This is a genomic window from Cellvibrio sp. OA-2007 (assembly GCF_000953825.1).
Taxonomy (GTDB): domain Bacteria; phylum Pseudomonadota; class Gammaproteobacteria; order Pseudomonadales; family Cellvibrionaceae; genus Cellvibrio.
Map to the genome: position 1 here is coordinate 1 of NZ_BBUL01000074.1, position 41,236 is coordinate 41,236.

43 protein-coding genes are annotated in these 41,236 nt (G+C 44.7%); 17 read left to right on the top strand and 26 right to left on the bottom strand.

Annotated elements, in window-relative coordinates; all coding sequences use genetic code 11:
• Positions 1-135: 135 nt before the first annotated feature.
• The 5 genes from AWU77_RS04035 to AWU77_RS04055 form a co-directional block, all read right to left on the bottom strand.
• A complete protein-coding gene (locus AWU77_RS04035) occupies positions 136-774 on the bottom strand; it encodes a DNA-binding protein (protein ID WP_062059555.1) in 639 nt (212 codons plus the stop codon).
• A gap of 144 nt (positions 775-918) precedes the next feature.
• Positions 919-1,416, bottom strand: coding sequence for a TrbM/KikA/MpfK family conjugal transfer protein (locus AWU77_RS04040; RefSeq protein ID WP_062059557.1), 498 nt, complete (start codon positions 1,414-1,416; stop codon positions 919-921).
• Between the two features lie 7 nt (positions 1,417-1,423).
• Complete coding sequence (locus AWU77_RS04045) at positions 1,424-2,008, bottom strand: hypothetical protein (RefSeq protein ID WP_152625253.1); 585 nt, start codon at positions 2,006-2,008, stop codon at positions 1,424-1,426.
• Between the two features lie 10 nt (positions 2,009-2,018).
• Positions 2,019-2,720: a StbB family protein gene (gene stbB, locus AWU77_RS04050; protein WP_152625254.1), complete on the bottom strand. Its 702-nt coding sequence runs from the start codon at positions 2,718-2,720 to the stop codon at positions 2,019-2,021.
• A gap of 10 nt (positions 2,721-2,730) precedes the next feature.
• A complete protein-coding gene (locus tag AWU77_RS04055; protein ID WP_062059561.1) occupies positions 2,731-3,129 on the bottom strand; it encodes a hypothetical protein in 399 nt (132 codons plus the stop codon).
• Positions 3,130-3,428: 299 nt separating this feature from the next.
• Between AWU77_RS04055 and AWU77_RS04060 the strand changes: the two genes are divergently transcribed.
• The 8 genes from AWU77_RS04060 (at position 3,429) to AWU77_RS04095 (ending at position 11,011) form a co-directional block, all read left to right on the top strand.
• The gene (locus AWU77_RS04060) at positions 3,429-3,800 is read left to right on the top strand and encodes a hypothetical protein (protein ID WP_062059562.1); all 372 of its coding nucleotides are present in this window, start codon (positions 3,429-3,431) and stop codon (positions 3,798-3,800) included.
• Position 3,801: 1 nt separating this feature from the next.
• Positions 3,802-7,869: an LPD7 domain-containing protein gene (locus AWU77_RS04065; protein WP_062059564.1), complete on the top strand. Its 4,068-nt coding sequence runs from the start codon at positions 3,802-3,804 to the stop codon at positions 7,867-7,869.
• Between the two features lie 45 nt (positions 7,870-7,914).
• Positions 7,915-8,247 carry a hypothetical protein gene (locus AWU77_RS04070; RefSeq protein ID WP_062059567.1) on the top strand — a complete coding sequence of 111 codons (333 nt, stop codon included), beginning with the start codon at positions 7,915-7,917 and terminating at the stop codon, positions 8,245-8,247.
• Positions 8,248-8,302: 55 nt separating this feature from the next.
• A complete protein-coding gene (locus AWU77_RS04075) occupies positions 8,303-8,617 on the top strand; it encodes a hypothetical protein (protein ID WP_152625255.1) in 315 nt (104 codons plus the stop codon).
• Positions 8,618-8,834: 217 nt separating this feature from the next.
• Positions 8,835-9,437, top strand: coding sequence for a hypothetical protein (locus AWU77_RS04080; protein WP_152625256.1), 603 nt, complete (start codon positions 8,835-8,837; stop codon positions 9,435-9,437).
• A complete protein-coding gene (locus tag AWU77_RS04085; RefSeq protein WP_062059573.1) occupies positions 9,437-10,414 on the top strand; it encodes a DUF3365 domain-containing protein in 978 nt (325 codons plus the stop codon). The genes AWU77_RS04080 and AWU77_RS04085 overlap by 1 nt, the downstream gene beginning before the upstream one ends.
• Complete coding sequence (locus AWU77_RS04090; RefSeq protein ID WP_062059576.1) at positions 10,404-10,607, top strand: hypothetical protein; 204 nt, start codon at positions 10,404-10,406, stop codon at positions 10,605-10,607. Before AWU77_RS04085 ends, AWU77_RS04090 begins: the two co-directional genes overlap by 11 nt.
• 131 nt (positions 10,608-10,738) lie before the next feature.
• Entirely contained in the window at positions 10,739-11,011 is a 273-nt protein-coding gene (locus AWU77_RS04095; RefSeq protein ID WP_062059578.1) for a hypothetical protein, read from the top strand.
• Between the two features lie 747 nt (positions 11,012-11,758).
• Here the strand turns inward: AWU77_RS04095 and AWU77_RS20445 are convergent.
• The 18 genes from AWU77_RS20445 to AWU77_RS04190 all read right to left on the bottom strand — a co-directional run bounded on the left by AWU77_RS20445 (position 11,759) and on the right by AWU77_RS04190 (position 26,391).
• The gene (locus AWU77_RS20445) at positions 11,759-11,914 is read right to left on the bottom strand and encodes a hypothetical protein (RefSeq protein ID WP_193747491.1); all 156 of its coding nucleotides are present in this window, start codon (positions 11,912-11,914) and stop codon (positions 11,759-11,761) included.
• Entirely contained in the window at positions 11,907-12,287 is a 381-nt protein-coding gene (locus tag AWU77_RS04105; protein ID WP_062059582.1) for a hypothetical protein, read from the bottom strand. The genes AWU77_RS20445 and AWU77_RS04105 overlap by 8 nt, the downstream gene beginning before the upstream one ends.
• Before the next feature lie 76 nt (positions 12,288-12,363).
• Positions 12,364-12,762, bottom strand: a complete 399-nt coding sequence (locus AWU77_RS04110; protein WP_152625257.1) for a hypothetical protein — start codon at positions 12,760-12,762, stop codon at positions 12,364-12,366.
• A gap of 34 nt (positions 12,763-12,796) precedes the next feature.
• Positions 12,797-13,381: a recombinase family protein gene (locus AWU77_RS04115; RefSeq protein WP_062059586.1), complete on the bottom strand. Its 585-nt coding sequence runs from the start codon at positions 13,379-13,381 to the stop codon at positions 12,797-12,799.
• A 237-nt stretch (positions 13,382-13,618) separates the two neighbouring features.
• Positions 13,619-13,954 carry a hypothetical protein gene (locus AWU77_RS04120; RefSeq protein ID WP_062059588.1) on the bottom strand — a complete coding sequence of 112 codons (336 nt, stop codon included), beginning with the start codon at positions 13,952-13,954 and terminating at the stop codon, positions 13,619-13,621.
• A gap of 49 nt (positions 13,955-14,003) precedes the next feature.
• The gene (locus AWU77_RS04125) at positions 14,004-14,333 is read right to left on the bottom strand and encodes a hypothetical protein (RefSeq protein WP_152625258.1); all 330 of its coding nucleotides are present in this window, start codon (positions 14,331-14,333) and stop codon (positions 14,004-14,006) included.
• 55 nt (positions 14,334-14,388) lie between these two features.
• The gene (locus AWU77_RS04130; RefSeq protein ID WP_062059593.1) at positions 14,389-16,119 is read right to left on the bottom strand and encodes a type IV secretory system conjugative DNA transfer family protein; all 1,731 of its coding nucleotides are present in this window, start codon (positions 16,117-16,119) and stop codon (positions 14,389-14,391) included.
• Positions 16,116-17,156, bottom strand: coding sequence for a P-type DNA transfer ATPase VirB11 (virB11, locus tag AWU77_RS04135; protein ID WP_062059596.1), 1,041 nt, complete (start codon positions 17,154-17,156; stop codon positions 16,116-16,118). The genes AWU77_RS04130 and virB11 overlap by 4 nt, the downstream gene beginning before the upstream one ends.
• Entirely contained in the window at positions 17,156-18,493 is a 1,338-nt protein-coding gene (locus AWU77_RS04140) for a TrbI/VirB10 family protein (RefSeq protein ID WP_193747492.1), read from the bottom strand. Before AWU77_RS04140 ends, virB11 begins: the two co-directional genes overlap by 1 nt.
• On the bottom strand, positions 18,441-19,274 hold the full coding sequence (locus AWU77_RS04145; protein WP_062059601.1) for a TrbG/VirB9 family P-type conjugative transfer protein: 834 nt from the start codon (positions 19,272-19,274) through the stop codon (positions 18,441-18,443). The genes AWU77_RS04140 and AWU77_RS04145 overlap by 53 nt, the downstream gene beginning before the upstream one ends.
• Positions 19,274-20,071 (bottom strand): virB8 family protein, encoded by a 798-nt coding sequence (locus AWU77_RS04150; RefSeq protein ID WP_062059603.1) that lies wholly within the window; start codon positions 20,069-20,071, stop codon positions 19,274-19,276. Before AWU77_RS04150 ends, AWU77_RS04145 begins: the two co-directional genes overlap by 1 nt.
• 189 nt (positions 20,072-20,260) lie before the next feature.
• On the bottom strand, positions 20,261-21,232 hold the full coding sequence (locus AWU77_RS04155) for a type IV secretion system protein (protein WP_062059605.1): 972 nt from the start codon (positions 21,230-21,232) through the stop codon (positions 20,261-20,263).
• An 11-nt stretch (positions 21,233-21,243) separates the two neighbouring features.
• Positions 21,244-21,921 carry a type IV secretion system protein gene (locus tag AWU77_RS04160; protein WP_084618034.1) on the bottom strand — a complete coding sequence of 226 codons (678 nt, stop codon included), beginning with the start codon at positions 21,919-21,921 and terminating at the stop codon, positions 21,244-21,246.
• Positions 21,922-21,971: 50 nt separating this feature from the next.
• Complete coding sequence (locus AWU77_RS04165) at positions 21,972-24,359, bottom strand: VirB4 family type IV secretion system protein (RefSeq protein WP_062059609.1); 2,388 nt, start codon at positions 24,357-24,359, stop codon at positions 21,972-21,974.
• A complete protein-coding gene (locus tag AWU77_RS04170; RefSeq protein WP_062059611.1) occupies positions 24,313-24,687 on the bottom strand; it encodes a hypothetical protein in 375 nt (124 codons plus the stop codon). Before AWU77_RS04170 ends, AWU77_RS04165 begins: the two co-directional genes overlap by 47 nt.
• Positions 24,687-25,025, bottom strand: coding sequence for a hypothetical protein (locus AWU77_RS04175; RefSeq protein ID WP_202966620.1), 339 nt, complete (start codon positions 25,023-25,025; stop codon positions 24,687-24,689). Before AWU77_RS04175 ends, AWU77_RS04170 begins: the two co-directional genes overlap by 1 nt.
• A gap of 14 nt (positions 25,026-25,039) precedes the next feature.
• Positions 25,040-25,708: a lytic transglycosylase domain-containing protein gene (locus AWU77_RS04180; RefSeq protein ID WP_084618036.1), complete on the bottom strand. Its 669-nt coding sequence runs from the start codon at positions 25,706-25,708 to the stop codon at positions 25,040-25,042.
• A gap of 365 nt (positions 25,709-26,073) precedes the next feature.
• Positions 26,074-26,391 carry a hypothetical protein gene (locus AWU77_RS04190; protein WP_062059618.1) on the bottom strand — a complete coding sequence of 106 codons (318 nt, stop codon included), beginning with the start codon at positions 26,389-26,391 and terminating at the stop codon, positions 26,074-26,076.
• A 504-nt stretch (positions 26,392-26,895) separates the two neighbouring features.
• Here AWU77_RS04190 and AWU77_RS04195 point away from each other — a divergent pair.
• From AWU77_RS04195 to AWU77_RS04205, 3 genes are read left to right on the top strand one after another with little or no spacing between them, the layout of a single operon-like run.
• Positions 26,896-27,546 (top strand): response regulator transcription factor, encoded by a 651-nt coding sequence (locus tag AWU77_RS04195; RefSeq protein WP_062059620.1) that lies wholly within the window; start codon positions 26,896-26,898, stop codon positions 27,544-27,546.
• 30 nt (positions 27,547-27,576) lie between these two features.
• On the top strand, positions 27,577-29,535 hold the full coding sequence (locus AWU77_RS04200; protein WP_062059622.1) for a sensor histidine kinase: 1,959 nt from the start codon (positions 27,577-27,579) through the stop codon (positions 29,533-29,535).
• Positions 29,536-29,560: 25 nt separating this feature from the next.
• Positions 29,561-30,004 carry a thioesterase family protein gene (locus AWU77_RS04205; protein WP_062059624.1) on the top strand — a complete coding sequence of 148 codons (444 nt, stop codon included), beginning with the start codon at positions 29,561-29,563 and terminating at the stop codon, positions 30,002-30,004.
• A gap of 98 nt (positions 30,005-30,102) precedes the next feature.
• On the opposite strand, the gene AWU77_RS04210 is transcribed toward AWU77_RS04205, so the two are convergent.
• Positions 30,103-32,514, bottom strand: coding sequence for a TonB-dependent receptor (locus tag AWU77_RS04210; RefSeq protein WP_062059626.1), 2,412 nt, complete (start codon positions 32,512-32,514; stop codon positions 30,103-30,105).
• Positions 32,515-32,599: 85 nt separating this feature from the next.
• Positions 32,600-34,633, bottom strand: coding sequence for a type I DNA topoisomerase (gene topA, locus AWU77_RS04215; RefSeq protein ID WP_062059629.1), 2,034 nt, complete (start codon positions 34,631-34,633; stop codon positions 32,600-32,602).
• A 256-nt stretch (positions 34,634-34,889) separates the two neighbouring features.
• Here topA and ssb point away from each other — a divergent pair, with 256 nt between their 5' ends.
• The 6 genes from ssb (at position 34,890) to AWU77_RS04245 (ending at position 39,204) form a co-directional block, all read left to right on the top strand.
• Positions 34,890-35,345, top strand: coding sequence for a single-stranded DNA-binding protein (ssb, locus tag AWU77_RS04220; RefSeq protein ID WP_062059631.1), 456 nt, complete (start codon positions 34,890-34,892; stop codon positions 35,343-35,345).
• A 133-nt stretch (positions 35,346-35,478) separates the two neighbouring features.
• Positions 35,479-36,258 (top strand): ParA family protein, encoded by a 780-nt coding sequence (locus AWU77_RS04225; RefSeq protein WP_062059633.1) that lies wholly within the window; start codon positions 35,479-35,481, stop codon positions 36,256-36,258.
• A complete protein-coding gene (locus tag AWU77_RS04230) occupies positions 36,255-37,460 on the top strand; it encodes a ParB/RepB/Spo0J family partition protein (RefSeq protein WP_062059635.1) in 1,206 nt (401 codons plus the stop codon). Before AWU77_RS04225 ends, AWU77_RS04230 begins: the two co-directional genes overlap by 4 nt.
• A gap of 54 nt (positions 37,461-37,514) precedes the next feature.
• The gene (locus AWU77_RS04235) at positions 37,515-37,844 is read left to right on the top strand and encodes a TrfB-related DNA-binding protein (RefSeq protein ID WP_062059637.1); all 330 of its coding nucleotides are present in this window, start codon (positions 37,515-37,517) and stop codon (positions 37,842-37,844) included.
• A 39-nt stretch (positions 37,845-37,883) separates the two neighbouring features.
• A complete protein-coding gene (locus AWU77_RS04240; protein ID WP_062059639.1) occupies positions 37,884-38,408 on the top strand; it encodes a ParB/RepB/Spo0J family partition protein in 525 nt (174 codons plus the stop codon).
• 292 nt (positions 38,409-38,700) lie between these two features.
• Positions 38,701-39,204, top strand: coding sequence for a hypothetical protein (locus AWU77_RS04245; protein ID WP_062059641.1), 504 nt, complete (start codon positions 38,701-38,703; stop codon positions 39,202-39,204).
• A 483-nt stretch (positions 39,205-39,687) separates the two neighbouring features.
• Here AWU77_RS04245 and AWU77_RS04250 read toward each other — a convergent pair whose 3' ends face one another.
• Positions 39,688-40,380, bottom strand: coding sequence for a replication initiation protein (locus AWU77_RS04250; protein ID WP_062059643.1), 693 nt, complete (start codon positions 40,378-40,380; stop codon positions 39,688-39,690).
• Positions 40,381-41,236: the final 856 nt, after the last annotated feature.

Genomic DNA, 41,236 nt, shown 5'->3' on the forward strand with positions numbered 1-41,236 from the left:
ACTGATTAACTATGCAGGCGTGGGGCGCAGCCCCACATAACAAAGGTCTGGGGCGGTAGCCCCTGTCGCAGCCCGAGCAACGAAAGCGCGAAGCGATTGAGTGCGGGGCGAGTATGTTGCGGCTCTGCCGCATTCCTACTTGGTTTTTGATTTCGCCGCTTGCTCCATGCCCGCTAACTTGCCGCGCAATTCGGCAGCTTCTTCCCCTGTGCGCTTGGCGTCTGCTCTAGCATCCCTTAATTCTTCCAGCAGTGACGGTAGCGACTCAATCCGTAATTCGGCTTTACCAAGTGCAACCTGTGCTGCCTCGCGGGCTTTCGCTTCAGAGGCGATCTGTTCGCGTGCGCGAACAGCCTCCACTTCTAGCTGCTCTATTTGGCCAGATTGGCTTTGTGCTTGGGCGCGTAGTGCATTCAATTCAGCCTCTTGCGCCTCGATTTGAGCCGCCTGACGCTCGTTCTCTCCGATAACACTTGCAAGATCACTTTGAAGCTCTGCGAGCTTTGAATTTGCTTCTGCCGTAGCGTCCAGAATCCGGCGCGCAAGCATATTACTGATAGAGCGGGAAACCTCAGCATCTATTGCATCATCAATGGCCGCGCTTGCACGGGATTGGCCAGCTCTCCAGTTTTGCAAAAATTTAACCACTGTTGCCATGCTGCCAGAACCAAGAGTATCTAAAACGGCGCGGTTGGTAGGTTTTTGCCCTGCCGCGACTAGGGCGTCAGCTGCCGCGTTTACTTGCTCTTGTGTAATCGTTGCTTCGCGTCCCATAAATATCACCTCTGTTACGTTATGTTATCTTAGTTATGTTATGATACGTTATGGTATTAACTAAAGCAAGGTCTTGCTAATATTCAGGCAAAAAAAAGGAGGCATAAATGCCTCCAAAGACCAACTAATTTTGTTGTCGCAAAATTACAGGTTGCTGTTAATTTCATCTCTGCATTTCGCGGCTTCTAGCGGATCTAATTTTTTGCAATTATTTCTAGCGTACTCCGCCGTCATTGTTACTATGCATTTTTGAAGGCTTTTTGCATCTATAGCAATCTTTTTTACTGATTTACAGTAGGCGGTTGCCCCTACTCTTGATGAGGTTATAATCGCTAACTCAGTTGGTATATCCGTTGATGAATCCTTGGCCAACTGTTCATTGTCAACAGCATTATCTGTTGGGCAAAGTTTAAGGAAGTTTTTTCTGGCTTCAAGCGTTTTCTTCGGATTGATTCCAAAAGTACTTTTAATCACAATCTTATAATATTTTTTCAAAGCATCATCACATTCATGTGGCGGAGATCCTGTAGATAAACACATGATCGCTTCACAAGCGGCCTTTTTTTGTCCTGTAAAGTCAGCTTGTGTATTGGCCGCAAAAAATGCAGTCAACACAAGTACACCTAAAAGTTTGTTTTTCATAAATCACCTATTTTGGTTTGTGAGGGGGGTTAACTTTTTGATCTTCAACGTGCTTTAAAAATGCCTGCATATACACAGCTTCTTTGTACGAAGCCAGCTGCCAGCACACAGCGCCGCTGCACACAACAGATGCGACAATCACCAATGTAATTGCCACCGTTGCCCATGTTGGAATTGACGCTCTCCTGGAGCTGGATAAAACAGCCGTCATTCCACTTGATACCTCTTCGTACTGGCTTTTAAGGCCTTCGATAGCGAGAGCGTTTTGTTTTGTGAATTTTGCCTGTAAGCCGTCAATCTCCTTGGTGTTCGACTCTAAAGCCTTTGCAAAGGCTTGCTCGATATAGGAGTGCAGCTGTCCTTTCACAAAATCAATACGCTCGCCGCCTGCATCAAGTATTCCTTTATTAACAGTGTCCAGTGTCTCAATCATTCCCGATTTAAGAAGGTCGAATAATTGCGGCAATGATTCTTTTAACTGGTTGATGATTGGGCCAAGCTCGGCAACATCATCTTTTATGTGAAGTACATCCGACGCAATTTCAGCGATAATCGCGTTTTTTAATGCTTCAGTAGCGCTTTCGTTCTCCATGTTGCCGCCCTCATTTAAAAGTCGCTTTGAAAGCTGCATCAAGTGTTTCTTGTAATTCTGCGGCCAGCCATTTAAGTGCACGTTGCTGTGAGTATTTGACTTTTTCTTCTGGTGTACTCGCGGCCTTTATAAGTGCGTTGAAGTCCGTTGTATCGTCTAACACGCTTTCAACAGTTATATCTTTTCCGGTTGCGCGACTAAAAAAGTCATGTTGATACACCACAGCCTTTTTGTTTAAGGTGAATGTTTTTTCTGCTTTGTGGTAGGCGAACAACGACCAGAAATCGCGCTCTAATTGCACTTCGCTGTTTTCAACCATGTTAAAAACCAAGCGAATTTTTTCTGGAGGAACACCAATTGCAGCAAGTGCTTCGATTGTGGAAATGGTGTCTTTTATTTGTTTGTCGCGATGGATAACCGGAACCACAAAATAATCGAATATTTCGTGCGAGCCTTTGTACTGCTGCATGAGTGAAATTGTGTCGGCGACGTTAGACGACCCAACATCAACAATCGCATTATCGAAAAGAGCCAGCCCTTCGATTAGCTGCCCGTATTGTTTCCCTTTTAGATTGTCGTCAGAGTCGCCATCGTGAGCGTTGATTGTTTCTATCGGGATGGCTTTGGCGTTTTCCATCCGGGGCGAAAGCATGTACCGGGTTAAAGTGGATTTACCGACATTTCCTGAAAAGTTTGTGACCATTACATACATACAAGTATTCCTATGTTTTCTTTAGTTGGTGGAGTAGCGGATTATTTGAACTTGTATAGAACTCCGCTTTTTGTTGCCGCTTTTCAGTGGCGGTAAGGGTTTGTTCCTGATCGTCACTCTCAGAAGTGCGCAACCTGGATAACTCTGTTTTTGCCACTGGAAGAACCGCGTCACTTGGCCTATCTGTGTTTTTTCCGGTCAAACCAAGCTCAAATAACACTTGCCGAAAATAGCGAACCGATACAGTTGAGCCGCCATCCCGTAAGGCCTCGCAAATCGCCTCATGGGGAACACGGTGCATTCTGGCTTCGAGGATTTCGCTTTTTAACAGCGAAACTTGCGAAGTAATAGGCAGTTTTTTGAAGCCCGGTATCGCCTTCGCCCGTTCGGTAATTTTGATTAAAACCATCTCAACACCTCATAAAGGTAACACGAAAATTTTTCGTGTCCAGCAGTGACGGTGATTACATGACAAACACCTGACAAATACAAGACAAAACGCCGGTATTTGGTCGCAAAAGTGTTTAAACCTGACAGACCCATGACAACACCCTGACAACTCGCGAAGAACACACAAAAGCCGGGTATGTGTCGGTTACGACACAGGCACGCTATGGATGTATACACGTCGCTACGCGCCGTCTATAATCCCGTGCCAAAGGGGTACCCTTTGAAACCCAAAATCAGCCTCTACGAGTCTCCAAAAATATGAGCGGTAATCAGGAAAAATTGAGGGAGAAATCGGTAGTAATTTCGTTCAGGTTGCCGGTGTCGGTTTATGAGCCGTTTAGAGAGCCTGTGAACCAAACTTGCGGCGGAAACAGGTCGAAATTTTTTCGTGCTCTGTTTGTGGATAAGAAGGTTAAGTTTGTTGCTAATGGCAACCAGTCAGCGGGTGAGGATTACAAGAAATACTTGCACTTGGTGAACAAGGCTTCTAACAACCTTAACCAGCTTGCAAAGCTGCTTAATGGTGCCGAAAAGTCTGGAAAGATAACCTCCGCCCAATACCTCGCCGGGTTGAATAACTTGAATAGTATTCGCCTGCTACTGAATTCAAAGCTTGGTAAGGAGGATTGATTTGATCATTCGTTACGGTGGTGGAAATGCCGGTATCAAGGAGTATTTAGAAGGTGGTCGAAAAATGGATCGCCATTTTGCCCGCGATGAAATGGACACGCGAATCCCGATTGAGGGTGATTTAGCCGTGACGCAAGCGGTATACGACTCAATTGAAGACAAAGGACAAGATCGTTATCTGCATATTACTTTGTCGTTCAATGAGCCTGATGTAACCCCCGAATCGATTGCTGGTGTTTTCCAGCAATACAAAAACCAGCTGATGACAGCTTATAAGGACGATGAATTTAACATCTATGCGGAAATCCACTGGCCGAAGATCAAGGAGGCATACAACCACGCGAGCGACACAATGGAGGCTAGATACCCGCATGTTCATGTAGTGATCCCGAAGCGCAATTTATTAACCGGCGGGATGTTAAACCCGGTTGGTATGCATGAGCAAAGCGTTAAGTACCTCGATGCGATCCAGGAGAAACTAAACCGTGATAACGGTTTGTCCTCGCCTCGCGATAATCCCCGCGTTGGAAATAACCACTATGAATCCGCGCTGGCTAAATACAAGGAAAAAGAATTTAAATCAAAGAATGGTGAAGTTAAGCAGGAAATATTTAAACAACTTCAAGAGCGGGATATTCGAACATGGGATGCCTTTAACACCATGTTGAGTGAGTACGGCGAGGTGAAAATTCGGAACGCTGCCACAAGCAACCCATATGCAGCAGTAAAAATGCCCGGTGATACGAAATTCACAAATCTAAAAGGCAATATTTTTAACAAAGCTTACATCGAAAACAGAACCTTAGTTTTAGATCCAATCACAGACGCACAGGTATCAAACAGAATTGAAACCTGGCAGCAGATCCAAAGTCGCGAAATCAAATTTATAAGTAATGCCTCAGCCAAAGTTAAGGCTCATTACAAAAGTTTAAGTCTTCCAGAACGCCGCGAATATCTCACCCTGAAGGAGAACCAATATGAGCAAAAAAACAGACAACCAACATTCGATAATGGAAAAAAAGGACTACCCAGCTTGCCAGAGGGAAATTACAAGCCAAGTCCTTTTGAATATGCCAGAGGCGTCGAGGCCGAAGGAGCGCGTAATTTGTATGAGCTGCGAGCAAGCAGTGTGGATTACTTCGGAGAGGCGCCAAATGCAAGAGATAGATTGTTTTTGCAGGGTCATGAAAACGATGACCTACAGCACCTATATGAAGAACGAAGTCCTGGATTGCGACGTGATTTATATGCTGGAGGCGGCAGCGCAAGAATAAGCACCGCACTAACAGACGATCCAGCCTCTAGCGTTATCGGTGCGCGATTAGAAGCGGAAAACGCCAAGTCGAATAGCGCTTCATCATTAAAAAAATATGCGGAAATCAGAAAAAAATTAGATCCACAAAGCCTGCTGGCATACGCGCAAGTCAAATATGGAATAGACCCCGCCAACCATAAAATATCAAAGGCAAAAGATGGCAGCCCTAGAATCAGCGCCGGAAAATATAACTACAACGTGTCTGATTTTTTGACCAAACACATTGGGCTGAAGTGGGAAGAAGCGGCAGAAACCTTGGATAACCTATACGAAAAACAGGTGTTAGGTTTGGGCAGCAAACCAAAGTCAAAAGTGGCGCATATTGATGATTGGAGAAAGTTCAGAAATGACGTTTTTCCAAGCCACATAAAAACCTATGACCAACTTAAAAACGAAATCAAAACAACGTCAAAAACATCGCTAAAAACCATAAATAACGAGTATTTTGCACAACGTAAAGCAATCACTAGTGATGATTCACTTACAAGGTCGCAAAGGCATTACTTTAGATCGGTTGCGATACTGGAAAAATTACAAAAAATTGAGGTGTTGCGCGATGAAATTAACACGAAAAATAGGTATAAAGATCAAGTTAAATACCCGTATTCATCATTGTTTTATAACTTTGTAAAAACCGAAGAGGATTTCAACATGAAGATTTTGGAAAATTGGAAAAAAGCATACCAACCGAAGGCCGAACAATTGGGAAGTCCTAACTCCATTGGTTCCGGTAAACCCTTTACGCCTGAAAATATGCCTAGTGGTGCCGAGGCGGCTAAACGCGCTCGCTTGGTGGCACAACTGAACGAACAAGAGCGAGACAAAAAAGAGATAAAACTAAAAATAGGTGATTTACGCCCTCAGCCGTTAGCTAGTGGTGCTGTGGCTTTTACTCATCGAGAGCACGGCAAGCAGGTTTTTGTTAACCACCCGGACAGACTCGAATTAAACCGCGTTACAGAGCCAGATGAAGTGGCTGTGAGTTTAACTTACGCCATCGAGCGGTTTGGCTCGCCATTAGAAATTAAAGGCACAAAGGAGTTTCAACAGCAGGTTATAGAGGTCGCAGCCGAAAGGGATATGGATATTACCTTTACCGACGAAAAATTGAATACAGCGCTTGCGGCGAAGCGTGAAGAGTTAGGAATGAAGCCATTACAAAGTAACTCCATTTCTGTTGCCGAAATGGAGCTAGATAAATCGCTCCCGCTCGATAAGGCAATTGATAAGGCCTTGCTTGACTCAAGGGTAAAAGAGCTTACAGAAATTAATCGTGCTCCTGTAGACCAAACCGACGCCGCAACGCGGAGCCAACTGGTGATGGATGTGCTAGAGCGACACGATGAGGTAAATTCTGGCTTTATGGACAGCGCAAAAATTGTAGAGATTGCACAACAAGATGTTGCGGCTTACAAGCATTTGGAGGGCAAGCCAGAGCAACAGAAAGTTGCTTTAGCAATGTATGGATTAATGCAATCCAAAGATTTGGGTGCAGCGTACAGCACTGCAATCAAAGAAAATGGCCCGTCAGAACTTATGTTAACTATAGATGCTGCCAGGATTATTCAATCTAAGCCGGAGTTGTCAATCGTCCCGGATCAAAAACCAGAAAACCAAAACCTCAATGCCACCGTTAAATCTTTAGTCGATACCTCACCAGTTGAAGAGCCGACGAAAGATAAAGAAGTAAAAGCATTTACAGAATCGCTTGAAAGCTCAAAAAAGGCGTTGGAAACAAGCGCCGTCCCAACTGCTGCCGATATTGAAGCTCGTAACATCCATTACGGTAACGCACAAGCTGAAGCGGCTACCGCACAACTTGCGGAAAAATTAGCGGCTGAAGGTGCAAAGGAATTAGCTGTATCCCGAGGTATTGGGTTGGGCGCTTTGTATTCTGATTCTGCACAAGAACGTGCATCAGAAAACGAAACAGCTAAAAAGCTGGAAGTCTCAGCTTATCAAAAATTAATAGCTGTTAGCCCGGAAAGAGCTAGTGAATTGGTTGCTATTGAACGCAGTAAAATTGTCAATGATGGACAACTTTCTAATTCAATTTACTTTGAATCCTCAAAATATGACTTAGCTAAAGCTGCCGATATGGAATCGCCTGAAAGCTCAAAAATGGCAGGCGTGAAGGATTTGCAAAGTAGAGTGGAAATCATCACCCAGCAGGAGGTGATTAAACCCGAAGCAATAAAAGAATGGGCTAAAGTCGATGCTGAGCAATTCAAGCGCATCCAAGACCCAAGCGAGAAGGAGTTTGCGGCCATTCTAATTGTTGAAAACATGCGCAATAAAATTTATCAGGAGACATTGCAGGCAAATGAAAAAGACCTATTAAAAACAGTAGAAGCTCTCAATAAAGAGAATGATCGCCGCGTTGAAGAAAAAGAACAGCGTAAAGCCGATACTAGCTTTGCTGTCGAGCAACCTAATCCAATCCAGAGAGTTATCGATCAAGCCGCAGTAATCGAAATGAACATGCGTCATGAAAAATTGCAATCCAAGTCTATTCCTGGTAGCGAAGTTGCTGAAACAGATTTGAAAGCGTTTACGCAAGTTAAGTCGCAAACAGAGAAAAATACGATGGCAATTGCCATCGATAAAATGATGCTGGCCGACTCCGATTACAAAGTGCACGTTGCCCTAAATGCACCTGATGACCTTTACGTCACTATTGGTGCGGCTCATGCGGAGCAAGACACGGTTGCAGCCCAGCGCAACTCACAGCAAGACAAAGATATACAAATGTAACTAATGCGATAATTATTTAAACCTAGACACATGAGGAAAGTGAAAATGAAAAAACTTTTAATGGCTTTGGCAGTATGTGCATCATTGGTAGGTTGTAACAGTGATGATAAGGGCGCGTCTTTTGTTGGTGTTTGGAAAAATAACGGCAAGTCGGCGCAGACTATGACTATCTCTAAAGTGGACGGAGGTTATCGTGTACAAGCTAAATTCGATGATCCCCAGTGGAGTGCGATGGATGTAGAAATGAAACTGAAGGCGGAATCAGATCAGTATTTGGTAACGGAGGACGGGCAAAAGCGGATTTTAGAACTTGGTAGCGAAGGCGAATTAAAAAGTTATTTATATCGCGAGCCAAAAACCTTTGCTAAGGCCAATTAATATCAACACACAGCTTCCAAACCTACCAGCCATCCTACTGTAAGAGGTTAGTAAAATGAATTTAAGGTTCTCTTTGTCATTGGCTTTACTTGGTATATGTATCAACGCAACCGCGCAAATTCCCGGAGCGTATGAAATTCCCGGAATGGACAAACAGTGGACTTGTAAAAAGCGTATTAGCGGATATGTGGCTGGACTGGAAACGGCATTGGCCGCTGATCCAACTAATACGGCAGCTAAAACCGAACTGGACAGAATTAATAACCTATCGGTCAATCTTGGTGCTTGTGACAAATTAGCGCAGATTCCGGCGCTCGCACAATCCGATCTGGCGGTGGAGCATGCTGCGGCGCAGTCAACGGAGCAATGAGGTAACAAATTAGAGCTAACTAATACATTTTCGCGGACGAGAAAATAAGCGTAGTTATCTTAAAAACATTAGAAAAAGCCGGATTACTTAATCCGGTTTTTTTTTGCCAAAAATTCCCACTCCTTAGATGCAGAAACACAAAGGGTAAAGGTCTTTAGACGAAAATAGAAAATCGAACAATCAAAAGTTGATTATCGAATACACAAGGAATAGTATCTTGGATATTCAATATTTAAATATTGAATATCCAAAAACACACATTCATGGAGACCGTATGGACGTTTTAAACGCATTTGTAAGCCGGTTAGCAAACCCGCGACGGACATTATCGCAACTGCTGCACCTCCCTCTAAAACCCGCAAACCCACTTGCAATCGGGCGCGAAGTAATTTTGTCCTATGACAATTTTTTATCTAAAGCATGCGCCGCCGCTGATCTTCCAGAAGTACAACGCCTGCTAGCCGAACTACGTACTCACTTGGTTAAACATAACTCGAATGTGAGCATGTTGCTCGTTAACGGTTTCGTTGAGCAGGGCTGGCACAAGGAGGCGGCAGAGTTAAAAACTCTGTTCCTGGAGCACAACGCGAAATATCGAGCCGCTCGCGATTTAATTAATGCTCTTATCCTCAACCCGAACAATATCGACCTTGCAACGCCTGACGACACGACTCTAGTAGATCGTTTTGCCACGTTAACAGATGGCCACAACACCTATCTTTTCGGTTCGCTGCTCAATTTGCGAATCAACATTTCTTACATCGAAGAGACTTGGGGAAAGATGGCGAAATACGAACAAAAATTGTTTGGGGGTTTGTGATGACATTTAAAAGCACATCGATGCAGCTGGCGAAGATTTTCACCAACCGCTCACTGATAACCCAGCTGACGACAGTATTTATTTTGTTGATGCTTTTTTGGTTCGCTGGCGCATACAAATTTATGAATAACCTTTTTAATTTTCAGCTTATTACTCAGGCTGAAACGACAGTTAACAATGCCGAAGCTTTGGGTGATCACGTAAGCCAACACGGTCGTTTCTGGGTTAAGTCAGGCGCTGACTACGGTGGCAACTGGATTGACAAGATAGCCTCTCCAGATGGTCAATTTTTTTATTCGAAAAATCCGGCTATGGTTCAGCGTGAATTTTCAGACCAAATTTACGCGAACGGGTTTCCGGCCAGGTTTCGATTGACTGCACTCGATGTAATGAACCCTAACAACACGCCCAACGATTTCGAGCGCAAGGCGCTGGAAGAGATAAAAGCGTCGTTGAGCCAAAACCCTAAGCACCAATACACAAATAGTAAATTTGAATATGTAAAGCCAATTTATTATGTAGCGTCCTGCCTTGCGTGTCATGGTGATGTTAAAAGTGCCCCCGCTTCTGTTCGCCAGCAGTATGGCGAAACGAACGGATATGGCTATAAAGTTGGTGATCTTGCCGGTGCTGTTTCTGTGAGTATTGAGGTCGATAAATCCAAGCTGATTGGTGATGTTGTTGATTCAAACATCATAATTTTTATTGTGGTGCCAACATTTTTATTTTTTGCTTTTGTGTTTCGCCTGACCAAGTACATATCCAAGGTTTCCACGCAAATCAGTTCATATCAGCGCGGGCAACCCATCGGAATCAATACCCACACAATCGATAAAAATTCATCCAATGAATTGCATGGGCTGATCCAGTCAATCGCTGCCGTGATGGAGCTGATGGAAGGCACATACAAACAGGTTTTAATGCTTACTGATCGCCTTAAATCTGCCGACAAAAAGGAGCAAGGCAATGCAAAATGATAAACCCTTTATGAATATCCCACTGGCTATCAATGTATCTGTGATTGTAGCCAACGTCCTTTTTGCTTTGTTGTATCCAGAGTGGTGGATTGTGGGTGTACTTGGCGCCCTGTTTTTTTTGGTTCGTTTGATCAAATCTGGCCGCAAAAAGCACCCTATCCCGAAGCTGGCAGACAGCTCGGTAAAAGAGTGACTAGTCATTGATATTACAATATCGGACATTCGCAGATTCAATATTGTCGATTTGTTATATAAATCCCTATCAGATCACCCGCCTACATGCTAAAAATGCGAACTTTAGTTTTTGGGCGGGATTTTTTAGACATGCCAATTATGTATGACAGAGAATTGAAACTGCTGGGCGCTACAGGTTCCATCGTCGGCGCCAAGGCGATTAAAGCCTCTGAGGAGGACGACAAGGGGCGACTGACGTTCGAGCTTCACTTGTTAATTAAAGGCAGTACCGAGTGGTCTAAACTTGTTACAAGCCACAATAAAACCCGCCTTTTTCCAAACTTAAACTTCCTATACTCGCTGGTTATGGATAGCTGCCCGTCAATTGATGCAGTCCAAGTAGTGATTAGCAGAGACAGTTAACACGGGTTAATTCAACTGCATCCACCAAAAAGCCGGATTGAAAAATCCGGCTTTTTTAGTCTACACCCTCACCCCGCTGCTGCTTTCTGCCAAAGCCAAGCTTTTTATGCCAACATATACCATGTATATTTATACAGTATAAACCTTGGGAGGGTAAAATCATGCCAGCAATTAGGTATAGACCCAATAACGTATGTGCAGCTGTTCTTTGTGAGATTCCAACTGGCCACGTTTATTTAAAGAAGCGCGATATCCAAGGGCAACCCGCAGCCTACCTTAGTGCCAAATGGCTAGGCTTCATTTGCCTTACAGGTTTTCGGAAGTTCTACGGTGGGCGGAAATGCAAACTCATAGCGCGATCCATTTCCAATGGAAATGGGATGTGCGGCGAATGGCTGGATATTGGGGAACATGACTACGTAGTAGGGTTGGCGGTACAGCTGGATGATGAAACCCTTGGCGCGTATGCAGTGGTTGGCGCTGACGGTTGGCCTGTCGTTCGCTCGGATAAAGGGCCTCGGTTGACTGTTGTGGTTCCAGACTGGACACCTAAAACTCTGAAATTCTCTAAGGCGTCCTAAAACTATTGTTGGTACCATTTTCACTTGCTGCAGGGCTTAACCTGGTTTGATCCGGGCGCGGTTTTGGTACCAAAACGGTACCGGCCAAAATGGTACCAAAACACGCGCGATCGCCGGCGAGCTCCAGCTGCGGCCGCGAGTAATTTGGTACCAAATTACTCTACGATCACTTCTTTTTCTTTTGTTGGTTTGGAATTTTCACGCGGGTGTTTTTCTTAGTTATCGCGTCAGCAATTATTTGAACTTGCACAGACGTTTTACCTGAACAGGTCTGCCCAATAACGAGGGGAAAAGACAAAAAAGGTTTATGGTTATCACTCATGGTTTTTTCCTATGTTAGGGGCAATTTTAGTCAGTATACCGGCGTTCCAACTAGCAATGAGCGCTAGATTTTCAACGCCTTTATCGCGCAGTTCTATCGCCAAAGCCGCATTCATTCGCCAGGATTCTAAATTACGCTCGTCAGGATTCTCCATACCTTGCAATTGAGCATTTAATTTTTGTGTTAGATAAACAAGTTGATGTAACTGAAGCACTTGATCCTCCAGCTCAGATATTCTTTGTTTTGTACAAAGTTCCTGCCCCGAAAGAATTGGTTCAAAGCATTCCAACCTACTATGCATCATCCCCATATATCTATCATGGGTTGTACTAGCTTTAATAAACTCATCTGTATATGCCTTCAATTGCTTCATTTGATTTCCCCGAATCTTTTAATTACAAACAATAATCGTAGCAGGTACGTGCAATCAGGTATAAATAACTTTATACCTATCGAAAGAAATCAATTTTCACCTGATACGCTGTAGCGCAAGCAGCGCAAAGCGTCACAAAAAAGTATGACCAAGAAAAAACTGCTGGCAGCTCACCAAGCCCAAGAGTGGTGAAATTCTCGATATATATTTCTGTGCTCAGTCCGTAGAATCCAACCAGCAATATGACTGAAGAAACGCCGAAAAGAATTTTCCAATAAACAGTGATCAACTCGCGAACAATGTATAACAAAAACATGACTGTAACGACCGATCCTACAAGATGCCTTGCAGACTCAAACCTAATGTTCAGCGCAAACGACAAATAAACAGAAACCATATAAAGGGCACCAACAAATAGCCCCAAAAATAATCCCATTTCTAGCAAATCTTTTTTGTCTTGCTGTGTAATCATCATATTCCACCTATATCGTTTGTATTAATTGCTGTTACTAACTCTCAACCGATGACGCATCTGATACTGCCCTACTTGCAGCAGGACAATACCGATACAGTGTCGCTACCGAAACCCCCAATGTATCTGCCACGTCCTTAGCTGGCGTTCCGCTGGCTAGCAGTGTCAGTGCTATTGAAGTTTTGGAGTTGTTCATTTTAGGCTTGCGGCCACCTACCCTACCCGCCTGCTTTGCTGCTTTCAACCCGGCCAGTGTTCGCTCCCTGTTAAGTTCCCGTTCCATCTCTGCCAGCGCAGCCATTATGTGAAAGAAAAAGCGCCCCGCCGCACCCTTGGTATCAATGCCATCAGTAATGCTCTTTAAATCGATTTCACGCCGTTCTAAGGCGGCTGATAGGTCTACCAGTTGCTTAACTGACCGGGATAGCCTGTCAAGCTTCCAGACACATAGCGCATCGCCGGGACGAGCAAATGCCAGTGCATCGTTTAAACCTGGACGGTCTTTTTGCGAACCACTCGCTTTGTCGGTAAATATTCGTTCACAACCGGCGCCTTGTAGTGCATCCAGCTGTAACTGTAGATCCTGGTCTTGAGTAGATACACGAGCATATCCAATAAGCATCTGGCCGATCCTGTTTTGATAGGAGGGGCTATTCTATTCTCAAAACTCATGAAAACGCTTGGATTTGAGAAGTGAATTTTGAGAGACGTTTATGAGAAGGTAATCGGGGGAGAACAAGGATATTTTTTTAAGCGGCAAATTATTCTCATAAACGGTCGTTTATGAGAATGATTTGATAGAATGGTTTGCAATCATCATTTCCAGCTTATCGCCGAACATATGATTTCTCCTGCTTGATTACGCTCGATGCTCAATACCGACCGCTAAATCCTCAGGGCGTGACCCAATGGCCATGAAGCGCTCATGCACCCGATACACGCTTGGCAATACCCCTTTCGGTTCTCGGGCATCCGGTTCGCGCTTGCGCCAACTCTTTTTATTGATGGCAAATTCACGATCCCACCGATGGGTGCGTTCGTTGTCAATCGCAATACAAACCATATAGTTATCGGGATTGCGCTCACTCTTGGCAATCTTTAACGCTTCAAGAATGGTTGACGGCGTAAAAAAAACGTCATCACCATTATTGTTTCTGACCTGTACTTTAATAATCTCGCGGAAAATATCTGTCATTAAATAAATCTCCATTTATGCACCGGCTTCCCGGCAATGTTTACTTGAATTATTGACGGCCATTACGATTGGTTTTGTACGCCTGTATTAACTTACCGTTTGAATCCCACTCAAAAACGGTTGCTTTGGTGGGGCGCCCACCAGCAGCACCGATTTTTGCAGCCTCGTAATACCACAATTCTTTTCCGTCTACGGGAACCTTCCTGCTTGGATGGCCAACAGCAGAAACTACATCTAGTTGAATGGTGCTACCGGGCGAAAACTGCGCTAGCTGCTCAGATTTAATTCTTGTTCCGGCTTTGTAATCCATTGGTGAGCTAGTGCAACCAACCAAGATAAGAACGGACACTAAAACAACAGGCATGCATCTTGAATTCATAACAATTACCTTTTATTAACCGAGTTGAAGTAATTAAAAACAAAACCAATACCGATCAGTGCTGAAAAACCATGTCCGGGATTTTTGGCGTTGGTAGGTTTGCCTTAGCCATAAAATAAGGATCGGTATACCAAACAATCTTTGAGCACCGCATGGGCAAAATTTTGCCGCCTCTCTTAAATAGCAGCTGATCACTGTAAGGGAGTCGCTGAATTTCTTGCGGTAATAAAAGCGCGCGGGAGTGTCGTTGCACGGAGCGCGTAGAGCTGCTGCCAGACGACGACAGAGTTCTACTTGTTTCACGATGCTTTAAGGTAATATTCCCCAACCGCTTAGAATATTCCTCAGCCTCTTCGATACTTTCCGTAGCGAATACAACTTCGTTATGAAATGTTTGCAATAGTGATTCGCCGCCAGCTTTCCCATAGCACTCGTCAGCAAAAACCTGTGCCTTATTCTGAAATACAATTGCATATCGCATATTGTACGCACGGGTATATCCAGAGGAAGATCGAATAATTTCAATCGGCCCAAGTGCTACAAATTCATCAAGTAACATCAAGCATTGATATTTTAATATCGGATCGCCGTTAGCATCCTTTGGCCCCTCTTCAGGCAAATGAACTGTATTGATCATTATCACTTGCGAAAAAAATAGATTTAGAAGCCGCTGGAATTTAACGATATTTCCAGGAGATATACCCACATAGATTGTCATGCGCTTCTTGCGTAGATCATTAAAATCAAAATCAGATTTTCTAGTAGCGGCACGGCAAAGTGGATCGGAAAAAGCCGCCAGATAGGTGCCAATAATTCCTCTGGTGGTTTCACGCTTTCTTTCGTGTTCATTCGCATAGCTCATGAGCAACATCACGCAGGTTTCGCTCAGTGGGTTATCAGACTTAGCACGGTTTGCCACGGTCAATATAATCCATTTTTCTATACCAATCGGATCAGAATTAATGGCGTTGACGCGGTACATTGTTAGTTCTTCAGTTGGCGTCTCCATCAAATACAGAATCAAACCATCGACAGCATTACGAGCGCCCAAAAAGAAAGATTGGTTTGGCCCTTTTTCGGCCGGGATTAAAATGCTCGATAGGTTTTTTATCTGCGCCAACTGTCTGCGCGGGTCGCGACTAATGTAATCCAGTGGGTTCCACCCATGAGAAACAAAGCTATCGTTATCCGGGGAAAACAAATAAACCTCTTGTCCTAAAACATCCTTGCGATACCCTGACGTTATCGCAAAGTTCTCCAGCTTAGGATCTAAACACACTGCGCTATGGTCATAGTGCAGAAGATTAGGCACCACGAAACTAACACCTTTACCGGCACCGGGTGCAGCAGACAGCGTTGTATATTCTTGCGAATAATCGGCGATAAACTGCTTGCCCATTTTCCCCAGTAGTACCGGCGGCCACTTCGAATCTTTCTTTTCGTCGAAAAACATTCCTGCCTTTTGAATTTCAAACTTGGTTGCAAAGCGTGCCTCTCCATAGAGGCGGTCGATTAAAGCTTTGCGCATCAAGATAGCAGCCAAAAAAACAAAAACTGTCAGAACCACAGGAGCAAAGGCAATGGCAAGCCCCATCTTAATCGCCTTCGCCATATCGCTAGTTTCCTTCCCATATGCCGTGTAATACACGTACAGCGTATCGATCTTAACCGTGTGAGGATCAAGACCAATTTTTTGTAAGAGAAAGAATCCGCCCGCAAACTGACCACCAACAACCAGAACCGCGAGCATAAAAACAATTACCAAAATTAGAATGATAATTTTCATGATGATTCGCCGTTTAAAATGCGCAGTTTTTCCTCTGGTTCAAATCGAACTTCTTTTAGATACGAACCCTCCCAAAAACACACCGCATCGATAGAGGTTTGCACTGTTCTATAAATGAATCGTTCATCAAGGGTTAGGCCAATGTCTGACTGCTTAACAATTTCTGTCAGCCGAGAATAGGCACTTGCGCAATTGTTAAAATGCGCAGTGGTTAAACTGCCGTTATGACCAGTATTCAAAATGGAAAAATATGCCCACGTCTCATCACCTTTGAGTTCAGACATAAAAATGTGATCGCCTTTCATACGCATACAGCTTTCAACAAGCTTTTTAGCTGTCATGTGCGTACCAAAAAACAAATGCACTCTATTGGGATGATTCGGCATTTGTAATTCGTGGGTGTCTTCAATCGTAATGTAACGGCGATTTGAGGGGTAAAGATCGACGACTGCTTTAGAGAAAGTTGTTTTTCCAGAACCAGTTGCGCCGCCAAATAATAAATTGAGCTTGTGTTTTACGGCTAACTGAAAAAACCGCCGCATGTCGTCATTTTTGACGCACATCACCATTTCTTTTTTGAAGTCCTCGATATCCGTTTGTTTTTCTACCACTTTGTACCCGCTTAACCTGCCGGTATTGTGGTAGTCATCAAGGGTAAACCTGGATGTTGAAGGTTTACGAATGGTGATTGATACGCATCCCTTTTCTGTTGCTGGCGGCATTACTATTTGCCCGCGCTCCCCATCGGGAAGCAGAACGGGACAAATAGGATTTTTTTCAAGCTGGGCCATATCATTAGAGACTTGAACTGCAAGGCTGTTTGCAAGTTGCTTACAAATCTCGAAGTTTAATTGCGCAACCGGTTTTACTTTCCACTCACCAAGCTGCTCAAACCACACTTCACCAGGGCGGTTAATGGCAACCTCTGTAACGCCATCCAATTGCAGCAAGCCACTAATACCCGTGCGTTCCATTAACGCACGGATAGGTTTCGAGGAATCATATGAAGGTATAACTTCTTTCAAGGGCGCATTCATTAATTGACTCCGTAAATACTTCTGAAATCAATGTCACGAGCAACAATAATGTTCAATTCAGTGGCATGTTGCACATAACCAGTTGGCGGAATGTTGATGCTATTTTCCAGTGCGATGGCTGACATATCCTGAGCATTCTGGGTGCTGTTATCAAAGTTCATGCCTTCGCTGTTGGAGTTTTTCTGTGCAACTGCTTCAAATACATCATCCAAAAAGCTCAACAAAATGGCACCGCCGAAGCGCTCACCATAATGGTTATCAATTACCGCATTAATACCCGCAGCACCCAACCCGTCAGCCGCCATTGAATCAATATTAATCTTGAGGCCGTCTGTGGTTTCTATATCACTCCACGCAGCAAACACCGTTGTTTGTCCTGGTCTTATCGCGACCTTTCTTTCGCCGCGCGCAACAGAGCCTTTAGCAATAAGCAAAATGCTTCCGTTAGCGCTGTAAACGTCACGATTCACCATGCAGCTAATGCCTGCTGGATGATCGGTAACGATCCTTGGGCGCAAAGTACACGGAATTGATGTTCCGTTTATAAGCAGAAATTTCAAATCAGGTCTGGCGAAAACAGTTCCGTTTGGAAACGTTTCTGTTTCGAGAAGGCCACCAATGCTGTCCGCCGAATTTCCGCTTGCATCACCACCAAGATTATTCGCTTGCGTCATAGCGCGATAACGCTCTTCCGGTGTCATTGGCGCATCGCGTTGCTGGCCTTCAGCGCCGCCGCTATCACCATCACCTGTCCAAAGCACTTCACCATCAAACCTGCGCAATTCAGCTTGTTCTTTAGGTGTTAATACTTTTTCACCCGATCCATTACCAGAGTTTGAATTGTCTTGACTGGCAAATTGACCTCTATCAGGCGCGCCATTCGGTGTAGTGGCGGTAGCATCATTTGTGGTGGTGCTGGCATTTTCCGCTGCTGCCCTCTCTTCCTCGGCCTGTGCTTCTTGGCGCTGCTGCTCTTCAGACTTCAGCTTGTCCTGAAGTCTGCCGATATCTACAGCAACCGTCGCAACGGTTTCAAGCGCAGGATCAGAAGCTACCTCAATTGATTCACTTGACGCCTTGGTTACAGCGTTATAGAAAAAATAGCCAAACATTCCTACAGCAAACAGCGTAAAAATAATCACACCGACAATCGCAATGACTACTCCTGTTTTTTTCTTTTTCGGTGCCTTGGTGGTCGGTTCGCCACGGTCGCTAGAGATTGGATCGGGAACCACCAAAGGTGCGATAGGTGCTGCTTCTTCATCGTCAATTGGTGCATACGGATTATTTATCATCGAGTCTAACCCTCGTTTCGCCAGTAGTAGTTTTTCGCTCATTGAATGGTGCATCGCGGAGTGAATCAGTTTTTACCCCCAGTACTCTTTCACCTAAGCGCAGGCGAAATTCGCTCGCAACTTCATGAACGACTACAACATCATCTTTAATATGAAAATTAACCAAAGCCTCTTTCAATTCCGAGCCGGGCGTATAGCGATAAACAACTGGAAGTGCTTTTGAGGTTGGAAACCGAAAACAGGTAAAGCGGCCGTCATCCCATACTTCAGTGGGTGACAAAACCTGATGACCATATTTAAACCAGTTCAGATTTTTCGGGCCATCGGAGCATGGGCCAAGATCTGGATGAACAATTTTTTTAGGTGGCTCAGGTGGAGCTGGGTATTTAAAACGAACCTGCCAAGCAGCATCGGTGATATTGGGAACATCAACCAACGAAATTGAGTACGTGCGCTTGTTCGTAACTATATTGATATTGGTATTGGGAAAAGGGGCTTTTGGTTTGATAAAAATATTGTGTTCACGAACGCCTACTGTCCAGGCGCCTGTATCACCAAAAGACAATCCCCCTTCTCTCACGCCATCAACAACTTCCCCTTTTTCCAATTGTATGAGAGTTGAATTTCCGGTACGTGTACGGATAACCGTTACATCATCCGGGTTGTACATAACGCTTTGAATCCGGGGGTCAAAGGCGGAACCATTTGGAACAACAGCACCAATCGCATAAGGCGATGAAAACGCCACGCAAACGAAAATTATGAAACATCCAAAAGCCACCGAACCAGAAAACAAAATGTTGCGATCAGTTTGAAATCCCATCACTGAAGCCCCCCTTTTTCTTGAACAACTTGATATGACGCTATCTTCATACCAAGCGGATTTAAACGGCGTTCTGCCGGTTTTAACTTAGGGTTTGGGTACTCATACTTTATTGTCGCAATGTAGTAGGTTATAGGAATATTAATCATTGGTTTCCCATCTTGACCCATAACCGTCTTACTAAAGCGCACAACGGCCGTACTTGTTTGTTCGTCCAAAACAGGATCAGAGTTAATTCCTACAACCACGCGAGCTTTATCACCCAAAATCGCAAGAGGTGACTTATCTGAATACAAAAATGTAGTGTATTCATTAAAGGTTGACTCACCCTCATAACTAAATGATTTCACTGTGTCGAAGTAGAGTTGTGCAAGCCCCCAATCATGCGATTCCCGAGCCATTACATATGTCCGAAGATGAAAATCGTCTAACACTTTCCCGTATGTCGGGAGAGGGTTGCTAAGCGGTTGCATAATACTCACGTGCCCACTTTCCTTATCAACCATTAACATAAATGGCTCGACTGTTTTTAGTGGCGTCAGCACAATAAGCGCAATACCAAGAATCATGTTGAGAGCAACCGACACGCCCGCTATCCCGAACGCAACGAACATCGCTTTTTTTAGCAATGAAGCCTTAGACTTTTTAAAGTTGGCCGCCTCCTGCATCATCCGATCAACTTCTTTCTTTACCAATAACTTATCAGCTGCATCGCTGCTGCCCTTTGGGGTTAAGCTCTCGCGCCCTTTCGCAAATATTGGCTCCAGTGTTCCGCTATTTTCTGCATTAGATTGCATTATTTCTTACCTCCGAATTTAACGTGCGGTTGATCCATGTTGACCTTAACAAGTGGCCCTTTCGGCTCTGGTGGCATAGGTGGCATCGATGTACACCCAGAGAGAGCTGCTACGATAAAAATCAAACCAAAGCTTATTTTTTTCATACACATTTTTTCCTGTTTTTTTTTCGCGTCCGCGAAATTTAAATTAACCTAATCGTTTATTACCGCCGCCAGCAATCGTATTGCCGCCGCCGCCGACAGCGGCTTTCGCTCCGCCCCCTACCAGCTTTGTGAGGCTCCTGGTTAAAGACCCGCCCAACCCACTGACCGCGCCCATGCCACTAATGCCTACCCCGCCAGTTAGCTGTGAGGTCAACGCAGGCAACGCAGCAACAACACCGGTGAATAACAAGAAAGTGAATAAAAGTTTCAGGTTTGTCATGTCGCCCATTGGAATCGTGCTAGCGAAACCGGCGCCGAGGATAAACTTCTGGAGTAAATTGGTTAACAGAGTGAAGGTGAATCCAAACATCGCGGAGAGCAGAATGTAATTCAAAAGTTGACCGAGCCACTTCATAAAATATTCACGCGTCAGTGGAAAAAAAGCAGCAGAAATATAAAGAGGCCCAAGCATCAGTACGAGAGCAACCAGAACTTTTGCGATCAGAAGGTATAGTGCCGACACGACCATAAAGATTGTCCCGAAAATCGAAATAATCACTATCGTGGAGATCGCGCGTAACAGCGGTTGAATGTCTAGGTTGGTCAACGATAAATTAGGTGTGTTATCCCAAATGAGTTGAATCGTATCGAGAATTTGATTGGCCATTTGATCAATGACGTGCGGCGCGGTTTTACCGCTGGAAGAAAACGCATTTGCGATTTCGTTACCAATAGAGTTAACAGGGTTCACGACAACATCCATATAGTAGGGAATGTTGAATGCGAAATACGTAAATAAGGATAGGTTTGTGATTTGTTTTATCACATCTGAAGGCAGCTGATTCGTGCCGCCTGAATATAAAAAATGGAGCGCTTTAAGAACAAAATACAGCGCTATAAAAGCACCGATGAGAGGTGCAATCAGGGCTGCAAAATTGTTTAACCCACTTGCGTAGGTTAAACTCAGGCCCTCATCGATAGACGTAAAAATATCAGAACCTAGCGTGAAGGCCATAATCGTTACTCCTACTCGCCAGCCAGAAATGCGCCAAAACTATCGTTTTGCTTGCGCACCATGAGTTTGTTGTTCTGCGCCATCAGCTGCGCCGAAGTGTCCATTCGATTTTTATCGTTTTGAATTGCGGCTTGTTCAAGCGCGATACGAGCCTGAATATCAGCCTTCTCTTGTGGTGTTTTGGCAGAATCTGCAAGACCCGTTAGGCTCTTGATATTTTCCAACCGTTTATTGGTTGCTGAATAAGTCTTTTGCAACGTATTAAAGTTGGTTAAGTCGGTATCAAATGCTGCTTGCTGCACAGTGTTTGTCGAAGTCATTCCATATGTTTTTCGCATACTGGCGAGCTTCGACTTATCCATACTGCTATAGATTTCTGACCAACTATCGGTTGTTGTTGCAGTGGGCAAATAATCATAAAGTCCTGAACTGTTTAATAGCTTTCCTAGGCCAGAGTTGCCTGTCACCAATGACTTGGTTTCTTTGAACTGATTTTCAGCTTGGCTAAATTCCTTCTCCATATTTTTAAGCTGTTCGGCCCATTGCGCCATATTTTCGATCTGATTAATGAACGACGGCAAATCCGTTGTGACGGTAACGGGGATTTGTGCCCGAGCGGAAACAGAACAGAATAGGGATGCTAAAAATACCAGCCCTACCCAGTGTCGTTTTAACGTAAACCTTTTCATAAGAAAAACTCCTGATAATTGATAAATGTGTGTGATTTACATTCAAGAACTTACAACTTGCCAGCACTCTTAAGCGCGCGATAACGCTTACGAAATTCTGGCACCCACACGGCCGGGTCATCGCTGCCCAACTCTTGTTTTATCGAATGCGATAATTGAATCGATTCCCATGTCCCTGAAATAATCGGCAAGAATTCGCCAAAATCTGAAAGGTCGAGTTTTGCAAAACAGGACTGGTGTTCCTGTTTAATGAGGAAGGTGCGAGATTCTTTTTCCAGCGCGATTAGATCATTAAACTCTTTTTCATTGAGTCCGCACTTTTGATACTGCTCAAATGTTGCGCTTGGGTTGGGCAAGTAAACCTTTGTAGGAGTTTGCTGCACAATTGGCGCAAATATTTCACATTCAATTGCATCTTCAGGCGATTGCGAAACAAGAAACATGAACTCGCCTTTGATACGACCCGCTTTTAATGCGGACTTGATTTGCTCTTGAGTCGTTGGGAAATTGGCTGGAACCCAAAATTCCTCAATCAGCGACAGCATCAAGTTTCCGTCCTTTTGCATTATGTCTTTCATGTGAAATAAAACAGATAACACTGGTTCAGTAGCGGGATTTCCTTTTCTTAATAGGCTTGTAGTATTGAAGCCAATTTTTCGCATTGTGGTTGGGTCAAATAGATTGCGAGGACAATCTAACGCCCAAGCAAGAGAGCCATTGCAGGACGCTTGCCATTTGGAAAGACGCATACCTAACCCTTTTGGGTCGGCTGGATTTGGAGGAATAAAGGCACTTACATAACTAAAGCGACGATCATGAAAATCCATGACCATAATCGAGTCTACGGTCTCTTTAATTTTGATTTCGTCACTAGCATCGAGCGCAGAATCAACTGGCCTGCCACAAGCACCAACCAAATCATAAAGAAACGAACGTGTAGCCGGTGAATCGGGCAATTGAAATGGATTAAGGCCTGTTTCAATACCATCTTCAAAACTGAAATAGGTTGCCCCATAGGTTTCAAGAAACAGTTGCATTGATCGATTAAAATCAATTGCAAATATATCTACGTTAAACCGTGTCAAGAAACCAACTATAACGCCCTCCAGTGTGGTCTTACCCGCACCGGTTGCGCCCAGCATCATCATGTGACCGGGATATTTTTGACCTGTAACATCCTGAGCGGGGTTGCTGTAGTGCGTATTAAAGAAATAGATTGAGTCTGACCGCGTTCGTAGCGGCAGAATCGCACTACCATCCCCGATGGGATTTCCATATTGCTTCCCTACTGGGAAATTATTGATGGAGAAAGTTGATGCAACATTGCGCGTGGTTTTTGGTTCGGAGAACGGTTTAAATTCCGATCCTGGCAGCATTGAGAAGTATGTAAAAATACCTGATCCGGTGGCTCTAATGAAGCGCGCGCCACTGTTCGCTAGGATGTTAGTAGATAGCGTATTTCCGTTATCACCAGCCTCCTTCGGAGAATCACCGTAAACCACCAGCGCACCATGAAGCTCACCGAAGTTAATTTCACCCGATGAAACGTAGCCCTTGGCATCATTCATTTCTTGCACATAATGCGCAGGAAAATCGGTACCGGACTGTATTGCATTAACTTGTTTATTTATAACCGCTAATGTATGCGTGGCAGTGAAGCTAAAATATGACTGAGTTAATACAAACTCGTAAGGCTCAGACAAAAGTTGATTCCACATACCACGTTTGGTGGCGTCGGGCATTTCACGCAGATCAAAATAGGTGGCAAACTTTTTGCCACCCGCCGCTGGCCGGATTTCGCATAAATCAAAACCGAAATTCAATTCAGAGGTGAGAATAGATTCCTGAATGTCATTACTGCAAACTGGCACCAAATCATCAGAGTAATTTACTAACCGCCCGAGGAAGCGCCCAATTTGTGAATGAGCTAACCCCTGCGGACTGATTTCAACTGATAGCGCAATTGGGTCATAGCGCCTCAGTGAACGAAGCAAAAAATCCAATAGCATATTTAGCGATTCAATACCGCTGTCTAAATCATCATCATATTTATAGATTACGGTTGCGCTGTAAGTAGTTCTGAAAAACTTATCGTTTTTGAAACCAGCCAAATATTTTTTTGCAAAATCGCCAACAAATGCGTTTTCGAAATCGTAATTAAGATCAAGAGAAACACGGCGCTTTCCAATGTGTAACCAGCTGGCGACCTTCGGTGCATTGACCTTGGCAACTTCAGCAAGCGTTTTCGTTAATGAATTGAATGCCTGCTCCAGCTGCTTGTCTGGCGTCGTTTCAAAGGGAACGCCCTGCAACTCGATAATGGCAAGCAGTCGCTCACCATCCATCGAGATAATGCGATCATCGACATGAACCCCATAGCTAGGAATGAGTTCAGCTGGATCGATGAATTTTTGTAAGCTTTTTGCGAAAACGCTCATGCTTAGATCCTATTTTATTTGGTGAAACAGTTAAGACTGTTGACGATTTTTTGAAGCGGAGCAGCAGCGCCTTAATATTCCAACGCGCGCGCTCCATTGCTTTGTTATCGGATTCACACACTGTCTTCAGGCCTAACAAAGCTCCAGCGCAAAGGAAGAGCCACAAAAGCCCAGCCACGCCGACCAGGAATACCAAAAGAAAAGTTCCTGCTATTCCCAAAAAACACAAAATTAATAATGGAAATAGCGGTACGCCCTTAACCATCGAGACGTAACCAAGCCCTTTAAATGAAGCGAATGTGACTTCTTCCTCTTTGCGCTCTGCCATTACGTCCCCCAAATGCTCCAAGCCCAGCCTGCCGCAACTAAGACGCCACCGGCCGCAGCCACCTTAGCCAAATCCCCTAGTACATCCATCCATGACTGCTTATTCAATAAAGCCAATATCACGCTGTACATAACGAATAAAAAGACACACACACCCAGAAACCCGTAAAGCCATGTTTTCCATTCATTTGCCGCCGCAGTGGCTTTAGCAAGCCCCCCCGTACTTTGTGCCATTACAAAATTGCTAACCAGCAACATTAAAAAAACAAACATAAATTGAGCGCCCGTTTTAAAAAAACGGTGCTCATAAATACCAGCTGGATTACCTAATTTTTTCATGCGTTACTCCAAAATTAATTATCAAAATCGTTGAGAACATCCCACGACACACGTTTAGTCTCAGCATCTTTACTATCAATGCCGGACGTATTACTCACATCTTCGAGAGCTTTAACATCTTTACCTGCTTGATCGGTTTCTTTCTGTTTCTGCGGTACCTCCTTTATGTCATTGGGTGTGAATTGAATTTCGGGAACGTTTTTCAGTTTTGCGTTATTGACTGCAATTTTTTTTACATAGCTGGGCTGGTTATTGCCTTCAGTGACAAAACCGCGAGTGAAGTTATTGGAGTAGTAACAAGAGAACGCCGCCTTTAATGCGTCTTGACCTTCTCCCTGTTGGGTGCTGGCTCGCGTATAGCAGCTACTAAGAATCTTGCTGCTAACGCCCAAGTTGGTACACGCATCAAAAGCAGACTCAATAGTCAGGCCATAAGCATCGAAATTCTTATGATTGATTTGGCCCAGCCCAACGCTGATATTTGCGCCTTTCGCAATCAGCATTTTTGCGGTATCAATCGCTTCTTCCAGATTGGCAGGCTGCTTGTCCAAGCGCATATCAACCACGCCAATGGCATATGGGTTGCCGCTTGACTCTGACGCGACTAACGCAGCCATCGTATTTGGGTCAACATCCGGGGAGCACTGTTGTGCTAGTGTGAAAACTACGGCTGGTAGGAGCATTTAACGTTGAACCTCCGGGTGTGATTGAAAGCACTCGGCCGAAGTGGTCAACTCATCATTCGATTTGCGATATAATCGCGAGCTAATTAACGCGCCATAAGAAATTTGATATGTCACAAACCACAGAAGATGTAACCAAGCGGAAGGCGCTGGCCGCAGACGTCGTAAACTTGCGGCTAGCGGTAGGGCACACGCAGAAAGAAGCGGCCGCATTTTTGTACGTGACAACACGGACTTATCAAAACTGGGAATACAGCGACACAATGCCTTTTGCGATATTCGAGCTATATCAACTAAAGGCGATGGCCCGCGGCTTGATAAGCGCACAGCCGCATACAACCAAAAAGTAGATCCACTTAACACCATCACTTTAAGGCGCCCCCAATGTTCAGAGCGTGGGCGTTTCCGCTAGTCTGCTTGGCCAAGACAATCTCGATAGTACACACCGCAAAAAAATTGGCCTGAACAAACAGAACGGCTCTATCAAAGCTTCGCCAAGTGCGAAAAACATCCCCTTGCTTCCGCGCTATCAGAATGCGCTGGTAGCTATTCCGTAAAACAATGCACAGGCTTTCATCATCGAGAACGTGGAACTCCGCTGCATCGAGCGGCGCTTTCAGCGAAGTTTTTTTAATTATGCTCACTGGAAGGAGGTTTTCGGGGTAACTAATGAAGTTCACCATTGCAAACACCAATATCCGTTTTTGTTTTCAGGGGTTCACAATGATGAATTTTATAATTCATAAAGATGAACTTATTGGAGCGGATATTAATGTTTTGAAGGGCGCTGCACAAGCTGAAAAGTATGTAAATGGGAACCAAACCTATACTTTTTGGTGCGTTTTTAGGTTATTTTATGCGCCAAAATGACAAAAACAGTAATATATGGCGCGAAAGTGGGCGTTTTTGATGTGCGTGTAGGTGAATTGATTAGTTCCTTTTCAGGCACTGATATTTTTAAAGCATAGGAGAGGTTATTCAGTAGTGGTCAATATGGTATTCATTAAAATGGTGTTTTTGGTTCATCTTTGAGTTGAGCCGAATGTATATAAAGCACTGTAATATGAGACAATTCAGCCAGTTAGAGTGAATATTTAAGCTAATCTATCGCCGGGGATGAGCGATGGCATCCGTACAGGACGTGCTTATTTTTTTCGACACTCTTTTAAGAGGTCTAGAGGTATATTTTGGTTAACTTACTTATTGCAGACGACCATCCATTTTATATGCAAGGTCTAACGCTCTCTGTTTCAGACGCAGACATAAACGTGTTAGAGCATATATCCGACGTGCATTCGATTATCGAGGCATATAAACGATTGAAGCCTGATGTTTTTCTGTGCGATATAAAATTTGGACAGGAGCAAACCAGCGGGTTAGATGTTTTAGAAAAACTCCTGACGATTGACCCAAAAGCAAAGGTTATTTTGCTGTCGCAGTACGACCAGGACATGATGATCAAGCAGTCTTATGCCGCAGGAGCGAAAGCATTCTTATCGAAATCGATTGCGCGAGAAGACCTTATTAACGCAATACAAACGGTTGCTAAAGGCGAGCTTTATTTCACTCCCGAAAACGCTCTTATCCTGGCGCGGTTGACATACGATAAGGCACCAGACGAGCGACCATTAGAGGAAATTTTGAACGAGAAGGAAATAGAAGTGATGCGATTACTAACTAATGGCTCACGCGAAAAGGACGCCGCCGCCGAGCTGGATGTAACAGTGCGCACAATTGCAAAACTCAAAGCAAGCATCAAAGAAAAACTAAATGTTGACAGTGATTCATCCCTAATCAAATTAGCGCTAAAACACGGCTTAATAAGCATGGATGATTGATTATTAATAACGGGCGGGAGTTTCCATAAGGTGTGTGCATTCATAAAAAATGTTTGTTTATTATTGCTGCTATACATAACAACCATAACGCAATTTGCTAAAGCTGATTTACCTGTGGTTGATTTATCAGCACAGACTCTAGGGCAAGAAGAGTTATTAGAAATTCCAAACTCTTGGCGCTTTTACTGGCAACAATACCTGTTTTTAGGAGATTCGTTTGCTGGAGGTGAGCCGATAGGAGCCACTTTGCCTTGGACAACAATACCGAACAAGGAAAGCGGCCATCCTGCACATGGTTTTGGAACTTACGCATTAATACTAAAGCTCCCCAAGCGCACTGAACCCAACCTAGCTCTAAAGATGCGCCGCGTTAAAACAGCTTACGCGTTATACATTGACGAAGTACTAGTAGGCCACACCGGAAACCTCGCCAATTACCCCCGACCTTTAACACCACCCATCAATAAAAGCGGCATCGTGAATATTCAGGTTCCTATAGAAAAGTCTGAAATCACAATCCTAATCCATGTATCCAGCATGAAATATTATCGCGGCGGACTTGATCAGCCGCCCCAGCTTTCTTATGTCGATACGGCGAACGCATCTAAAATGCGCGACATATTGTGGCCAGCGTTCATCGCAGGTGCCTTGCTATTTATGGGTTTTTATCACTTGGCCCTTTGGATCAAGCGAAAAACAAGCGTCACATCGCTACTTTTTTCGGTGTTTTCCGTTGCGGTAGGTACGCGTGTATTTTTCACATACAAACTAGCCTATTTGATGTTTCCGAACTTAACAGAGGACACGATGTTATGGTGCGAAACCGTGCTGGCCTACACCGCTCTGCCCTTCTTGCACCTGTTTATCTCGTCGTCATTCCCCTTAGATGCCAACAAGTACATCACACGCCTCTCATGGGTAACATGGGTCGCAATGATGATTGTATCGTTCGGAACGAGCCTCTACACAATGAGCCGAGCCTTACCGGTATTTGAAATCTATTTCATCGTGATTTTGTTTCACATGCTTTACATGGGCTTTGTAGCAATCCGCAGGCAGCGCGAAGGTGCAGTGATATTTACCATCGGTTTTATTATCGCGATATTTGCAGGTATTCATGATGTGCTTTTTTACAATGGAACGATACCAGGTTTAGGTAGAGCGATTTTTCCCTTTGGTGTATTGATCTTCGTATATGCTCAATTCTTGCTGCATTCAATGCGATTCTCTCGCGCGTACAGAGAGCTTGAAATACTGACTAACACCCTTGAATTGCAGGTTCAGGAAAGAACAAAAGAACTTTCGGCCGCGCATCAGGAGAGTAAAAAAGCGCATGAAGAAACCAAACATTTGAGCAATGCAATTACCAACTTATTGGAGGATGAGCGCAAATCTATCGCTCGGGAGTTGCATGACGACTTTGGCCAAAGCCTACGAGCTGCCGGTCATTTTGCGGAGGCTATATCTCGGAGCCTCAATAAGATTGAGCAGCCAACGGATGAACTGAAGAAAAGCATCGCAAACGCGGATCAAATTGCCAGCGTTCTAATTGATATGTACCATAAAAACCGTGATTTGCTACGAAGATTGCGGCCTGAAATTATCGATACATTAGGGTTGGAGTCGGCTATAGAAGAGTTGCTCGCTAATTATCGGCGAAATGATTTTAAAATCGATTTCAAGTGTGATGCGAACGTATCCAGTTTGGGTAACAAAGAAAAAATAACGATCTATCGAATTTTGCAGGAAGCAATCACAAATATTTTGAAATACGCAGACACTAAGGCCTTCACTGTTTTATTGACGGAAACCAACGAGCAAATTGTTTTCGCAGTCGCCGATAACGGAAAAGGTTTTGATGTAACAACTGCTAGAGGTGTAGGTTTAATATCGATGCGAGAGCGCATGGCAGATATTGGAGGCAGTATCGAAGTACTAAGCGCACCATCGGCGGGTACCAAGATAATTGCTAAATTCCCAAAGAATTAACTATAGATAACGACTGGATAAAATCATGACTGACCATACAAGCGCAATATTAAAAAAGCACGAACAGGAAATGGAAGTTAGGGATTATGAATGTGATATGGCAGATGGAGTAAACAATTCTGTGTATTACAACTATTTTGAACACGCTCGACATTCAATGCTGAAAGCAGGAGGAATCGATTTTGCTGAACTCGCAAGGCAACGCATTGGATTAATTGTTGCTCGGGCTGAAATCGACTTTAAGCGGTCTTTGGTGAGTGGTGATAAATTCAAAATAACAACCGTTGTTAGGCGAATTAGCAAAATCAGGTTCGAATTTTCACAGGAGATATTTAAGCTCCCGGATCTAACACTCATCGCGAGTGCAAAAGTAATAGGTTTACCTATTGACCCTTCTGGTAAACCTAAATTGACTCCAGACCTGGAGGCATTGATATTGCCCATGTTGTCAGAAGTAGAAACCGCATAACAAAAAAAGGCGGTGGACAAAACAGTAAATTAACTGTTGTTCCCCACCGCCCTGCACTCACGCGCCCTTGCCTTTCGGCTTTTCCAGTAAATTAAATATTAAAACTGATATTCAGCACCAAACGTTATCGAACGCGGGCTTTTGGCGAACGTGTAAAACGTGTTTGTGCCAAATTGCGATCCAGACAATGGGGCATTTGATTGGTACGTTTTTACATACTCATTCGTTAAATTGTTACCGGTAATCCTTAGCACTAACGCGTCTAATCGATAGATGATATTCGCGTTGATCATGTAGTAACTATCCTGATATCCATTCGGATCAAGACTTTCGTGTACGTTATGAGTGCCCACATATTCGGCATTGATCGCATATTGCATCTGACCACCAAATAACGCGTGCGAATACTCAGACCCAACATTGTACATTTCTTCAGGGGCGAATCCTGGACGTAGCCCGGAGTAATCGCAAAGATCAGAAACGCCATCGCCGTTAATGTCGGTACCATCCGGGGTTTGACCTTGGTAGCAATTGCCGTTTTTAAAATCCTTATACTCAATATCGACGTAACCAGCGCTATAAAACACTATCCATTGAGGTGTAATGAGCGCGCGGCCGTCAAACTCAAATCCTGTGGATTCGGTCTTTTTCGCATTGCCAACATTAAAGCCTAACGCCCCGTCAAATTGGCTAACTTGTAATTCGTCGTAGGTTGTATGAAAAACCGTGATTCCATTTTCAAACTGCCCACTAGCGGATTCTGACCGCAACCCCAGCTCGTAAGTTAAGGCGTTCTCTTCATCAAATTCAAAACTATTTGCAGCGTTGGAGCGCGGATCAAACCCACCAGATTTGTGACCGGATTTTACCGAGAAGTAAACAGAGTTTAATTCATCCATTTGGTGGTTAAGTGTTGCAGATGGTGAAAAGCTATTTTCATTCCTGGATTGATCCAAGTCATGCCCTACAGAAAAACCTTTCGCTAAATTAATCGGCTTTGCACCGCAATCATTCGGAAGACCTTTTGACTGTATGGTGTCAGCTTTGACCCCATACAGGTATGCACACGCGAGAGCAGGATTGGAAATTATTTGGTCGTTTTCGTTAATTATGTTTAACGATCTAGTCGCATCTTTACTGTCAAAAGTGTAGCGGCCATTTAAAACGAGTGTGGTGGCTTTGGTGAGGTTAAATCCATACTCACCGTAAACTGAAAAGACGCTTTCGTCTTGCTCAAAAGCTCGCTTCGCGCCAGAACCTGGCAACGGATTGCCTATTGCTTTTAACACACTATCAGACGGCACGAAAAAGCGGTCATTGAAGTGTAATTCAGCTTGTTGAGCGTAAATACCAGCCATCCATTTACTACCGGCGCCATCCGCATTTTTAATAAAACTATCGATAGAATATTGGTGATACTGTTCGTCGAGTTCAAGCGTCAAAATATTTGCAGGCGTGTAATCAGCATCAACTGATTCATCATACCCATAATTCACTGCCGCAATCGTGTTATGCCATTCAACGCCACCAAAATCATATACCCCATGCAGCGAATAATTATTGATATGGTTATCGCTAAATTCCGGCGCGTTAGTTTGACGTTGCCAATCAGCATTAGCATCAAAGCTAGGTTGCTTTAGCAGCACCGTTAATATGTTGTTGTAGGTCGATGGAATCGCATTCAGAACAGCGTTGCCGGGTTTTCCCGCAATTACATCGAGCGTTCGCGGGCTGGCAATGTCCATCGTAATTTCATACGGGCGCCCTTCAACTTCAAATGACGTACTTTCGATTTTTGCGTCGAGAGTAAATTTTTCGCTTGCTTGCCAATTTAGTTTTAATCGAGCAGATTTTTCTTCACGGCTGCCAGATTGACTTTTCGTTGTATTTTCAAAATACCCATCGTCTGTTAATCCGTACAAGGATAGGCGTGCATTCAGTGAATCAGTCAGCGCACCGTTAACGACAAAATCAGTTTGCTTCTGATTTAATTCATCGTTGTAAGCGGCCGATATTCTCGAATAGGTTTCGTTAGTTGCATTAGCTGTATTGACGATAACCGCACCGGCAATCGAATCTTTCCCAAACAACGCATTTTGCGAGCCTCTAAGGATCTCGACGTTTTGGAGGTCGTACAGTGGCGCCCTGAATAGTTGCGCGCGGCCGTAATACACGCCATCAGAGAATTGCGAAACTGACTGCTCAAAGCCTTGGCTGTTGCCAGATCCAATTCCGCGTATGCGAACTTGGGTAGACAAACCTGATTCAGTAAAATGGATATTGTTGGTTAAGCCGACAAGATCCTCGATTCGATCTGCGCCCATGCCGGTAAGTGTCTTACCATCAAGCGATGTAATCGAGGTTGTTACCTTGTTAATATTTTCTGTTCGCTTAGTTGCAGTAACTAATATTTCCTCTAATTTTTCTTGCGCAAATGCAGGAGAAATAATTGAGAGCATAAAAGCATAAAGTGCGGTTTGACCAATTTTTATATTTGAAACTTTGTTCATTTTTGTCGTCCTGGTATAAATAAATTAATAACTTGCTCCATTGCTTTTTTTATCCGTCGGACAAAAAAAGGTGGCGCAGTTTACATTACTTAGCGCTTGAATAATCTGGCGCACCCTTCACGTTTTTATAACTTTCTTTGCAGCCGTCGCTAAATCCAGAGCAGCCCCAAAAGTCATAACCGCCCTTCCCTTTTTTCTGTCTATGCACCAAGGGTTTGCTGCATTTCTCACAGAGGAAATTGGTTAGCTCTACTTTTTTGCGAGCACCCGGTTTGCCTCGCACATCCGGCAAAGAGGTTGAGCAATCTGGGTAGCCTGTACAGCCCCAAAACGGGCCGTGGGCACCTTTTGCGACATATCGCAGGGGTTTATTGCAATCGGGACAGGGGAATACTTCTGGGGCTTTAGTGGGTACTGCGGATTGCTGCCTCTGTAAATCTGCAGCAAGAGATACATACATTTTTTCAATGACTTCCTTGAAGGTCTTAGAACCTGTCGCTACACCGTCTAACTCACTCTCCATCCCGCGAGTAAAACCCATGTCCATAAAACCCCATTCATCTTCCAGACGACTAACCAACAGATCGCCAGTAGGGAGCATTTTAATAAAGCGCTTGTCGGCCATGCCCACATATTCACGGGCACAAATGTTGGCCCAAATCGCAGCATACGTTGAAGGTCTTCCTATACCTGCCGCCTCAAGCGCACCTATCAAACTAGCTTTTGTAAAGCGCGACGGTGCTTTTGTTTTTTTCTCTTGCAGTTCGCCGGTGGAGGCAAAAACCCTTTCGCCGTCGGCAAGGGTAGGTATGGAGTTGACGGTTTCAGTTTCGTCCTCATCTGCATCATCCGCTGTGTCAGTTGATAACAACTGGAGCCAGCCTGGATCAATTAGCGTCCGTCCTTTGGCGCCAAACCGCAGCAGCTTCCCGTCAACAGGTTCCAGCGTTTCCAGTACAACAGTGCTCACTTTGTAGCGGGCTGCTAAAAGCTGCGAGGCAATGGCACGTATGCGAATTAATTTATATAGCGCCTTTTCAGCGTCATTATCTCCTGCACTCTCTACGTCCCAATGAGTAGGAGTAATGCCGGGGTGGCCTTCTTGCGCATCGTCACCAGCGCTGAAGTTTCTGCGTTTCTCAACTACTTCCAGCCCAAGTTTCTTCGCCACCGCCCTAATATCTGGCATTGCCTCTTCGGATACATTTGGGTTGTCGGTGCGGTGATAACTGATATGTCCTTTTTCATATAAATTTTGTGCAATCTTCATTGTCTCATCTGGGTCAAAGCCAAGCGCGTTGCTAGCTGCCTTTTGTAGCGTTGTCGTTTTAAACGGTGCAGGAGGGTTCCGGGACGCGGGCGACTCATCATACGAAAGCACCATCACTTGCCTGACCTGAGCCACTTTTTCAGCAAATCCGCGATCCATGAAGTAAGGATTGTCTGAAGTAGTAAAGCCCTCGCCGGTTAACCACTCAGCGCACCACTGTTCCCCAATTTTCGCGCCCGCGAAAGTTAGGCGGACTCCAAAATGATTAGTGACTTTAAAATTCTTTATTTCCCGCTCCCGCACAGCCACCACATACACTGCAACAGATTGAACCCGGCCAGCGGATAGCTTTACGCCGGTTTGGCGCTTTAGCTCAGGGCTAACTAAATAACCAACCAATCGATCCACTACCCGGCGAGCCTCCTGCGCACTAACCCGCCTCATATCTATTCGGCGCGGCGCCGCCAATGCCTCTCGCACTTTAGCTTCCGTAATCTCGCCAAATGCAATGCGAATGGGATTTTTTAAGCCGAGCGCGTCTTTTAAATGCCAGCTGATACTTTCGCCTTCTCTGTCTGGATCGGTCGCAAGGTAAACCTCATCAGCACGCGCTACGTCACGCTGTAGTCTTGTGACAACCTCGCGGCCTCTTTCGGTCAGTTCGTAAATGGGCGTGAAATCAGCACGAACGCCAGTGGTAATTTCTCCGTCGCCTTGTCCTGTCGATGGCAAGTCACGAACATGGCCAACGCTCGCTACAACGCGCCAAGTTTCACTCGGCCGAATTTCCGATAGAAGTTCTTGCAATTTCTTCGTTTTGCCCGGCGACTCAACAATCATCAATTTCATTTTTTAGCCTCTTATTAATTTTCGCGTCCGCGAAAAAATAACGAATGGTTTAACGCAAAAACACACCGAATGTTACCACCGGCAGCGCAAAAACACGAATATTTTGCGTAAAGTGACCTGTAAACAGTTGACAACAGACGAGCAGGAAACAATAATGATTTCCAAGGAAAAGTACTTTTTCCTTGCTCATAGCAGAGGTAGGCGGGGAATGCCCTAGCGCTTCAAGCAAGCAATTCAACATGACGAGGTGATTTTTATGGCGCGCGGAATTAACAAAGTGCTTTTGATCGGCAATGTGGGGCAAGACCCCGAAGTGAAGTACATGCCATCTGGTGGTGCTGTTACCAATCTCAGTTTGGCAACGACTGATACTTGGAAAGACAAGGTGAGTGGTCTGCCACAGGAGCGAACCGAATGGCATCGACTAGTGTTCTTTAATCGCCTCGGTGAAATAGCAGGCGAATACCTGAAGAAGGGAAGCAAAATTTATGTTGAAGGGGCGTTGCGCACGCGTAAATGGCAGGCACAAGACGGAACAGACCGCTACACCACTGAAATTGTAGTCAGTGAAATGCAAATGCTTGATGGCCGCCCCGGCCAGGATGGCGCCGCAAATATAGCGTCCAGCGCCCCAATAGATAATCAGCAGCCACCTATTCCTGCTTCTGTGCCCGCAGGATTCGATTCATTTGATGACGATATCCCTTTCTGAAAACGAGATTTAAGCCCGGTATAGCCGGGCTAAACTGGAAATCATCACTTATATTCAGTTGACAATAGACGCGCTTTAAGTAGAATCAATCCCAATCTTGGCCGCGTATGTCATCGCACTAAAGGAAACAACAATGAAGATATTAGCAGTGGCAAATCAGAAGGGTGGAGTAGGAAAAAGCACTGTTTGCGTGGGCACCGCCTATGCGGCAGTTGAGGCAGGTAAGCGAGTACTCTTGGTGGATTTTGACCGCCAAGGCAGTTTGTCTACATCATTCCCTGAAACCGGCGCCGACGATGGAACCGCAACAACCGCAAGCCAGTTATTCGCAGAGCAGGCAACTATTCGCCCTGAAATTCTCGCTCCTGGATTAGCGATTTTACGCGCGGACGACACGCTATCGATGCTGTCCGGTGTTAATCAAGAGGGGATAAAACGCCCAGCGCGTTATCTTCGCGAGCTGGCCAAAGATTTTGATATTTGCATCATTGATACGCCCGGTGTGCTTGGGGTAAATCCACCAATGACAATCGCCGCTTTGGTTGCGGCTGATGCTGTCGTGTGCCCCTTTGGTGTAGGGCTTTATGAGAGCAAAGCCCTGTCGGATTTATGGGACTATTTGCGCGGTGTTCGCGCTAATGGCTATAACCCGAAGTTACGGCTAATGGGATTAATCCCATCCAAAGTACATACCGCAAGCCGTGAAGAAATGGCGGCTTTAGAGCAGTTGCGCGAGCAGTTTGGCAACATCATTTTGCCGCTAATGCTTGGAGAGCGAGCTTCTGTTAAGCAGGCAATTGCAAACCGAAAACCTGTATGGAAAGGAACCCGTGGGGCTGGCCATCTGAAAGCGGCACAAGAATGGAAAGCGGCAACTCAGTACATTCTGACCAATTTGGGAGTTTTAAAATGACAACTAAGGCACAGGGGAAAAAGCCGGGCGCGTTTAGCGGACTTGGCGACATGATGAACATGGGCGGCTTTGATGACATTTTTGCGCCCAAAGACGCTAATAAACCAACGTTTAGCCTTATTAAGGCTGCTGATATACAGGTGCTACCACAACAGCGAAATGCTGATGAAATGGAGACCGAGGAACAAACTATCGCCGACCTTGGAGCCAGCATTTTGGCTGATGGGCTTTTGCAGCCAATTGGTTTGGTTGCAAACGCGGATGGATCTTGGCGATTGATTTTCGGTGAGCGCCGTTTGCGCGCGTGTATGCTGGTTGGGCACGATCCAATCGAATCTCTTTGTTATGAGTCGCTAACCGATGAACAAATTCAGCGCATCCAGTTTGCTGAAAACATTCAGCGCCTCAATCTTTCGCAAATCAATGAAGCCCAAATACTAAAAAACGATATAGACCTGTATGGTGGCATTGAAGCCGTGATGGCAATCCGCAACAAAAGCGCCAGCTGGATTTCAAAGCGTCTATCACTCCTGGATTTGCCGATTGAAACCACGCGTCTTTTAAAGGAAAACATCACGGCCGATTTAGAGGTGATCAATGCCGTTAAGCAAATTGAAAAAATCGATCCAGTCGCAGCAGCAGAGGCCGTAATCGAGCTTAAAGAAAGCGCCGGTAAGAAAGGATCTAATGCGCGCGATACGGTCAAGAAAGCGAAGGAAAAAGTAAAGCCTCCTAAACCAAAAACGGAAAAAGCCAAGCCGGTTAATGCTGAGAATATAGCCAAACCTAAAGATAATAGCTTTATGGACGCTGGGCCTGTTATCCAGATCGATCCCGATAGCCAATCAAACGAATCAGAGGAAGAGCAACAGGATTTCGATTTTAACGACCTTGAACCTGTACCCCTGAATGCGTTGAACACCATTTACGACTTTATATCCGGGCGCGGCAAAGATCCTAAGTTGGTCTATAAAGCGCTACCAAAGCTACAGCGTGAAGCGGTAGAGGGATGGCTAGAAGAGTTCTACCATGCTGGGAAGGAATGTAAAAATTTGGGTAACGCCGTTATTCAGGGTTTTCGTAATAACAAATTTGGCGATGAAGGCTATAAAGCCTATGCGTTGATCGCCTTTTTAAATGGCAGCGAGGACGGCGTAACATTCAATTGTTTGGACATTCTTGGAACGGTTAAGCCTCAATAAGCCTAGATCGCATTAAGTTCAATATTCTACTGGTTTGGTCGGAGCAACTATTTTATGACCTTTGAAAAAGACCCGGCTTGCGTTACTGATGGATCGCGCAAGCCGCGCGGCCCAGATCGCGCCAATCGCGCCAAAAGCCGCAACTTGACTGCAATCCAATTTGAAGCGGTTCGTCCCTTTTTGCGCATCTCAGATGATCGCATCGAGGCCGCACGTTTGGCCATGGTAGAAGGTCAAAAACTTGCAGACATCGCCGCACAGTTCAATTGGAAGTCCCGGCAAGCGGTGAGTGCCGCCGTGGGTTTGGTTTGGGATGCATACAAGAAGCTGCAAGAGTCACAGAAAATATTAGCGGGTGAGGCTGACGCAGATGTACAGCGTTGACAGCATCTAATTGTTGCGACGTGACAACATTGGTGGTTTATGACCCCTGAAGACTTTAGAAAGTTATCCATCATTGAGCGGCTGGAGGCGTTAGCAGCCCGAACCGCCGCTCAGGAGTCCGGCCACTCGATTAAAAAAGCCCTTGGGCTTAATCGCTATGAGCTATCCCATCTACGGCGATTAGATAGATGCCTATCTGATACAGCCAAACACCTGATCAATAAAAACCGGTTATCTGAAGGCCATGCCAGAGCATTGGCCCGCTTGCCTCATCCACAACAGGAGCGGTTAGTCAGGGACACGCTACAAAAGCAATGGAGTGTGCGCGACCTGGAGCAGGCAGTTAAGGCGACTATTGAAGGGGCGGACATTAGGGATAAATCAGCCGATGCCCGATACTATGATCAACTGGGAGTGTACATATCGGATCAACTCGGGCACCCGGTGAAGATCCAGCCAGCGCATACACCCGGTCATGGTCAAATCACGATTACTTACTTTGGACTGGACTCTTTTGACGGCATATTAAATAGAATGCGGATAAAATTACCTGATGAACTTTAAAGGGTAAGAATTTCTCCACATATAGGAGAATTTGTACCAGTTTAAAAGTCGAGTAAGAATTCCTCCACATATCAAGCATGCCCTCACCTTTTGTAAAAAATTCCTTTCTGCGCAGTCAAAGAATGGCGTAAATCGCCCCCGTGCGCTATTTATGAGCCAGCCAAGAAAAGTGCCTATGTTATTGTTGTTATTTGATTTTTCGATGTTTATATTGCTCTCGAAACATAGCGCATAGCAGGTAAATAAAATTAAAAGCTGGAACGCATTCACATATAAAAATCAGACATTCGACTTGACCCACCTCAGTGAGTTTGAGCATGCCTTTGTACAAGCGGCAAGCGGGAACAAGCCTGAAAAACAGTATAAATTTGTAATTGAGTTTGGTTTGCATTGTTTCACTAAAGCACCAAACAAAAAGAAAAAAGAAACGCTATCTGATTTCCCGGCTGACCTTTATTACAGTGACTCGCGTGAAACCAGGATTTTTTGTTTTGATCGACACCAGCTTTCGTTTGGACTACCGGAAATTGCTAGATCGGTGGCCAATCGCCAGTGCTTTCATACAGGGAAAGGTAACTTCTTTTTGATTGAATTCGTTGATAGTAACGGCGAAAAGGAAGAATACGAAGTTTATTTTAATGTTGCTAGATCGGGCAAAGGCTTACTTCGATTGTTTATCGAGAGCGCTTATGTTCGGGATGATGAACATGAAGGATCTCAACCTGCAAAGAAAAAAATTAACTTCTTTGTGATTGCCCATAAAGTACAAAACAATCAAAAAATAACAGCCCCATAAAGAAAAAGCCCTGCAGAAGCAGGGCTTTTTTTAACTAGGCTCTCTTTACAACCGCACTTGGGCTTGTAACCATTTCTGGCTGGAGGGGCGCGTGGCAGAAGCCATCCCGTTTATACGCCCTATGCATTAATCATAATTGATAAACGCCTCTATTGCAATGCTATTGCAATCCCTCTATGTCGGCCGTAAGGGCTGGTAAGAATTCCTCCACATATCAGAGCCGGTGATACCGGTCTGCCAGATCATGTAAGAATCCCTCCACATATCAGAGTCTGTGAGGCTAGGGTTAAACGGCGTGTAAGGATTCCTCCACATATTAATTCAGGCGCCAAGCGGTGCCCGCGAGCCGTGTAAGGATTCTTCCACATATCCCTGCGCTAACGAAGCCACCTTACAGGGCGTGTAAGGATTTCTCCACATATAGGAGCAGTTGAAAGCCATGTAAGAATTTCTCCACATATGGAGTCAGTCCCGGCATTTAGATCAAAACATAAATGCTGATTGCTTTTTTTCGGTGAAGTGAAACCACAACTTAACAACCACCCGACCTTGCTTTTCGGGTTCAAATCGCACATCCAGATTCGTTTTTTCGTTGATTTCGGCTAGGGCAGGCTCTATTACACACTTGCGCAAGTCGGCGTACTTTTCGTATTTTTCCTCCAGTTCAAACATGGAACGCAGGTCTGCAATGCTGATCCAGCGGCGCCCCTCGCTGATATATTTCCAAAGCAACTCATACAACCGAATAGAGTAAATACTCTTTAACTGTTTTACGTTCGTTAGTTGATAGCTAGTGAAATTGTCTTTTATTTCAGAAATGTAGGGGTATAAGGTAGGGGAGAATGAGATCTCTACGCGCCCTTCTCCTGGATAGTATTTTGCTCTGTGTATCCAGCGTTGACGGGTAAGCGCCTTACCTTCCTTAAATTTAATATCCCTTTCATAGAGCTTGTTGGAGGCATCATCGAGCTGTTGATAGCCTGCCTGTATCTTCAATCCAAACAAAGCAGCATATTCGGCAGCGGTAATTTCAATGACAGGAGGAAGCGTTTTGCGCGAATCAATTTTAGAGATCGCAACAATAACAAGCCTCTTTTCCTCAAGACTCAGCTTATAGCTCGCCTCGATCAATGAATTTGATTGCGTGACTTTGTTTTCTCGTAGATCGGTTGCCATATGTGGAGGTCTGGTTATTAGTTTCCATATTTATATATGTGGAAAACTTTTGTGTCAACTCCATGCATGTATAACTTGCAGATTTATCCACAAATATGGTGGATAACTGGCTTAAAACCGTGTTGAAAGTGTAAGAAAGTCTCCACCTAACATGTAATAATCTCTCCACATATAAGTAAGAAAGTCTCCACATATAAGTAAGAAAGCCTCCACATGTGTGGATAAGGTTGTAATAAAGTCTCCACAAATCAGTAAGAAACCCTCCACATATGCAATAAAATTGCACTAAAATTATCTATTAAAATCAAACAGTTATAAGGATTATTTTCAGAGGCTAAAAACAAGGTAAAAACAAGAAAACTTAAAAACACAAATAATATTTGAATAATACCCTGAACAATTACGAGGTTATTTTTTGACCACCGACCTAAATTTTTAGCCCGCCGCGCCTCCTACCCTGCGCTATCCCTGCTCCGCCCCGCTTCGCGGCCTGCGCGGCATCCATGCCGCTCAAAGGCAAAAATGCCTCGGCAAGCCGAGAAACTCTTTTAAGTAACTCGCAGATCACCTGTCATAAAAGCCTCTCCTGGTCTGGAAGTAAAAACCTCAACTACGAAAATGCCTCGGCAAGCCGAGAGATTCTTTTAAGTGACTCGCAGATCATCTTTTATAAAAGCTTGATCGAGTCGGGAAGTAAAAGGAGAAGGAATGCGGCAGAGCCGCAACATACTCGCCCCGCACTCAGTCGCTACGCTCCTTCATTGCTCGGGCTGCGACAGGGGCTACCGCCCCAGACCTTTGTTATGTGGGGCTGCGCCCCACGCCTGCATAGTTAATCAGTAAATGATTGGGTGCC

Coding starts and splice junctions, on each gene's coding strand:
- AWU77_RS04035 (WP_062059555.1), bottom strand. CDS start 774: ATGGGACGCGAAGCAACGATTACACAAGAGCAAGTAAACGCGGCAGCT.
- AWU77_RS04040 (WP_062059557.1), bottom strand. CDS start 1,416: ATGAAAAACAAACTTTTAGGTGTACTTGTGTTGACTGCATTTTTTGCG.
- AWU77_RS04045 (WP_152625253.1), bottom strand. CDS start 2,008: ATGGAGAACGAAAGCGCTACTGAAGCATTAAAAAACGCGATTATCGCT.
- stbB (WP_152625254.1), bottom strand. CDS start 2,720: ATGTATGTAATGGTCACAAACTTTTCAGGAAATGTCGGTAAATCCACT.
- AWU77_RS04055 (WP_062059561.1), bottom strand. CDS start 3,129: ATGGTTTTAATCAAAATTACCGAACGGGCGAAGGCGATACCGGGCTTC.
- AWU77_RS04060 (WP_062059562.1), top strand. CDS start 3,429: ATGAGCGGTAATCAGGAAAAATTGAGGGAGAAATCGGTAGTAATTTCG.
- AWU77_RS04070 (WP_062059567.1), top strand. CDS start 7,915: ATGAAAAAACTTTTAATGGCTTTGGCAGTATGTGCATCATTGGTAGGT.
- AWU77_RS04075 (WP_152625255.1), top strand. CDS start 8,303: ATGAATTTAAGGTTCTCTTTGTCATTGGCTTTACTTGGTATATGTATC.
- AWU77_RS04085 (WP_062059573.1), top strand. CDS start 9,437: ATGACATTTAAAAGCACATCGATGCAGCTGGCGAAGATTTTCACCAAC.
- AWU77_RS04090 (WP_062059576.1), top strand. CDS start 10,404: ATGCAAAATGATAAACCCTTTATGAATATCCCACTGGCTATCAATGTA.
- AWU77_RS04095 (WP_062059578.1), top strand. CDS start 10,739: ATGCCAATTATGTATGACAGAGAATTGAAACTGCTGGGCGCTACAGGT.
- AWU77_RS20445 (WP_193747491.1), bottom strand. CDS start 11,914: ATGAGTGATAACCATAAACCTTTTTTGTCTTTTCCCCTCGTTATTGGG.
- AWU77_RS04105 (WP_062059582.1), bottom strand. CDS start 12,287: ATGAAGCAATTGAAGGCATATACAGATGAGTTTATTAAAGCTAGTACA.
- AWU77_RS04110 (WP_152625257.1), bottom strand. CDS start 12,762: ATGATGATTACACAGCAAGACAAAAAAGATTTGCTAGAAATGGGATTA.
- AWU77_RS04115 (WP_062059586.1), bottom strand. CDS start 13,381: ATGCTTATTGGATATGCTCGTGTATCTACTCAAGACCAGGATCTACAG.
- AWU77_RS04120 (WP_062059588.1), bottom strand. CDS start 13,954: ATGACAGATATTTTCCGCGAGATTATTAAAGTACAGGTCAGAAACAAT.
- AWU77_RS04125 (WP_152625258.1), bottom strand. CDS start 14,333: ATGAATTCAAGATGCATGCCTGTTGTTTTAGTGTCCGTTCTTATCTTG.
- AWU77_RS04130 (WP_062059593.1), bottom strand. CDS start 16,119: ATGAAAATTATCATTCTAATTTTGGTAATTGTTTTTATGCTCGCGGTT.
- virB11 (WP_062059596.1), bottom strand. CDS start 17,156: ATGAATGCGCCCTTGAAAGAAGTTATACCTTCATATGATTCCTCGAAA.
- AWU77_RS04140 (WP_193747492.1), bottom strand. CDS start 18,493: ATGAGCGAAAAACTACTACTGGCGAAACGAGGGTTAGACTCGATGATA.
- AWU77_RS04145 (WP_062059601.1), bottom strand. CDS start 19,274: ATGGGATTTCAAACTGATCGCAACATTTTGTTTTCTGGTTCGGTGGCT.
- AWU77_RS04150 (WP_062059603.1), bottom strand. CDS start 20,071: ATGCAATCTAATGCAGAAAATAGCGGAACACTGGAGCCAATATTTGCG.
- AWU77_RS04155 (WP_062059605.1), bottom strand. CDS start 21,232: ATGGCCTTCACGCTAGGTTCTGATATTTTTACGTCTATCGATGAGGGC.
- AWU77_RS04160 (WP_084618034.1), bottom strand. CDS start 21,921: ATGAAAAGGTTTACGTTAAAACGACACTGGGTAGGGCTGGTATTTTTA.
- AWU77_RS04165 (WP_062059609.1), bottom strand. CDS start 24,359: ATGAGCGTTTTCGCAAAAAGCTTACAAAAATTCATCGATCCAGCTGAA.
- AWU77_RS04170 (WP_062059611.1), bottom strand. CDS start 24,687: ATGGCAGAGCGCAAAGAGGAAGAAGTCACATTCGCTTCATTTAAAGGG.
- AWU77_RS04175 (WP_202966620.1), bottom strand. CDS start 25,025: ATGAAAAAATTAGGTAATCCAGCTGGTATTTATGAGCACCGTTTTTTT.
- AWU77_RS04180 (WP_084618036.1), bottom strand. CDS start 25,708: ATGCTCCTACCAGCCGTAGTTTTCACACTAGCACAACAGTGCTCCCCG.
- AWU77_RS04190 (WP_062059618.1), bottom strand. CDS start 26,391: ATGGTGAACTTCATTAGTTACCCCGAAAACCTCCTTCCAGTGAGCATA.
- AWU77_RS04205 (WP_062059624.1), top strand. CDS start 29,561: ATGACTGACCATACAAGCGCAATATTAAAAAAGCACGAACAGGAAATG.
- AWU77_RS04210 (WP_062059626.1), bottom strand. CDS start 32,514: ATGAACAAAGTTTCAAATATAAAAATTGGTCAAACCGCACTTTATGCT.
- topA (WP_062059629.1), bottom strand. CDS start 34,633: ATGAAATTGATGATTGTTGAGTCGCCGGGCAAAACGAAGAAATTGCAA.
- ssb (WP_062059631.1), top strand. CDS start 34,890: ATGGCGCGCGGAATTAACAAAGTGCTTTTGATCGGCAATGTGGGGCAA.
- AWU77_RS04225 (WP_062059633.1), top strand. CDS start 35,479: ATGAAGATATTAGCAGTGGCAAATCAGAAGGGTGGAGTAGGAAAAAGC.
- AWU77_RS04230 (WP_062059635.1), top strand. CDS start 36,255: ATGACAACTAAGGCACAGGGGAAAAAGCCGGGCGCGTTTAGCGGACTT.
- AWU77_RS04235 (WP_062059637.1), top strand. CDS start 37,515: ATGACCTTTGAAAAAGACCCGGCTTGCGTTACTGATGGATCGCGCAAG.
- AWU77_RS04240 (WP_062059639.1), top strand. CDS start 37,884: ATGACCCCTGAAGACTTTAGAAAGTTATCCATCATTGAGCGGCTGGAG.
- AWU77_RS04250 (WP_062059643.1), bottom strand. CDS start 40,380: ATGGCAACCGATCTACGAGAAAACAAAGTCACGCAATCAAATTCATTG.